General features: G+C 44.3%; 45 protein-coding genes, 1 tRNA gene and 1 pseudogene (2 of these 47 only partly in view). 27 read left to right on the top strand and 20 right to left on the bottom strand.

Going from position 1 to position 57,671, the window contains the following annotated elements; translation table 11 throughout:
- From AC0L6N_RS16365 to AC0L6N_RS16340, 6 genes are all read left to right on the top strand, one after another.
- On the top strand, positions 1–190 hold the final stretch of the coding sequence (locus tag AC0L6N_RS16365; protein WP_473476021.1) for an efflux RND transporter periplasmic adaptor subunit. Its footprint begins 1,001 nt before the window's first position; 190 of the gene's 1,191 nt are visible here — the last part of the coding sequence; its start codon lies beyond the left edge, outside the window; it ends in the stop codon at positions 188–190.
- Positions 187–3,393 (top strand): efflux RND transporter permease subunit, encoded by a 3,207-nt coding sequence (locus AC0L6N_RS16360; protein WP_473476020.1) that lies wholly within the window; start codon positions 187–189, stop codon positions 3,391–3,393. Before AC0L6N_RS16365 ends, AC0L6N_RS16360 begins: the two co-directional genes overlap by 4 nt.
- Positions 3,394–3,537: 144 nt before the next feature.
- Positions 3,538–4,404: a WYL domain-containing protein gene (locus AC0L6N_RS16355; protein ID WP_011576323.1), complete on the top strand. Its 867-nt coding sequence runs from the start codon at positions 3,538–3,540 to the stop codon at positions 4,402–4,404.
- A gap of 83 nt (positions 4,405–4,487) precedes the next feature.
- Positions 4,488–5,138 carry a PAQR family membrane homeostasis protein TrhA gene (gene trhA / locus AC0L6N_RS16350; protein ID WP_473476019.1) on the top strand — a complete coding sequence of 217 codons (651 nt, stop codon included), beginning with the start codon at positions 4,488–4,490 and terminating at the stop codon, positions 5,136–5,138.
- Between the two features lie 169 nt (positions 5,139–5,307).
- Positions 5,308–6,381, top strand: a complete 1,074-nt coding sequence (locus tag AC0L6N_RS16345; RefSeq protein ID WP_011576321.1) for an XrtA/PEP-CTERM system-associated ATPase — start codon at positions 5,308–5,310, stop codon at positions 6,379–6,381.
- Between the two features lie 233 nt (positions 6,382–6,614).
- Positions 6,615–6,785: a hypothetical protein gene (locus AC0L6N_RS16340; RefSeq protein ID WP_198136251.1), complete on the top strand. Its 171-nt coding sequence runs from the start codon at positions 6,615–6,617 to the stop codon at positions 6,783–6,785.
- Positions 6,786–7,082: 297 nt separating this feature from the next.
- Here AC0L6N_RS16340 and AC0L6N_RS16335 read toward each other — a convergent pair whose 3' ends face one another.
- Positions 7,083–7,934, bottom strand: a complete 852-nt coding sequence (locus tag AC0L6N_RS16335) for a LysR substrate-binding domain-containing protein (RefSeq protein ID WP_473476018.1) — start codon at positions 7,932–7,934, stop codon at positions 7,083–7,085.
- Between the two features lie 141 nt (positions 7,935–8,075).
- Between AC0L6N_RS16335 and gcvT the strand changes: the two genes are divergently transcribed.
- The 4 genes from gcvT to AC0L6N_RS16315 all read left to right on the top strand — a co-directional run bounded on the left by gcvT (position 8,076) and on the right by AC0L6N_RS16315 (position 14,869).
- The gene (gene gcvT / locus AC0L6N_RS16330; RefSeq protein ID WP_011576319.1) at positions 8,076–9,155 is read left to right on the top strand and encodes a glycine cleavage system aminomethyltransferase GcvT; all 1,080 of its coding nucleotides are present in this window, start codon (positions 8,076–8,078) and stop codon (positions 9,153–9,155) included.
- Between the two features lie 72 nt (positions 9,156–9,227).
- On the top strand, positions 9,228–9,617 hold the full coding sequence (gene gcvH, locus AC0L6N_RS16325) for a glycine cleavage system protein GcvH (protein ID WP_011576318.1): 390 nt from the start codon (positions 9,228–9,230) through the stop codon (positions 9,615–9,617).
- A 204-nt stretch (positions 9,618–9,821) separates the two neighbouring features.
- Entirely contained in the window at positions 9,822–12,731 is a 2,910-nt protein-coding gene (gene gcvP / locus AC0L6N_RS16320; protein WP_473476015.1) for an aminomethyl-transferring glycine dehydrogenase, read from the top strand.
- Between the two features lie 305 nt (positions 12,732–13,036).
- Complete coding sequence (locus tag AC0L6N_RS16315) at positions 13,037–14,869, top strand: ATP-dependent nuclease (RefSeq protein WP_473476014.1); 1,833 nt, start codon at positions 13,037–13,039, stop codon at positions 14,867–14,869.
- Between the two features lie 251 nt (positions 14,870–15,120).
- Here the strand turns inward: AC0L6N_RS16315 and AC0L6N_RS16310 are convergent.
- Positions 15,121–15,515 (bottom strand): annotated as a pseudogene (locus tag AC0L6N_RS16310) (transposase); the annotation flags it as partial.
- A gap of 336 nt (positions 15,516–15,851) precedes the next feature.
- Here AC0L6N_RS16310 and AC0L6N_RS16305 point away from each other — a divergent pair.
- From AC0L6N_RS16305 to AC0L6N_RS16295, 3 genes are read left to right on the top strand one after another with little or no spacing between them, the layout of a single operon-like run.
- Complete coding sequence (locus tag AC0L6N_RS16305) at positions 15,852–16,133, top strand: hypothetical protein (protein ID WP_473476013.1); 282 nt, start codon at positions 15,852–15,854, stop codon at positions 16,131–16,133.
- Complete coding sequence (locus AC0L6N_RS16300; RefSeq protein ID WP_473476010.1) at positions 16,111–17,100, top strand: hypothetical protein; 990 nt, start codon at positions 16,111–16,113, stop codon at positions 17,098–17,100. Before AC0L6N_RS16305 ends, AC0L6N_RS16300 begins: the two co-directional genes overlap by 23 nt.
- 10 nt (positions 17,101–17,110) lie before the next feature.
- Positions 17,111–17,257: a hypothetical protein gene (locus tag AC0L6N_RS16295; RefSeq protein ID WP_473476008.1), complete on the top strand. Its 147-nt coding sequence runs from the start codon at positions 17,111–17,113 to the stop codon at positions 17,255–17,257.
- A gap of 261 nt (positions 17,258–17,518) precedes the next feature.
- Here the strand turns inward: AC0L6N_RS16295 and AC0L6N_RS16290 are convergent, their stop codons facing one another.
- The 4 genes from AC0L6N_RS16290 to AC0L6N_RS16275 all read right to left on the bottom strand — a co-directional run bounded on the left by AC0L6N_RS16290 (position 17,519) and on the right by AC0L6N_RS16275 (position 22,536).
- On the bottom strand, positions 17,519–17,764 hold the full coding sequence (locus tag AC0L6N_RS16290; protein WP_473476006.1) for a DUF4235 domain-containing protein: 246 nt from the start codon (positions 17,762–17,764) through the stop codon (positions 17,519–17,521).
- Between the two features lie 584 nt (positions 17,765–18,348).
- On the bottom strand, positions 18,349–19,143 hold the full coding sequence (locus AC0L6N_RS16285) for a TIGR03915 family putative DNA repair protein (protein ID WP_473476004.1): 795 nt from the start codon (positions 19,141–19,143) through the stop codon (positions 18,349–18,351).
- Positions 19,144–19,159: 16 nt separating this feature from the next.
- On the bottom strand, positions 19,160–20,401 hold the full coding sequence (locus AC0L6N_RS16280; RefSeq protein WP_011576311.1) for a putative DNA modification/repair radical SAM protein: 1,242 nt from the start codon (positions 20,399–20,401) through the stop codon (positions 19,160–19,162).
- 941 nt (positions 20,402–21,342) lie between these two features.
- On the bottom strand, positions 21,343–22,536 hold the full coding sequence (locus tag AC0L6N_RS16275) for a GAF domain-containing sensor histidine kinase (protein WP_473476001.1): 1,194 nt from the start codon (positions 22,534–22,536) through the stop codon (positions 21,343–21,345).
- Between the two features lie 727 nt (positions 22,537–23,263).
- Between AC0L6N_RS16275 and AC0L6N_RS16270 the strand changes: the two genes are divergently transcribed.
- The 6 genes from AC0L6N_RS16270 to ung all read left to right on the top strand — a co-directional run bounded on the left by AC0L6N_RS16270 (position 23,264) and on the right by ung (position 31,433).
- Positions 23,264–23,764 carry an Hsp20/alpha crystallin family protein gene (locus tag AC0L6N_RS16270; protein WP_473475999.1) on the top strand — a complete coding sequence of 167 codons (501 nt, stop codon included), beginning with the start codon at positions 23,264–23,266 and terminating at the stop codon, positions 23,762–23,764.
- Positions 23,765–23,851: 87 nt separating this feature from the next.
- Entirely contained in the window at positions 23,852–25,237 is a 1,386-nt protein-coding gene (glgC, locus tag AC0L6N_RS16265; RefSeq protein WP_473475998.1) for a glucose-1-phosphate adenylyltransferase, read from the top strand.
- A gap of 715 nt (positions 25,238–25,952) precedes the next feature.
- Positions 25,953–28,415, top strand: a complete 2,463-nt coding sequence (thrA, locus tag AC0L6N_RS16260; RefSeq protein ID WP_473475996.1) for a bifunctional aspartate kinase/homoserine dehydrogenase I — start codon at positions 25,953–25,955, stop codon at positions 28,413–28,415.
- Positions 28,415–29,410, top strand: a complete 996-nt coding sequence (gene thrB, locus AC0L6N_RS16255) for a homoserine kinase (protein ID WP_473475994.1) — start codon at positions 28,415–28,417, stop codon at positions 29,408–29,410. The genes thrA and thrB overlap by 1 nt, the downstream gene beginning before the upstream one ends.
- 48 nt (positions 29,411–29,458) lie before the next feature.
- The gene (thrC, locus tag AC0L6N_RS16250) at positions 29,459–30,742 is read left to right on the top strand and encodes a threonine synthase (RefSeq protein WP_473475992.1); all 1,284 of its coding nucleotides are present in this window, start codon (positions 29,459–29,461) and stop codon (positions 30,740–30,742) included.
- A gap of 22 nt (positions 30,743–30,764) precedes the next feature.
- Positions 30,765–31,433, top strand: a complete 669-nt coding sequence (gene ung / locus AC0L6N_RS16245) for a uracil-DNA glycosylase (protein WP_473475991.1) — start codon at positions 30,765–30,767, stop codon at positions 31,431–31,433.
- Here the strand turns inward: ung and AC0L6N_RS16240 are convergent.
- The 8 genes from AC0L6N_RS16240 to AC0L6N_RS16205 form a co-directional block, all read right to left on the bottom strand.
- Positions 31,417–32,871 (bottom strand): GGDEF domain-containing protein, encoded by a 1,455-nt coding sequence (locus AC0L6N_RS16240; protein ID WP_473475990.1) that lies wholly within the window; start codon positions 32,869–32,871, stop codon positions 31,417–31,419. The genes ung and AC0L6N_RS16240 overlap by 17 nt on opposite strands.
- A 331-nt stretch (positions 32,872–33,202) precedes the next feature.
- Positions 33,203–33,826, bottom strand: a complete 624-nt coding sequence (locus AC0L6N_RS16235; protein WP_006994201.1) for a thiol:disulfide interchange protein DsbA/DsbL — start codon at positions 33,824–33,826, stop codon at positions 33,203–33,205.
- A 190-nt stretch (positions 33,827–34,016) separates the two neighbouring features.
- Positions 34,017–34,982, bottom strand: a complete 966-nt coding sequence (locus AC0L6N_RS16230; RefSeq protein ID WP_473475989.1) for a serine/threonine protein kinase — start codon at positions 34,980–34,982, stop codon at positions 34,017–34,019.
- Positions 34,982–36,409: a cytochrome c oxidase accessory protein CcoG gene (gene ccoG / locus AC0L6N_RS16225; protein ID WP_473475987.1), complete on the bottom strand. Its 1,428-nt coding sequence runs from the start codon at positions 36,407–36,409 to the stop codon at positions 34,982–34,984. Before ccoG ends, AC0L6N_RS16230 begins: the two co-directional genes overlap by 1 nt.
- Positions 36,410–36,568: 159 nt before the next feature.
- Entirely contained in the window at positions 36,569–37,822 is a 1,254-nt protein-coding gene (locus AC0L6N_RS16220; RefSeq protein WP_473475985.1) for an ATP-binding protein, read from the bottom strand.
- A 9-nt stretch (positions 37,823–37,831) separates the two neighbouring features.
- Complete coding sequence (locus AC0L6N_RS16215) at positions 37,832–38,530, bottom strand: response regulator (protein ID WP_011576299.1); 699 nt, start codon at positions 38,528–38,530, stop codon at positions 37,832–37,834.
- Positions 38,530–38,904, bottom strand: coding sequence for a DUF3019 domain-containing protein (locus AC0L6N_RS16210; protein WP_473481361.1), 375 nt, complete (start codon positions 38,902–38,904; stop codon positions 38,530–38,532). Before AC0L6N_RS16210 ends, AC0L6N_RS16215 begins: the two co-directional genes overlap by 1 nt.
- 45 nt (positions 38,905–38,949) lie before the next feature.
- Complete coding sequence (locus AC0L6N_RS16205; protein ID WP_473475983.1) at positions 38,950–39,828, bottom strand: MipA/OmpV family protein; 879 nt, start codon at positions 39,826–39,828, stop codon at positions 38,950–38,952.
- A gap of 250 nt (positions 39,829–40,078) precedes the next feature.
- Here AC0L6N_RS16205 and AC0L6N_RS16200 point away from each other — a divergent pair, with 250 nt between their 5' ends.
- A complete protein-coding gene (locus tag AC0L6N_RS16200) occupies positions 40,079–41,449 on the top strand; it encodes a DUF4397 domain-containing protein (protein ID WP_473475982.1) in 1,371 nt (456 codons plus the stop codon).
- A gap of 422 nt (positions 41,450–41,871) precedes the next feature.
- On the top strand, positions 41,872–42,405 hold the full coding sequence (locus tag AC0L6N_RS16195) for a DUF3016 domain-containing protein (protein ID WP_473475980.1): 534 nt from the start codon (positions 41,872–41,874) through the stop codon (positions 42,403–42,405).
- Positions 42,406–42,445: 40 nt separating this feature from the next.
- Here AC0L6N_RS16195 and AC0L6N_RS16190 read toward each other — a convergent pair whose 3' ends face one another.
- The 5 genes from AC0L6N_RS16190 to pepA all read right to left on the bottom strand — a co-directional run bounded on the left by AC0L6N_RS16190 (position 42,446) and on the right by pepA (position 50,758).
- Positions 42,446–44,131 carry a diguanylate cyclase gene (locus AC0L6N_RS16190; protein ID WP_473475978.1) on the bottom strand — a complete coding sequence of 562 codons (1,686 nt, stop codon included), beginning with the start codon at positions 44,129–44,131 and terminating at the stop codon, positions 42,446–42,448.
- Positions 44,124–45,599: a bifunctional metallophosphatase/5'-nucleotidase gene (locus AC0L6N_RS16185; protein WP_473475976.1), complete on the bottom strand. Its 1,476-nt coding sequence runs from the start codon at positions 45,597–45,599 to the stop codon at positions 44,124–44,126. The genes AC0L6N_RS16190 and AC0L6N_RS16185 overlap by 8 nt, the downstream gene beginning before the upstream one ends.
- 364 nt (positions 45,600–45,963) lie before the next feature.
- A complete protein-coding gene (locus AC0L6N_RS16180; RefSeq protein ID WP_011576292.1) occupies positions 45,964–48,729 on the bottom strand; it encodes a valine--tRNA ligase in 2,766 nt (921 codons plus the stop codon).
- Between the two features lie 26 nt (positions 48,730–48,755).
- Positions 48,756–49,226: a DNA polymerase III subunit chi gene (locus AC0L6N_RS16175; RefSeq protein WP_011576291.1), complete on the bottom strand. Its 471-nt coding sequence runs from the start codon at positions 49,224–49,226 to the stop codon at positions 48,756–48,758.
- 26 nt (positions 49,227–49,252) lie between these two features.
- The gene (gene pepA / locus AC0L6N_RS16170; protein WP_006994216.1) at positions 49,253–50,758 is read right to left on the bottom strand and encodes a leucyl aminopeptidase; all 1,506 of its coding nucleotides are present in this window, start codon (positions 50,756–50,758) and stop codon (positions 49,253–49,255) included.
- Positions 50,759–51,045: 287 nt separating this feature from the next.
- On the opposite strand from pepA, the gene lptF reads away from it, so the two are divergent.
- Positions 51,046–52,152, top strand: coding sequence for an LPS export ABC transporter permease LptF (gene lptF, locus AC0L6N_RS16165; protein ID WP_473475973.1), 1,107 nt, complete (start codon positions 51,046–51,048; stop codon positions 52,150–52,152).
- Entirely contained in the window at positions 52,149–53,210 is a 1,062-nt protein-coding gene (gene lptG / locus AC0L6N_RS16160; RefSeq protein ID WP_011576289.1) for an LPS export ABC transporter permease LptG, read from the top strand. The genes lptF and lptG overlap by 4 nt, the downstream gene beginning before the upstream one ends.
- 29 nt (positions 53,211–53,239) lie before the next feature.
- On the opposite strand, the gene AC0L6N_RS16155 is transcribed toward lptG, so the two are convergent.
- On the bottom strand, positions 53,240–53,746 hold the full coding sequence (locus AC0L6N_RS16155) for an RDD family protein (protein WP_011576288.1): 507 nt from the start codon (positions 53,744–53,746) through the stop codon (positions 53,240–53,242).
- 575 nt (positions 53,747–54,321) lie between these two features.
- Here AC0L6N_RS16155 and AC0L6N_RS16150 point away from each other — a divergent pair.
- The 4 genes from AC0L6N_RS16150 to AC0L6N_RS16135 form a co-directional block, all read left to right on the top strand.
- Positions 54,322–54,407: transfer RNA gene (locus AC0L6N_RS16150), tRNA-Leu, on the top strand.
- Positions 54,408–54,709: 302 nt separating this feature from the next.
- Complete coding sequence (locus tag AC0L6N_RS16145; RefSeq protein ID WP_473475970.1) at positions 54,710–55,873, top strand: N-6 DNA methylase; 1,164 nt, start codon at positions 54,710–54,712, stop codon at positions 55,871–55,873.
- Positions 55,874–55,880: 7 nt separating this feature from the next.
- Positions 55,881–56,786 (top strand): phosphoribosyltransferase-like protein, encoded by a 906-nt coding sequence (locus AC0L6N_RS16140; protein ID WP_473475968.1) that lies wholly within the window; start codon positions 55,881–55,883, stop codon positions 56,784–56,786.
- Positions 56,786–57,671: the 5' end (the start) of an ORC-CDC6 family AAA ATPase gene (locus AC0L6N_RS16135; RefSeq protein WP_473475967.1), read on the top strand. It continues 1,079 nt past the right edge of the window; 886 of the gene's 1,965 nt are visible here — the first part of the coding sequence; the start codon lies at positions 56,786–56,788; its stop codon lies beyond the right edge, outside the window. The genes AC0L6N_RS16140 and AC0L6N_RS16135 overlap by 1 nt, the downstream gene beginning before the upstream one ends.

Raw genomic sequence — 57,671 nt, 5'->3', positions numbered from 1 at the left:
GGTGGCTGATAAAGTTTTCGAGCGGGGTGAATACGTCTACATCAAGCCTATTGATGGCGTTAGCGAAGCCAAGGTGGTGACTCGCCCGTTGGTAAGCTATCTAGCCGGCATGCAGGTCACGCCTTTGGTTGAGCCTTCAGCGGCGGTAGAACGCAAGCCTTCAGCGGTGAACAAGGAGCAGACGTTATGAGTCAGCATCAATCGCCTTTGTCATCGGGTTATAACAATCCGTTGCACGGCATTATCGCTTGGTTTGCTAATAACTCAGTGGCGGCTAACTTGTTATTGGTCAGTGTGATTGTGATGGGGGTTATGTCTCTTTCAACTTTACGCAAAGAGGCTTTTCCCAGTCTTGAACCAGACAAAATATCAGTCTCTGTGAAGTACGACAGCGGTGATGCATTGCAGGCCGAAGAAGGCATAGCGCTAAAAATAGAAGAGGCGCTGGAAACCGTGCCGGGTATTAAGCGCATTACCTCAACCTCTGACGCCACAGGTAGTCACGTGAGTATCGAGAAGAAAACTGATTATTCGCTCGATGAATTACTCACAGACGTTAAAAACCAGGTGGATGCCATCAATAACTTCCCTGCAGATGCAGAGCAGCCGGTCATCGATAAATCCAGACGCCAAGATCACGCCTTAACGATACAGTTATATGGCGATAGAGACCGCCATACTTTGCAAACCCTAGGGGAACTACTTAAAGCGGATTTACTCGCTCAGTCCGGCATCAGCGATGTTGAACAAAAGGGTGTGCTAGACCCCATGATGTCAGTGGAGATAAACGAAGGGAAATTGCAGGCGTATGGCCTAACCATCAGTGACATTAGTGATGTGATCAATCAAGAATCTTCAAGCCCGTTGTCAACGAGCTTGCGTGACAGTAGCAAAATTATTCGCTTGAAAGCCGCTAATCAGGCTTATTGGCAAAGCGACTTTGCCAATATTGTATTGTTAACCACACCAAGCGGCGCGCAAATAAAAATGGGTGACGTCGCTAAGGTGACGGATACCTTTGCTGAAGACGCAAACTCACTAGGGCGATACAACCAACAAAACGCTGTGGCCATTGAAATATTAATGGACGACAACAGCGATATTACCGCCATTGTTGAGCAAGCGCACAGCGTGATCGACAATTGGCACGAGCGCGGGTTATTGCCACAAAACGTTGAACTCACTAGTTGGTACGACAAAAGCACCATGATCACCGAGCGCCTGTCGCTGCTGACCAAAAATGCGGTTACAGGCATCATAATGGTATTCGTTATTTTGGCCATATTTTTGAACGTACGAGTGGCACTTTGGGTAGCAGGTGGCTTGCCGTTTGTATTTTTCGGCACCTTGTATTTTATGACTGACACCTACGCTGGGCTGACCATCAATGAAATGACCACCTTTGGCTTCATTATGGCATTAGGCATAGTGGTCGACGATGCTGTTGTGGTTGGTGAGAGTGTGTACAGCACGCGCAGGCAGCACGGCGACAGTCTCAACAACACCATTTTAGGCACAATGAAAGTAGCCGTACCGACCATATTTGGTGTGCTCACCACGGTAGCTGCCTTCATGGCGTTATCGAATGTGTCAGGGCCGTTAGGGCAAATTTACGCTCAGTTTGCCACCGTGGTGACGATCTGTTTGCTGCTTTCAGTGGTCGAGTCGAAACTCATCTTGCCTTCGCACTTAGCTCACATTGATACCCAGCGCCAAGTAAAAGCAGGCCTCAGTGGTTTGTGGTCTAAAGTGCAGCACGGTGCTGATTACGGTTTAAATTGGTTTAGTGACAATATTTATCGCAAGGTCATCGAGTATTCATTGCGTTTTCGCTATGCCGTGGTGGCAGGGTTTATTGCCTTTTTGATTTTGGTGATTGGCATGCCGATGACAGGGGTTGTTAAAGTCGGCTTCTTTCCAAGTATTCCTGGGGACACAGTCAGCGCCGATTTAGTCATGCAAAATGATGCAGCGTTTGGTCAAACCAACACTAATTTGTTTATGCTTGAACAAACGGCGCTACAAGCCGAGAAAAACCTGATGGCTAAACTTGATAGCCAAGAAAGCGAAATCACTAGCTTGCAGGTCGTTAGCAGCGGTGATACCAGTGGTAGTGTAACGGTTGAATTGATCAGTGGCGGCGCATTTAGCGCCAGTGAGTTCGCCAAAGAGTGGCAGCGTTTATCTGGCACTCCGCAGGGCAGCAAAAAGCTGCAAATTCTAGCCACCCGCAAGATGGTTGATAACTTTAAGGTTGAGCTCAAAGCGTGGGATGACGAGACCGTTATGGCGGCAGGTGCATTATTCAAAGAGCGCCTTGAAAACACCCCAGGGGTGAATGGCATTGACGATAACTTCAATCCCGGTCAGCCACAGTTAAAGTTCACTCTGAATGCGCAAGGCCGCGCACTAGGCATGGACACCGCCAGCTTGTCTCAGCAGGTATTGCAAGCCTTCGGTGGTGCGATAGTACAGCGTTACCAACGTGATAAAGATGAAGTGAAGGTGAGGGTGCGTTACCCAGAGAATGCTCGTCAAACCCCAGCCGACATCATGCAGTCGCGCATTCGTTTACCGGATGGCACTGTTGTGCCCTTAGTGAATGTCGCCACCATAAGCAGTGAATATCAGCAGGACGAAATTACCCGCATCGACGGTTTACGGGCTATTTATTTAAGCGCCCAAGTGGACAAGAATGTCATCGCATCGAATGTGTTAGTGGATAACTTACGCCGTGATTTAGTACCGGAATTAACAGCTCAATTCCCAAACTTAAACGTGTATTTTGCCGGTGAAGCAGAGCAGCAAAGCGAAACTACAAGTTCCATGAGTACTATGTTCATTGCGGCATTGTTGGTCATTTATGTGCTTTTGGCGATACCGCTCAAATCGTATATTCAACCCATGCTGATCATGGTGGCGATCCCTTTTGGTATTGTAGGGGCGATACTCGGTCATTGGTGGAATGACTTAACCATTAGCATATTGTCACTAAACGGTATTCTTGCCTTGAGCGGGGTGGTGGTGAACGACAGCTTGCTGCTGGTCTCGCGCTTTAACGAATTGGTTAAAGAAGAAGGCTTAAGCGTGCATGATGCAATTGTAGCGTCTTGCACTAGCCGTTTACGAGCCGTGCTACTCACCTCGGTGACGACCTACGCCGGTTTGGTGCCTTTGTTGGGGGAAACATCCATGCAGGCGCAATTTTTGATTCCGGCCGCGGCTTCGCTCGGTTACGGGATTTTGTTTGCCACTGTCATTACCCTTATCTTGATCCCTGGTTTGCTGATGATTCAAATAGACGCTAAGCGAGGCATCATTAACCTACTGACCTTATTAGGGCTTAGGGCCAAACCCGATACTGAATCAGCATCTACCCCCGCACATTCCTAATCCGATTCGAGTGGACACCCCTAGGTCGCAGCAAGCTGCGCGCCTAGGGGCTTGTTTTCTGTTAGGTCTTAAATTCTACGGCTTCTTTACAACCGATTTAAAATAAACCATATTGTGGGCACACTACATTCAGTTTGAAGACATATGCTAGAACAACTTGGTTTTGCCCAAAAACAACGACTTGCTTACATCGATTTTTGTTTACTTTTTAAAGGCGCGATATATCGCCAAGATCTCATAAGCCGATTCGAAGTGGGTTTGTCAGCAGGTTCTCGGGATTTCAATATTTATAAAGAACTTGCCCCTAAGAATATGCGCTACCACAGTATTGAAAAACGCTATGTGCAAACCGAACAGTTTCAGCCGGTATTTGAACATGACGCCACGCGAACGTTAGTGAAAATGGCTAACAACATATCCGATGGGTTTGATGGAATAGGGGATGTGCACTACCCAGTAGAGTCGCCATCAAACCTCAATGTACCCAATATCTTTATTGTTGCGCGTTTGGTGCAAGCCATTTTGAACAAAAAAGCAGTCAGTGTGATTTATACCTCACTTTCAAGTGGCTCAGGTGCCAGAGAGTTAGTACCACACTCTATTGTCGATAATGGCCTGCGCTGGCATGTACGCGCCTTTGATCGTAAAAGCCAAAGTTTTCGAGACTTTGTGTTAACCCGTATCAGTAAAGTAACGATAAAAGAAGCCGGTAAAGAGGACGAGCAGGCATTGGCTGACCAAGAATGGCAGCGCCTCATTCCGCTGCAACTTGTGCCTCACCCCAAGAACGTTAAATATGCCACGGCGATTGAAATGGATTACGGCATGGAAAACAGCCAACTATTGATCAATGTACGGGCCGCAATGGCCGGGTATCTGCTTAGGCGCTGGAACGTTGATTGCACTGAGCGTGGTGTACTTGAAGGCGCAGAATATCAGTTGTGGTTACAGAATCGTTTTACCTTAAACAAAGTCGATAATTTGGCCATCGCGCCAGGATATTTGAACTAAATGACACCTAACAGACTCTTCAGTGTACAAGTGTTCGCTGAAACACTACTATTGTTTGGTCATTTAACGCTTGAGGTTTTTGCATGCAACAACAGGTGCCACCCACAATTCATCTAAAGCCGTACACAATAGTGGAGGAGTGGCTAAATGCGCTCAGCCATGGCATAGGATGTATCGCGTCTATCGTTGGCTTGGTGTTCTTATTATCTCGCGCCGCTGATACCTTGGCGCAAGTGGCTGCGTTAATTTATGGGGCATCGATGATAGCGATGTTTCTCTCTTCTACTTTGTATCACGCATTTTCAAACCCCAAAGCGAAGTCCGTGTTAAAAGTGATTGATCACAGTGCTATTTACTTATTGATTGCAGGCACCTATACACCCTTTATGTTGCTTGCTGTTGGTGGCTGGGTGGGGGTTATTGGTATCTCGCTCATATGGGCCTTAGCCGCTATTGGTGTTGGCTTTAAGTGTTTAGCCGCAGGGCGATTTCCAAAAATATCTGTCGCAACCTATTTATTAATGGGCTGGTTAGCAGTCTTCTTTATTTACCCTTTGTATATGTCGCTGCCCACTGAAGGGCTTTGGCTACTGATTGCGGGCGGCCTTTGTTATAGCATTGGGGTGATATTTTACGTGGCGAAGAAAATTCGTTATACCCATCCGATATGGCATGTGTTTGTGACGGCTGGGTGTATTTGCCACTTTTTCTCGATTTATTATTACGTGGTGTAGCAACCGTGTTTAACAACCGTGTGCTGACTGTATTGGCAGGCACACTTTTCATACCAGGCGCATAACTTTCTAAGCCTTTATCTGTATAGGCGTTGCTAAGTCTTACCCTGATAGCTTAAGCTTAGATGATATTTGCTAGTGCGATTTGCCCAACGGACCCAGCGCTTTTATGTACGAAAATTATTACGGATTAAATTCAAAGCCTTTTCAGCTCACGCCTGACCCTAGCTTCTTTTTTGCTAGTAAATGGCATAAGCGAGCTATGTCATATCTACAGTACGGTTTGTCACAAGCTGAAGGGTTTATCGTTATCACAGGTGACATTGGCACAGGTAAAACCACTATTGCCAATAGCTTACTGGATGCCATGGAAGCCGGCATCGTAGCAGCGCAAATTGTGACGCCCAAATTGACCCCTGACGAACTAGTGAAAATGGTCGCCAGTAAGTTTGAAATCCCCGTTAAAGGCAGCACTAAATCCGACATTTTAGGGGACTTAGAACTCTTCCTTACCCAGTTGCACCAACAAGGAAAACGCGCCTTATTGCTGGTGGACGAAGCGCAAAACTTGCCCTTAGAAACCATCGAAGAATTACGCATGTTGTCGAATTATCAAAAGAACGGTAAGCCGCTGCTGCAAAGTTTCTTATTGGGCCAAGAAGAATTACAACCCATATTGCGCGCGCCGAATATGGAGCAGTTTCGTCAGCGTATTGTGGCCTCTTGTCATTTATCCCCGTTAACAGAAGACGAGTGCCAAGCCTATATAGAGTATCGATTGCATCACGCTGGCTATAGCGGCAAAACGTTATTCTCAAGCGATGCCTACAGCAAAATCTTTGTGTTCACCCGTGGGGTGCCTCGTAAAATTAATACCCTGATGGACCGCATCCTACTGTATGGATTCCTTGAAGAGCTCGAAACGTTTGACGAAGATGCCGTAGAAGCGGTAGTGAAAGAAGTCGCCGATGAAATGTTTCTACCAGAGAACAAGGTGCCAGAAGAACAAGCCCCAGAGCAGGCGCCAAGTGATGGCCAGCCCGCTGCGGCACCATCAACATCCGCCTCAGGCGAAACCAGACCTGATGTGCTAAAAGATGTGACGTATTACAAGACCATGCTCACTGAATTAACTGATGCATTAGATGACGCCATTAGTCACAAGATCAAATTGACCCGTTACATAGATAAACTGCTAAAAAAGAAATACAGAACTTATGTGCGTTTAAAGTCTGACGATTAATGGCAACTCCGTTTCGTATGGTAAATGCCAGCTAAAACAGCCATTGCTTAGTCCGTTTTAGAACTATTCATCACGTTAAGTTGTTAATATTTCGTAAAAAAAGATGAAATTGAACTAAAAGGGTATTATATTATCCAATATACATAGATTGATATATTTTCGGTTTGACGGTTTGTTTTTTTACCATAACGCCGATAAATATATTATGAGCAGATAATGCAGAGGATAATAGAATGAAGCACGGTATGTACGATAGAAAGTCAGAGCATGACGAATCGGGTGTATATCAGGCATTAAAAGATCGCCGTAAAGCTTATTACCATGGAAAATATAACCGCGAGGTTTTTTCAGTCGTGTTGTTAGTCGCCTGTGTTGGTATGTTTTTATTGCGCTCTGGGGCGTAAACGTTTTTATATCATCCTAAACGTTTCGCCTCTGGTTTTAACCGGCTGACTTAAAGCTCGGTAGCTCTCCTTTTTAGATAATCTCTTTTACACAAAGCCCTCTTTTAAACGCGCATTTGCCATTTAACGAGCACTTGCCGTCAATAATCCCATTTTCTTCAGCTACTAGGTCAGGCTCTTTGCCAATATAACCTCCATACGTTTCGTTGCTCGTTCATGTATTTAACTTCTTTTAAACCTAAACCTAGACCTAACCCCAAACCTAAACTTGGCCTCTAGCCCCAGTATTTTCCCTGATTACATTTCGCCTAAACGCGACTTTATAAACTCAGCCAATTTATCGCTTGCTTGCCAATAGCGTTGTGCTTGATTGAACAGCGCAATACGAATTTTGCCTAAATCGGGGAGAATTTCATGGCGAATAATATTCAACTCTTTCGGCACACTACTTCGCGCGAGCGCGGTTATGCCCAAACCTTGGTTTATCGCAGCGGTAATACCGGCTAAATCTGCGTTAGTGTAGGTAATACGCCACTGAGTAGTTTGCTGTTTTAGCGCTTGAATAACGCGACTTCGATACATGCAGCCATCAGGCGCGAGCACCAAACTCAAGGTGTTATTGGTAAAGTTTTGGTTTCGATTGCCAACCCACACCAAGTCATCATCCAGCAGTAATTCGCCATCAACCGTTTGGTTATGAGGCAACAATGCCATGATCAAATCAAAGTCTTGGCGCTGATTTTCACTGAGTAACGACTTGCTTAACGCTGAAGTCACCTCTAACGACACATCTGGGTATAATTTACTGAATTCACCCACAATGCTGGGAAGTAGTGTGGTCGCAAACTCGCTTGGTATCCCCAAACGCAGTCGTCCGCGAATCGATGCGGGTTCAAATTGGCGGAATATTTCATCGTTAATCGCCAACATGTTCTTCGCTTGATGGTACAAATTCAGCCCGTCATGATTCACTTCGTGGCGCTGCCCCGCTTTACTGAACAAGCGTTTATTAAGCTGTGATTCCAAACGCTTTATTTGCAGGCTAATGGCGGGTTGCGAGCGCCCAAGGTACTCACCGGCTTTGGCGTAACCGCCTAAATCAATCACGGTCACAAAAGTGCGTAAGTTATCCAACGAAAGTTGTTTCATTATTCACCACATAGATTAGCTAACCTGATGAAACTAATTGTATAGATAAGGAATGTTAATGTAAGCATTAATATTTTCAATTTGTTGTGACCAAACCAGCTACCTATACTGGCAATCACGTTAATCAAAAAGATAAGTCACATGCCAAATAAAACGGTTTTGCACAGTAAGCACTTGGAATCAGGCGCTAAGATGGTTGATTTTCACGGCTGGGAAATGCCGATCAACTACGGCTCACAAATAGAAGAGCATCACGCTGTGCGCCGCACTGCCGGTATGTTTGACGTATCTCACATGACCATTGTTGATGTGGTTGGCGAGCAAGCTCAAGACTACCTTCGTCACTTATTAGCTAACGACGTAGCGAAATTGAAAGAGCGTGGCAAGGCCCTTTACAGCGGTATGCTTAACGAAGAAGGCGGCGTGGTAGATGACTTGATTGTGTATCACTTTGAAACCACCAACTACCGCTTAGTCGTTAACTCAGCCACGCGCCAAAAAGACATGGATTGGTTGAACGCGCAAGCAGAAGGCTTTGACGTCACTATTACCGAACGCCCAGAGTTCGCCATGATCGCCGTACAAGGCCCCCAAGCCAAAGAGAAAGCCGCAACCTTGTTTTCATCAGCTCAAAATGAAGCCGTTGCAGGCATGAAGCCGTTTTTTGGTGTGCAGGCTGAAGATTTGTTCATTGCGACCACAGGTTACACAGGCGAAGCAGGTTACGAAATAATGGTGCCTAACGAGCAAGCCGCTGACTTTTGGCAAAAGCTATTAGATGCAGGCGTTGCTCCTTGTGGTTTAGGCGCGCGCGATACCCTGCGCTTAGAAGCAGGCATGAACCTTTATGGCCAAGATATGGATGAAACCATTTCACCCCTTGCAGCCAACATGGGCTGGACCATCACATGGGAGCCAGCAGAGCGTAACTTTGTCGGCCGTAAAGCCTTAGAAGCACAAAAAGCCGCCGGTACCGACAAACTAGTGGGCTTAGTGCTCACTGAAAAAGGCGTACTTCGTCACGGCCAAGCCGTACAAGTGGAAGGCGGCGAGGGCATTATCACCTCAGGTACGTTCTCACCCACATTAGGGCACAGTATTGCCATGGCGCGTGTACCTGCTTCAGTAGGTGATACCGCACAGGTGGAAATGCGCAAAAAGTGGGTTACAGTAAATGTGGTTAAACCCAGCTTTGTGCGAAATGGCAAAAGCGTTTTATAAGAAATCAACTGGTGCGGCAGTACTTTGTTGCTGCCGAGCTTGAGCTAACGACTTCAATATTTAGGAACAACTATGAGCAATATCCCTTCAGATCTACGTTATGCCACTACTCACGAATGGGTTCGCCCTGAAGGCGACGGTACGTTTACTGTCGGTATCAGCGAGCATGCCCAAGAGCTTTTGGGCGATATGGTATTTGTTGAATTACCTGACGTTGGCGCGACCGTCAGTGCGGGCGACGACATCGCTGTTGCGGAATCAGTAAAAGCGGCATCAGACGTTTACGCGCCAATTGGCGGCGAAATTGTTGGCGTAAATGAAGACCTAGAAGACAGCCCAGAGCTAGTTAACTCTGACCCATACGGCGACGGTTGGTTGTTCCGCATCAAAGCAGACGATGCAGACGAAGTTGAAGGCCTGCTTGACGCTGAAGGTTACGAAAACAGCATCGAAGAAGAATAAGTATTCGTTAATACAAAGAGCAACCTAGTGTTGCTCTTTGTTGTTTTAACGACGGTTGTTTTTCATGTTTCTAAGCAGAGTTAGTGCCTTGCCAACGGCAACATAGGCTAACACTGCCCCTTGTATCACCAAATATATTACTTAAATCAAAGTTGTTTGCTTTGATTTAGGCCACTCACGTTTTAAGGAATCGGTAAGCCAGTTATGCCACATGCTAATTTTTCCCTTTCGCAGTTAGAGCAAACGCAAGATTTTATTCGCCGCCATATTGGCCCAAGTGAAGCTGAAATGGCTGACATGTTGGAATGTGTTGGTGCCGACTCGTTGAACGATTTAATGCAGCAAACCGTACCTGAAGGTATTCGTTTGGCAGAAAGCCTAAACGTGGGTGAAAGCCAAACTGAGGCACAAGCCTTGGCCTACTTGAAAACCGTGGCCAGCAAGAACCAAGTAAACCGTTCTTACATTGGTATGGGTTACAGCGATACCCTAACCCCGAACGTTATTTTACGTAACGTGCTAGAAAACCCAGGTTGGTACACAGCGTACACGCCCTATCAGCCGGAAATCGCCCAAGGGCGTTTGCAAGCGCTGCTTAACTTTCAGCAAGTGACCATTGATTTAACTGGAATGGAGCTTGCCTCTGCTTCATTGCTAGATGAAGCTACCGCTGCAGCTGAGGCCATGGGCCTTGCTAAACGCGTATCGAAAAACAAAAAATCAAATCTGTTCTTTGTGGCCGACGATGTACACCCGCAAACCTTTGATGTGATTCAAACCCGTGCGGATATGTTCGGTTTTGACGTCGTTGTGGGCAAAGCGGCAGATGCAGCCAGGCATGATGTATTCGGTGCCTTATTACAATACCCAGGCACCACAGGGGCAGTAAATGACCTAACCGACATCATCGCTCAAGTACAGGCAAACAAAGGCATAGTCGCGGTATCGGCTGATATCATGAGTTTGGTGCTACTTAAAGCGCCAAGTGAAATGGGTGCAGACGTGGTGCTGGGCTCTGCTCAACGTTTTGGTGTACCTATGGGATACGGTGGGCCACACGCTGCGTTTTTCGCCACGCGAGATGCCTACAAGCGCTCTTTACCTGGGCGTATTATTGGTGTGTCAAAAGACACGCGTGGTCGCCCAGCCTTGCGGATGGCACTGCAAACGCGTGAGCAACATATCCGCCGTGAAAAGGCCAACTCAAACATTTGTACTGCTCAGGTGTTACTGGCCAACATGGCATCGTTCTACGCTGTGTACCACGGCCCAGATGGTTTAAAAACCATTGCGTCACGTATTCACCGCTTTGCAGACATTCTTGCTGCCGGTATTACTCAACATGCCGACAAAGGCGTGAGCTTAGCCAACAGCACGTGGTTCGACACCATTACCGTGAATGTTGGCGACAAAAAAGACGCGATAGTCGCTGCAGCTCATGCCGCGCAAATGAATTTACGTAGTGATTTATACGGCGCTGTGGGTATCAGCCTTGATGAAACCACCACCCGGGATGACCTACAAAACCTGTTCAACGTGTTGTTAGGCGACGATCACGGCTTAGACATTAACCAACTTGATCAGCAAATTGTGGCGAAAGGCAGTCAGTCCCTTCCGGCTGATTTAGTGCGCACCAGCGACATTTTGACCCACGAAGTGTTCAACAGCTATCAGTCAGAAACTGAAATGCTGCGTTACATCAAATCATTAGAAGACAAAGACTTAGCGCTTAATCACTCGATGATAAGCTTAGGTTCGTGCACCATGAAACTGAACGCCACCGCTGAAATGATCCCAGTAACGTGGCCTGAGTTTGGTAAATTGCACCCGTTCGCGCCTATCGAACAAGCACAAGGCTACAGCCAAATGCTCAGCGAATTAAGCGAATGGTTGCTAGATATCACAGGTTACGATGCGCTTTCAATGCAGCCCAACTCAGGTGCACAGGGCGAATACGCTGGTCTTATCGCTATTCAGCGTTACCACGAAAGCCGCAACGAAGGGCATCGTAATATTTGCCTCATCCCAAGCTCTGCTCACGGTACTAACCCTGCGTCAGCGCAAATGGTTAGCTTGAAAGTGGTGGTGGTAAATTGTGATAAAAATGGCAACGTCGACTTAGCCGATTTACGCAAAAAAGCCGAAGAAGTAGCAGACAACCTGTCTTGCGCCATGATCACCTACCCATCTACCCACGGTGTGTACGAAGAAACCATCAAAGAAATGTGCGACATAGTGCACGAGTTTGGTGGTCAGGTGTATCTTGATGGTGCCAACATGAACGCACAGGTAGGCATTACTTCACCTGGCTACATTGGCTCTGATGTATCGCACTTGAACTTGCACAAAACCTTCTGCATTCCACACGGTGGCGGCGGCCCAGGTATGGGGCCAATCGGGGTTAAATCCCATTTAGCGCCGTTCTTGCCAAACCATAAAGTGATCGACACCGGCAACACCAGTGCCGGCAATGGCGCGGTATCCGCAGCGCCTTGGGGCAGTGCATCTATTTTGCCCATCAGCTACATGTACATCAAAATGATGGGCAGTGCAGGGCTTAAAAAAGCCACTGAAGTGGCGATTTTAAACGCCAACTACATCGCCAATAAGCTAGACGGCCACTACAACGTCTTGTATCGCGGGCGAAATGGCCGCGTAGCACACGAATGTATTATCGACTTACGCCCTATCAAAGAAGCATCAGGCGTCACCGAAGTCGACATCGCCAAGCGCCTAAACGATTACGGCTTCCACGCACCGACCATGAGCTTCCCAGTAGCGGGTACGCTGATGATCGAGCCAACGGAATCAGAAGCCAAAGTCGAGCTAGACCGCTTCATCGAAGCCATGGTATGCATTCGTGCAGAAGCGGCAAAAGTAGAGTCAGGTGAGTGGAGCGCAACTGACAACCCACTGCACAACGCACCTCACACCCTAGATGATATCTGCGACGCCAACTGGGATCGCAGCTACGATCGCCACACAGCGGCCTACCCAGTCGCCAGCGTAGCGAAAAACAAATTCTGGCCTTCGGTTAACCGCATCGATGATGTGTTCGGGGACCGTAATTTGATCTGCTCTTGCCCAAGTATTGAGACGTACATGGAAGAGTAGGATTTGGAATTTTGCTCATAAAAAGCGAATCGTTTGGTTCGCTTTTTTATATCTATTGATTTTATAAGCACTGCTAGACAGCTGCTTTCACGCCTTATTTCAAATATTTTCTAGTTCGGTCGCATAGCGGATTCGGCATATTTTTCGCCTACGGCACTTCCTAAGAAAAATGATGCTCTGTAGATTCGATGCAGTTGCTGAAATTATAGGTTTTTATTATGAGTGTCTTTGTAAGTATCATGAGAAGCTATATATAATAAGCTTTTTCGCTTAATAACTTAGTACTCGATACAAGGATGTATACGTTGAATCTTATTACCTTAACAAACTTTAAAAAATTTGAAGAAATTGAAGTCGATCTAAAAGAAGAAGGTGTAACTCTAGTATCTGGAGTCAACAACTCTGGAAAAACTAGTTTATTACATGCTTTAGCTGTGTGGGAGTATGCAAAGATTCTTCTAATTAATTATCGCGGTACTCAGTCACTTCTTCAAGATTACAATGTAGAAGGTAAAGGTCTTGGAATCGCTCCAGAATCCTTTTCTCCTATTAGCATCCCTTCTTTAAAATATCTTTGGAAAGACCAGAAAGCAAATGGGGCTTATCGACTTAAAATAAAAGTTGGTTGGAAGAATAGTGACGGTAACTCACTTTTTCTTGAGTTGGCATACACGCTAAACGGCAACAACTTCGCTATAAAAATGTCCGATTCGAACCTCTCTGGCTTCGATAAAATCCCAACTATCGCATACCTCCCTCCTTTTGGGGGAATGAGTGAAAGTGAAAGTTGGCTTTCAGTAGCAGATAGGAGGAAGCTTATTGGCAAAGGTCAAGCAGGCGCTGTAATTCGGAACTTGCTGCTTGATTTGCATAAAGATCACGAAGCCGTTATCGACAAAAAGAGAAAGGAGCTTTATCCGAAAAAAAAGAGGCTAACAAAAGCAGATCAAGAAGTTCTTTGGAAAGTAGATACAGAATGGCGACAGTTAAAAAAAATATTATCTGAAGTTTTTCACGTGCAACTTTATGTACATGATTTTGACAGCCAGTTTCATAACTTTGTAACTGTTGACGTAATAGATTTGATTAAAAATCCAAATACTTTAGAAAAGGAAAAACAAGCTACTAGTAAGCGAGACTTGATGGTTGAGGGAAGTGGCTTTCTTCAATGGTTAAGTGTCTTTGCGCTAGCTTTAGATAAAAACAATGACATTCTTTTGCTAGATGAACCCGACGCTCATTTACATTCCTCTCTTCAAGCACTTTTAATAGAAAAGTTAGAGAAGATTTGTGAGCAAAATAACAAACAAATTCTTATGGTAAGCCATAGTTCTGACTTGATTAAAATCATGAATTATCAAAAAGTGCTACATGTAGATGACTCAAGGGCCTGTTATCTAAAAAACAATGAGCAAAAAGTTTTGGTCCTAGAAGGGCTTGGTAGCAAGTATTTTCCACTACTTGATTCTATTGTAGAGTATAAAAGAATACTGCTAGTTGAAAATCATAGCGATGCTCGTATTCTTCAATCGGTATGCCGAAGTTTAGGAAATAATTGGCCACAAAACTTGGTAGTGTGGGTTACTAATAAAAAACATAAAGAAAGAAAAACATTAATCATAGAACTAAATCAAAAAATACTTCATGAAACTGGTCAGCCTATTTGCGCTTATAGCCTTCGTGACTTGGATGATCAGAATTACTCGACTACCTCTGCGCAATTGCATGAAAATGGAAATAATGCTCAATATGATGACTCTAAAAAGCATATTATTATGAGATATAGAACTCTGAGAAGAAGAGAAATCGAGAACTACCTTGTTATACCGGAGGCTATAAGTCGCTACATTACCAGTAAATGTAAAAATCCAGAAATAACCAAAGATGTTGACGACGTAAATCAATACCTTATAGAAAAGCACGGTTTGGTTGTACCAGAAAATTATAAAAACTCAGATAGAGAAGGAAATACGCAGGCTCTCTTTAGTAATGATGTTAAGCCTGTTTTCGAGCAGATTAAGCGCCACTTTAAAGTGAAGTTCGACAAAGAGGAGTATATTCAGACTATTGCTGAAGATGAGGTCTGTGATGATCTTAGGACAATAGTCGGTGAGATAATCACTATGTGTGAAGAATAGACTTCAAACAGTAGGAGTTACAGAGAAAGTTACAGAGAAGTTGCAGAGACATCCATCTTTAAAATAACCTACTATTTTTTCCTACTTCAAGGTGGAACTCCCTACAAGAAAAGTTGATGCACTTTAAGTCAGACCGATTAATGATTTTCAATGGAGTATTGAGCGTTGAGGAAGGAAACGGCGTTTAAGGTCAGTTTTTAGACAAGCGTCAACGCTACAAGATATGCATGATTGTACTGTTCGAAATTGATTTAGGCGCGCTTTAACAGCTCCTTCGCTTTCGTCATTCCTCGCAGCCGTTGATGATGGGTGTGGCGCTTGAACGCATTCATCATTTGCTTCGCACCTGAGGCGTAGCATAAGTGTTTTTCAAACTTAGTGGCTAATGTTGAACATTGAGCAGAATCTAATCCTAATCTTTGTAGAATAGGGCTGTGAATGTTATCTATATGACCCGCCTTATCATCACGAATGCATCAGCCTGTCGTGTCTACTAATTCACAATAGTCTTTGAGTGAATACGCAATACCTCGAGGCATATTTTTACGAGGATTCCCCAAAAAGGGCATTAAAACGCTGGTTGTGACCGTTGCTTTTTAATGGTGTGAATCCGTTTCTTGATACTAGTGTGCTTTGATGTTTCAGGGATTATTATCATAGGTGATTTTTATATTTATCATGGGCTTGAGTGGCCTTAACTTAGAAAGTAAAAACTTCAGACACCCATTTCCTATGTAATCAGCCCTAAGAAAATTTGACTATTTTTTAATCTATACGTTTAATAAACACGAGGATTGTGTTCAATTTAAAAAGGAGTTTTAAATGTCTAGCCAAGCTTTCTATCGACCGAAAATCCCACAGAACGGTCACTTCACTAACAAGTTGCCAGTTATAAACTCGCTTATCAATGTATAACCTCAATGTCTACTTGGCCAATAGTTACCAAAGGAATATATGTTCATGCCTGCTATTCGTTGTTTTATTGAATACTTCAGGGTGCGCGGTAAGTTTCGTAAATGACGAAGGAAAAAAGCGCGTTATTGGATTTGTAGATTTAACCCTTGATATCGATGAGGGCGACGAAGACACCGGAGGCCAATTGGCTGAATTATCGAACGTTGGAATTCTTTTCAGTACTAACCCTATAAGCACTGGTATTGGTCTAGGCTACACAAAAGAAACAACGATAAAGATAAAAAACGACGTCTTGATCTTAATGGACAATATAAAGGAAAGTCAAAATGAGATTCCTGAGAATCAATAAGCTTACAGCAATTCTAATTTTGTTAGGGACGGTAGTAGCATGTACATCAACAGAAGAAGTTGTCTTTATAACTAAAACATCACTCAGTATTGCGGAAATAGAAACAACGCCAGCAGAGGTTAATGTCGGCTATAGCAGAGTTGAGGGGTATTTAGCACCAGCCTATGAGAATGGTGCGCTACCTCCTGTAGTTTCATCAATTAGAACTGATGGAGGTTTATTCTCTCCGCAAGTCCAACAGCTCTATGCCACAGGAGTTGCGGCAAACTTAGTTACATCTCGTGCTACAAATTACAACTACACCACCGATGAATCTGAAGAACTAAAAGGTGAAAAAGAGGGGATGTTTTTTGGAACTAGCACTAACCTCGGCTTTAAAATAGGGATAACACAAGATAATCCATCAATAAATATCGGATATAAACGTATAGAAGCATCCTACATTCCTTTAGGTTCGAGTGGCGATGGAGATGAGGAAGTTGACGTTTACCCCTCAGTGATTGCCAGTATAGATACTACTATTCCAGCAGGAACTGCAATAGACCCTAACCCCGCGGGCCTCAAAGTTGGTCAATATTTTGCTACTGGCACCGCGGCCAAAATTATGGCAACAAAAGGCTTTATTCAAAGTGGATTTGAGGATAAAGCTCAAAACTCGATTGCAAAATATCGGGAAGAGTTAGCAAGACAAAATCAATCAGCGCTACACACATTAAAATGTGCATCTTTTCTCGCCGATGAAAAATGGCCGCAAGTCATAGAAGCTGCCTCTGCTGCAAATCTTTTGAATGGTTTGGAAAGCGAAATAAACGAAAAGTGGCAGACCTATGAATCGGATAAAACATCAGCCAACAGGCAAGAGGCATTAAAGCTGTATTTCGCAGGCATAGCTAACGTTGATGGTAGTAAAAACACCTATTCAGCTGTGCTTGAAGCACATCGCTCTTTAGTTTGTGGCCTCACTTAAGGAAGATAAAATGGAGTATACAAAAGACATACCCTGTGAAAGGTGTGAAGAGGAGAAACGCGAACTCGAAGAAGTAGGAATTTGGGAGGTTCTTGGTTGTGAGTCGATACCTGATAAAGTAGGCTGGTGCCGAATTCGTTACCAGCGAGCAAACTAACAACTTGCTAACTGAAATTGACATCCATAATTAAAATTTCGTAATAATTCACTCCTCTTAGAGGTGGAGTTTCCTACAAGAAGGGTTGATATACTCTAAGTCAGAGCGATTGAGGATTTTTACTGAAGACTATTGAGACAGGCATAATTGGCCGGTTAAAAACGTATTTCTGGGCTAGTACACTGAGCAAAGAAACATGCCTGTCTTGGTTAGATGCATCTTGTAAGTGCCTGTACCTTAAAGGCTAAGGGTTTCATCGCGTTATTTTGACTGGCGTTTGTCGATTACATATTGAACCGCCATTCTAGCAAGACCAGCACCAATGCCTGACACTACTGCCCACGTTACAGCCTCTTTAAGGTCAGTGTTTTCACTTTCCTTGTCTTTCGGGGTGGGTTCGTTAGTCACCTTTTCCCACGATTTTTGTAGTGTTTTTCTTGCTAGAATCCCTGCCGATGCGGCGGCAAGTCCAATACCTACGTTCGTGATAAATTGTTTGTTGCTCATAATGTACCCCTTCAGATTGTGAGTTAATATTTCAGTGCAAACCATAGACCTACTTTGTCAATTTCTGACGTTATTGTTCGAGTTGCAGTTGTAATACAGCTTGTAGGCTGATTACAACGAAAAAGAAAAATGTGTTTTTGCGTCATCACAATCGCTTTAGCAAAAATTCGCTAACTATCTTACGGGTAATATTGTAAATATTTCTCAAGTAAAGGACTCTCTTCTTTTGATCAACTGACAGAGACACCCATAGTTAAAACGACTTATTAAATCTCACCTACTTCAAGGTGGAGTTTCCTACAAGAAGAGTTGAGGACTTTAAGTCAGGTCAATTGAGGATTTTTACTGGAATACTGTGCTTTGAGGAAAAAATGGCGTTTAAGGTCAGCCTTTAGGTAAGAAGCTAGGCTACAAGATGTGTAGGGAATGTGTTCGTTATGAGACATAAATCGAGTGTCGTTTAGGCTTAAAATTGACCATCCTTATTATGGCGTCTTTATATCACCTCTCTTTATATCACGTCATTATATCGCCCGAAATCCAACGCTATCGAAGAACTCAAATTGTTATACATATCATCGAACTTAGCGTTTATTCCCATCTGTTATCATCTTGCGAGCTCTTGCATCTGAATTTCGAATCATATCGTCAATTAGTGCTGTTTCAGGCATATTCTTCCAGTACTTTTTGGGCATTGAGCTTAGCATCGCGCTCTTTTTGATACGGGCGGGGTTAAATATATTAGTGTAATAAGTGAGCCAATATTTTTCGATACGGTCTTCATCAGGACACACACTCGGGTCGGGATTATCTTCTAACACTAACTTTTCAGTGTCCCAATGAGCAGCCCGATAAGGCGTCAGTATCGACCAGCGCATATTTTTAAAGCGAGTTTGGAAGAAGTCGAGTTTAACCTCTAAGCTGAAATGCTCGGGTTCATACCAAGCGATAAAATGCTCTTGTCCGTCAAGCGCAACTTCTCTAAATCTTAAAAAAGCACTCATTTTGTACGCATCACGTTTTACCGCTTTGGCTAAGGTAACAAGCTGCATTATATCTTCGTCAGTTTTTAGCTGAATAAGGTTTTTGTTCTCGAAAATAACGCGCCATAAAACCCGATAACACAGTGCAAAGCGGCTTGCATCTCGATGACACAGCGCATATTTAAAAAGCATTAGTATTGACTTGGGAATAGTGTGTTTCATCTGCCCTTTAGGGGCCGCAATACTCTCTTCAGGATGCCCAAACAAGTCGTCCTGTATTGACTCTGACGTTTGCCAAATAATGTTTTCAGGGGAGATAGCTTGCGCTAAACATTCTCTTGATGCTTTGCGCCACTCGTTATAGCCGGGCACGGAAGTGATGGTAATTGTTTTCATGTTGAGGCTACTTTATTTAGGCGCCGAAGAGCTCAAACTGTTTCGGCTGTTTGAACTGCAGCTCAAAATTATTGCTATCGAGTAAGTGAATTGCAGGTGAGTAATCATTCACAGTAATAAAAGGTTTTAGCTTTTGTAATGGCAGACGCATTTTAGTGAGATCCATCCAGTTAAGTTTTGTATAACGGCGGATCGCTACAATTTTTTGTACGGTGCGCGCACCAAGACCAGGTACTCGTAACAACATTAGTTTGTCGGCTTTATTCAAATCAATTGGGAATACATGACGATTGCGCAATGCCCACGCGAGTTTAGGGTCATGGTCCATATCAAGCATGTCATCGTGCAAGATTTCATCAAGATTAAAGCCATAAAAACGCAATAGCCAATCAGCCTGATAAAGACGGTGCTCGCGGATCAAAGGCGCTGGCTTGAGCGGTAAAACCTCAGACGCATCTGGTATTGGCGAGAAGGCAGAGTAATAAACGCGGCGTAGCTTCTGTTGGCTATAAAGTTTAACACTCGTTCCCAAAATGACTTTATCGTTTGAGCCATCGGCCCCTATGATCATTTGAGTAGACTGTCCGCCAGGGGCAAAGCGAGGAGGACGTTTACCGGTATGCGTTTTGTCTACTTTATGCTCGGCTATTTTGTCTTTTAGAGTATTCATCGAACTATGGATAGCGCCGAGATCTTTTTCTGGCGCGTATTTATTTAATGAAGGCTGGGTCGGCATTTCTACATTAATGCTTAGCCTGTCGGCATATAAACCCGCTTCAGCCTGTAGTTCCGGCGAGGCATTGGGAATTGTTTTAAGGTGTATATACCCCTTGAACCCGTGATCGATACGTAACGACTTTGCAATACGTACCATGCTTTCCATTGTAAGGTCTGGGGAACCGACGATACCTGAGCTAAGAAACAAGCCTTCGATGTAGTTGCGCTTATAAAAATTCAGTGTCAAATCTACCGTTTCTTTCACAGTGAAACGAGCACGTTGAACACTGCTTGATACTCTATTGATACAATAGTGACAATCGTAAATACAGTAGTTCGTCATTAGTATCTTTAGTAAAGAGACACAGCGCCCATCAGGGGTAAAACTGTGGCATATTCCTGTACCGCCAGTAAGCGAACCAATGCCCGTTTTATCAGTTTTCCCAGCCTTGCGTTTACCAGCCGTACCGCTTGCACATGATGCATCGTACTTAGCTGCATCTGAGAGGATTTCGAGTTTTTGAATCAGTTTGTCATGCATCGCAGATTATTACTTTCTCTTAGCAAATACACAAAAGCGGTCGATTCTGTCAGAAATGATGAAACAACACGTGTGTATCAGTTATTTAGTTTTCAAATTATCTTAGTGTTTATATCATGTATAAATATACAGTACAATTTGCATTCTAAATTAAAAGGATTATTAATAAAAAGGGGCATAATGCTTTTTAATAGGCGAGACGGTTGCCGCAAAAAGTACTCAGACCCTATCACTGCTTACCCCATCACAGCCCTTAACCTAAAGGGCCTGTTATACACATTCTTTTTCAACACCTTTGCAACCGAACTCACTTTCAACAAAGTTACAAATACATCCGTATTTAAAATCTCGTAATAGCTCAGACCGACTTCAAGGTGGATATTCCAACAACAAGAATTTAAGTACTTTAAATCAGGCTGATTGGGGGTTTTGACAGGAATATTGAGCGCTGAGAAGGCAGGGGCGCGCTAAGTCAGTTGTTAGGCAAGCGCCTAGGTTTAGGTAGTTATGAAATGTGTTTGTTAGGGGAGCTTCAAGCGCATTTTAATAGCGACGTTATCCCTTTTTGGCTATCGCTCTGCTAGTTTCAAAGATAGGGTAGGGCGCAGTGTCACCTATCGAGTTTACAGTGTTTCTTTTAGGCTCGTGTTTATAGCGTTGATTGGATACGTTTTATATTGGTGTTGCTTACGCCGTGTCGTTTTGAAAGCGTTAGCTAGGTCGCTTGAATTTTCTCTCGTGCTTTGAGCAGGTTTTCTCTTAGTTTTATCTGGGAGTCAAAATGGCATTCCAGTGTAATACATGGGGGCGGCACGATATGCCTTTATCAAGTCGTATTGGGCAGGGCTGATGACAGCCCTATTCAAGATTTGTTAGTCGTTTTAACAGGTGAGTTAATAAAAAGCAGAAAAAACAACAGACGCGCTAGACATCATCATTCACTAACCTTCAAGCGCATTCATGCCAATAGTTGCCTGAAACGTGAACGTCGTTCTGCTGTCGTCTGAGCAAACGGATAATGTACCGTCATGAGCAGAGGTGATTTGGGAAGCAATGAACAAACCCAAACCTAGGCCGCCGGTTTGCTTGTTGCTTTCATTGCGCCAAAAAGGTTGAAACAGTTTATCAATCACCTCTGGTTTTATTGGCTCGCCGCCATTACTCACGCTCAGTGAGAATAGTCCGCTCTCTATCTGTGATGTCACCTCAATAGCTTGCTGTGGATCGCCATGCACAATGGCGTTGATTAACAGGTTAGATAGCAACTGGGCGATTCGCTCAGGGTCGCAGTTAACCGAGCCCTTAATATCAATGTGAGTCTGTATTTCACGCTGGGGGTGCAGCCCAGAGAGCTCATCAACGGTATGGGTAAGAATATCTTCTAGGTTGTTCACCGTCTTAACGTTTAACTGCATGCCGTTACCCATTTTACCTCGGGTTAGGTCCATCACATCGCTAATCAAGCGTTTCATTCTTGTTGCGCTGCTGTCCATGCGTGCGAGTATTTTTTGAGAGGTGGCGTCCGTTACTTGATCTTTTAAAAAACTGACCCCCATAGTCAAAGCAGATAATGGCGTTCTTAAGTCGTGCCCTAGAATGGCAATGTACTGCTCTTGAAGTTTGGCCGCTGCTTTCTCGTTGAATAACTCGGATTGGGCAGTGATAAGCTGTTCGTCAACTTCAATCTGGCGAGAAATCAACTCAGCGAATGACTTAATTTGTTGTTGAATCTCAACCGTTTTCAACTTTATCGGTAGGGGATCTAAACCGCACAGCGTGCCGAAAAAATCACCGTCTTTATTGTAAATGGGAAACGAAAAGTAGCTTTCAAACCCATACATGATTGGAATTTCGCTTTTGCTGTAGTGATCATCTTTTAAAGCATGTTCAATAACAATCGGCTGAGTTGACCTTTTTACCTGAATGCAAAAGGTGGTTGATATATCAAGCTCGTCACCAGGAAGAAGGTTGAAGTTAACTTGATCGAATACCGCGCAGGTCGTCCACTTCTCATCTGTAACCCGTGCAATACAAATGAAGCGCAATCCGGTGGCATCTGACAGCATCTTCATTATATGCGGCACAGCTTCTATAGACTGGATAGTCTGAATGTCTTTTTCAATTAACGCGTTCATTACGTACTCTTTGCTTTTCGCTCTTTTGGCTTATGACTGTTTACGACCTGTATATATTGTCATTCTATGGTCGATAAATCACTGAAGATTTTTAGTCATAAATGTCGGCGGTTTAACCGCTCTGCCACTTCGGCGGGATATTTAGTAAAACCAAATGACTTCTTAAATGACATTAAACCGTTTACTTCATCTCAAGTCTCTCTTTGAGAGAAAAAATTGTTGATATTGTCAGTTAGCGTTTATATGTATGGCCACTTTACCAAGTCTGTTCGCAAGTTCATTTTTCAAGGTATTTGACACAAGTTTCGCAAACATATTGCATTAAGACATTACTTAAATTTCATGGGGCAGGTCAGGGTTTTAGGTGGCGGCACTCGGTATATTGGCTCTGGGTGAAGCAGTGTTACTTATACATTTATTTTCAGGCAAAGCCCAACGCTTAGTACTAAAAGGTAACGTTTTATCAAAAACGGTCTCAATTTATGCTCGCTGCTTATCCCCTTATCCCCTTATCCCCTTAATCCCCTTCCATCCTTCCATCCTTCCAATCTAATCATTCATCCTGTGTTTTTATAATGATTTACAAGCGCTCAATAAAACAACAATGAATATTGATCTGGATCAAGATGAGGATCAATAAAATCGAGTTTAATTTTATGAGCTGATAGGCGATGTCGTGTTAGCAAGCTTATCAGCCAACCCCATTCAAATTTTTGATAGGAGATTGATGATGAGTAATATCAACTTAACGAATCGTTCTACTGACAAAAAACCTTCCGGCCAGTTTCCTCATTTGTTTGGCCAACATTTTCTGGATGATTTTGTGCAAAACTTCAGTTCGCATTTTCCGTTCGTACGAGAGACACCAGCAAAGGGCGAAAGCAAACTAGATTTTGTGGATCCAAAGGTTGATATCACTGAGAACAAAAAAGCGTATACCTTAACCGCCGAGTTGCCCGGCCTTGATAATGACGACATTACCTTAGATTTATCCGACGGCATCTTGACTTTAAGCGGTCAGAAGAATTACGAAAATGAAGCTGACAAGGACGACAACATTCACATTATGGAGCGCAGCTACGGTAGCTTTCAACGCAGTTTCAGTTTACCGGTAAGCGTTGACCAAGATGCAATAAAAGCCGAGTTCAAAAAAGGCTTGCTCAAGGTGACTTTACCGAAATCGGTAAAAGCTCAAGAGCTGCAACGAAAAATCGAAATTTCTGGTTAAGGTTCGCTAAGTGACTCATTTACTAAGCGTTAGCGCTTAACGAACAGTACAACACTTGGTCAGGGACGACCTTTATCGGAGCTTGTTATGAATGTGGAAGCAGATATGCAAACGGTAGTAAAAGACACCTTGGTATTAGTGCTTGCTGGCGGTCAGGGTTCGCGCCTTGATGGGCTAACGGAGATGCGTGCTAAACCCGTATTAGAGTTTGGCAGTCATTGTCGAATTATTGATTTTCCTCTGTCTAATTGTGTGAACTCAGGGTTGAATCAAATTGCCGTGCTGACACAATATAAATCGCAATGCTTAATACGTCACTTGATGAACCATTGGGGACGCTTGAACAGCAATGTCGGCGGTTGTTTTGATGTGCTGCCTGCTTCCCAGCAAAATGACCAGAGTTGGTATCAAGGTACTGCAGATGCTTGCTTTCAAAATATCGCCTACATCAAGGGGAAAGCGCCTAAGTATGTGATGATCCTCTCGGGTGATCACGTTTATCAAATGGACTACCGTAAACTGTTAGCTACCCATGTGAATAACAACGCAGATATGACGGTGTCTTGCATCGAAGTGCCCACTAAAAATGCTGCCAAACAACTCGGGGTACTCAGTGCTGCGCGTGATGGCCGCATTACGGCATTTGCTGAGAAACCTGATACACCTCACGCGTTAATTGATGCACCAGATTACTGCTTAGCGTCGATGGGCAATTATGTTGTAAATGCTGATGTGTTGTATTCATTGTTAGAAAAAGACGCGAAAGTCGCTGATTCTGCACATGACTTTGGCAAGAATGTGATCCCTAGCATTATTCAGCAGCATCGCGTTTTCGCTCATCGTTTTCGCGATCCTAGCGGCGATCAAATACCTTATTGGCGAGATGTTGGCACCTTAGACAGCTATTGGCGTGCCCACTTAGATTTACTCAATAACCGCGACATGCTTAATTTTACCGACCCTGCCTGGCCGATATGGGGCAGTGCGTTCGCAAATTCCCCAGTGGAGATCACAAACAGCTCTGACTTGGCTAAGTGTGATATTAAGCAAGTACTCATCGGCTCGGGTTGTCGTCTAGACAGCTGCAGTGTCAAACAATCGGTATTGTCTACTAACTGCAAAATCGACCCTTGCGCTGTAATAGAAAGATGCGTGTTGCTGCCTGACGTCACAGTCGGCTTTGGCGCTAAACTAGAAAACGTGATTGTGGATAAGGGGGTAAATATACCGGCTGAGTTTGTTCTGAATGACAAAGACATAGCTCAACAACAAGGCTTTACCGTCACCCCAAAAGGGATTGTACTAGTAACGCAAAAAGTGCTGGATACCCTTATAGATAATGAACAACCCGATGTGATGCCCAAGCACATACTTAAATTGTGCGGTGACGAATGGCTAACCGCAGGTGGAAAGACGAACCAACCGCTTGCAGAAGTGCCCGAGAAGGAAACAGGTCGTCGCTCTGCGTCTTAACGCTAGATTTTATTCAGAGCATAAAAATAGAAAGAATGGGCGCGTGGTTTATTACAAGCGCTGTGGCCATAGGAAAACGGTAAAGTTAAAAAAAACTCGCTAGTTATAGGTTATAGGTTATAGGTTATAGGTTATAGCTATCGCGCGTGAAGTGGAAATACTCCAATTAAGTGACACCTAGTAGGTAATACCCCGTTAACAAGGCCTATATAAATAGGCTGTGTTAACGATACTATTTGCTAAATAAGCAGCAACAAAAACACGCGCGAACCTCATTCAAGCTATTATTTTCCTGCCTGTAACAAATAAAGCGGTTATGAATTTTACCGATTATCCACGCTTTCACACGCTTATTAGCCCCAATTAATCATTAAGTGTATGATTTTATTAAGTAACAACTAAATCTTCCGTTATTTCTTTAGATCTAATCTGTGGATAAAAAATATCAAAACAAGACGTCTAGACGGTTGACATATAGACGTCTATACGGCAAATTGAGCTCCATGAACGTAGATTCGAAAATAATAACAAGCACCACCGGCATGATTATGATTATTACCTCTTTGAGGTGATCGCTGGCTTGTGCACATAAAACAGACATAAAGCCCGCAAATATAGCGGGCTTTTTTGTTATTTAGCGCAGCAAAAAGTTAATTAATGGTTGTTTCGACGCGGTGAAAGCCCTGCGTAAACAACCACCAGAGGAGCAAAATAAATGAAGGTGTTGAAGTTTGGCGGTTCGTCATTAGCTGATGCAGAGCGTTATTTACGGGTTAAAGATATCTGTTTGGATACCCACGCAAGCAACGGCGCAGCTGTTGTGTTATCAGCCCCTAAAGGCGTAACCAATGCGCTATCTCTGTTATGTGAAGAAGCGGGTAGTGGTAAAGATTACGGCGAGTTGTTCGCTAAGCTGAACATGGTGCTTTTCGGTATTTTAGATGATTTAAAAGATACCCTACCTGAATTCGATGACAGTGAACTTGCCCCTTACATTCAACGCATTTTGAATGAGCTGAATCAACACCTTGAAGGTTTTGCGTTATTACGCTGCGCGCCTGAATCTGTGGTCGCTAAGATTTTGAGCATTGGCGAGTACATGAGCGTTAATATCTTCAGCCAGATACTGACCACCCTTGGCACCAAAAACCAAATTATCGACCCAGCTGAATTGATTTTAGCAGAAGGCGATTACCTCGATAGCATCGCCGATGTGGCCGTGAGCAAAGCACGTTTTAGTGACGTTGATAGCTCAGGCGACGTAGTGCTTATTATGCCAGGCTTTGTGGCCGTAAATGCCGAAGGTGAGAAAGTCACGCTAGGGCGCAATGGCTCTGATTATTCAGCCGCTATTCTAGCTGCGTGTATCGATGCCGAATGTTGTGAGATTTGGACCGACGTTGACGGTGTTTATAATGCCGATCCTAACCAGGTTGATGGTGCGGTATTGCTCGACAAACTGACCTATCAAGAAGCCATGGAGCTTTCTTATTTCGGGGCGAAAGTACTTCACCCGAAAACCATCGGGCCGATTGCCCAGCACCACATTCCTTGCCTTATTCGTAATACGCTTAACCCAGCGGCTCCTGGCACGCTTATCAGCAACGAAAAGAGCACCAAATGGACGAGCGTTAAAGGTATTTCGCATCTGGATGACATGACCATGTTTAATGTGGCGGGCCCAGGTATGAAAGGCATGGTTGGTATGGCCAGCCGTGTATTTGAAGTGATGTCGAATGCGAATATCTCGATCAGCCTTATTACGCAATCTTCTTCTGAGTACAGCATCAGTTTTTGTATTCACAGTAAAGATGCCACCCGCGCTCAAGACTTGTTAGAAGACTCGTTTGCATTAGAGTTAGCGAATAACTTACTCGACCCAATTGAAGTACGTCATGATTTAGCGATTGTGACCTTGGTGGGTGACGGTATGCGCCATTCACAAGGCTTGGCGGCTAAGTTCTTTAGCTCATTAGCGCAAGCGCGGGTAAACAACGTGGCGATTGCTCAGGGCTCGTCTGAGCGTTCAATTTCAACGGTAATTGAAAGCAGCAAAGCGAAAAAAGCAGTGAAAGTGGTTCACCAGAATTTCTTTTCAAATTTACACGCGATTGATGTGTTCTTAGTGGGCTGTGGTACGGTCGGCAAAGAGTTGCTCGGGCAAATTGCTCGCCAGCAAGCGGTGTTACTCGAACGTGGCATAAGCTTGAAAATTTATGGTATTGCCAACAGCCGCAAACTTTTATTAGAAGCGGGCGGAGTGGACTTAAGCGCCGATTGGACAAGCCAGCTAAATGCTAGCGAGCAGTCGCTTTCTGTTGATGCTTTGCAAAACTTTGTGATGCGCAACAGCTTGGTAAACCCGGTGGTGATTGACTGCACTAGCAGCACAGTGATTGCTGAGCTGTACGTTGAGTTAATGAATAGCGGCTTCCATGTCGTTACGCCTAACAAGAAAGCCAATACTGCGTCTTACGCATATTACCAGCAATTGCGTGAAACAGCGCAAAATACCAATCGCCAGTTCTTGTATGAAACCACAGTAGGCGCGGGTTTACCGGTAATCGATAACTTGCAAAAATTGATTTACGCCGGGGATGAACTTCAGCGCTTTGAAGGCATTTTGTCAGGTTCATTGTCATTTGTCTTTGGCAAGTTAGATGAAGGTCTAACGCTTTCTCAAGCCACTGAAATTGCTAAAAAGAACGGCTTTACTGAGCCAGACCCGCGTGATGATTTAAGCGGCACGGATGTGGCCCGTAAATTATTAATTATGGCTCGCGAGGCTGACTTAGGGCTTGAACTTGAAGACATTCAAATTGAGCCTGTGTTGCCATCGCACTTTGACGATAGCGGCAGCATCGACGAGTTCATGGCAAAGCTACCTGAATTAGATGCCCTGTACACAGATAAAGTTAACGCGGCCAAAGAAGAAGGCAAAGTACTGCGTTACGTAGGCTCTATCAGCAAAGGTAAATGCGTAGTCTCGATACAGGCGGTGGGTGAAGATCACCCTCTGTTTGTGATCAAAGAAGGCGAAAATGCGTTGGCGATCCACAGTAATTATTATCAGCCTATTCCTTACGTAATACGTGGTTATGGGGCGGGCGCTGCGGTAACAGCTGCAGGTGTTTTTGCTGATGTACTTAGAACCATGCCATGGAAGCAAGACGTGTAATGAGCGAATTAAATGACATGATGGGTAAAACGCTTCGCGCTTTTGCCCCAGCTTCAACAGGTAATGTTAGCTTAGGCTTTGATTTGCTAGGTGCTGCGTTGAAGCCCGTTGACGGCACAGTGCTTGGGGATGAAGTTGACCTTGAATTGGCTGACGAGTTTAGCCTTGCGGTAGAAGGTGCTTTTGCTCATAAATTACCAGCGGATCCTGACACCAACATAGTGACCCGTTGCTATCAACACTTTGTAAAAGTGATGAGCGAAAAGGGCGTCGAGCTGCCGCCAGTCAAAATGACCTTACATAAACATCTGCCTATTGGCAGTGGTTTAGGGTCAAGTGCGGCATCGGTTGTGGCCGCACTGCATGGTTTAAATGAATTTTACGGCCAGTTATTGGGCGAGGTGCCATTTAACCAACATGATTTGCTGCTGATTATGGGCGAATTGGAAGGTCAGATCAGTGGCAGTGTGCATTATGATAATGTCGCACCCTGTTACTTAGGTGGCTTGACCTTAATGGCAGAACAAGCCGATACGCTTGCCTTACAATTGCCAACGTTCAAACATTGGTATTGGGTGGCGTGTTATTCAGGTATTACGGTATCAACCGCAGCGGCAAGAGATATTTTGCCGAAGCAGGTGTCTATGCCAAATACGTTGAAATTTGGCCGTCAGTTGGCTGTTTTTGTGGATGCGCTTTATCGCCAAGACGAGAAGCTCGCGGTGAGTATGATGACGGATGTTATCGCAGAACCGTATCGCAAATCTTTATTGCCGCACTTTGATGAGTCACGTGAGTTTGCGATGCAAAATGGCGCTATGGCGTTTGGTATTTCAGGATCTGGGCCAACCGTATTTGCCGTGTGCGACAACCTTGAACAGGCGCAAACCATCAGTACGTGGTTGCAAGAGAATTATATCCAAAATGACACCGGCTTTAGCCATGTGTGTCAGCTTGATGAACAAGGTGCTGTGGCAAAAGACATCAGCGCCTAGCATAATATTAAAATACGCTTAGTTGAATAAGCACATAAGGTAAGAAACGTGGAACTAGTTAATTTAAAAGACCCTTCGGACAAAGTCAGCTTTGCACAAGCGGTTAAAAAAGGGTTAGGCAAAAACCAAGGGTTATATTTCCCTACTAGTTTGCCAAAATTTGATGATATCGATGCCATTCTTGATATGCCATTTGTTGAACGCTCGGTTGAAATTTTAAGCCAGCTGATTGGTGATGAAATCCCTAGAGATCGTTTACAGGGCATCGTTGAGCGCGCTTTCGCATTTGACGCGCCATTGGCAAAAGTAACAGATAATATTTACAGCCTTGAGTTATTCCACGGTCCGACACTGGCGTTTAAAGATTTCGGCGGCCGCTTTATGGCTCAATGTTTAACCGAAATTGCCGCTGGCGAAAAAATCACGATTTTGACTGCTACCTCTGGTGATACTGGCGCTGCCGTTGCTCATGCATTCCATGGTTTAGATAACATCAATGTGGTTATCTTATTCCCGAAAGGCAAAATTAGCCCACTGCAAGAGAAGCTATTCACCACCTTAGGTGACAACATTCACACTGTCTCGATTGAAGATGACTTTGATGCTTGTCAGCAAATGGTGAAAAGTGCGTTTGATGACGTTGAAGTGCGTGAAGGTTTGCACCTTAACTCTGCTAACTCCATTAACATTAGCCGTTTAGTCGCGCAGGTTTGTTACTACTTTGAAGCCGTTTCTCAGCTAAGCAAAGAGCAGCGTGATGATTTGGTTATCTCAGTGCCTAGTGGCAACTTCGGTAACTTGACCGCAGGCATGATTGCGAAAACCATGGGCTTACCTGTTAAGCACTTTGTGGCTGCTACTAACTTGAATGATACCGTGCCGCGTTATTTGAAAACCGGTGAGTGGGATCCCAAGGATACAGTAGCGACCATGTCTAACGCGATGGATGTTAGCCAACCAAATAACTGGCCGCGTATTGAAGCCATCATCGAGCAAGGTTATTTGTCACGTGAAATACTGTCAGGTGACATGGTCGACGAAGACTATACCCAAGTGGCTATGCGTCAACTTGCGCAGTTAGGCTATGTGACAGAGCCTCACGCGGCGATTGCTTACAAAGCATTGCTTCGCCATATGGATGAAGGCGATACAGGGATATTCCTTGGTACGGCGCACCCTGCTAAGTTCCGCGAAACGGTCGAAAACGTATTGGGGCAACCGATTAGTTTACCGCAACCTCTGGTTGACTGTTCTACCAAAGAAAGCTTCGCTGTGGATTTACCAAGCGATTATGACGTGTTGAAAAAGCACTTGTTTAGCCTACTAGGCTAAGCGGTTATATAAGGCTGGGTAAATGACGCAAGCCGCAACATGGCACACGCTACTCGGTGAAGAAAAGCAGAAAGCTTACTTCACCGACATGATGAACTTTATCGCGAGCGAACGAGCGAACGGTAAAGTGGTTTATCCCGGCGCTAAAGACGTATTTAATGCCTTTAGTTGCACCGAGTTTAATCAAATCAAAGTGGTTATTCTTGGGCAAGACCCTTACCACGGGCCTAATCAGGCCCATGGTTTGAGCTTTTCAGTACAAAAAGGCGTGAAAACACCCCCTTCTTTGAAAAACATGTACAAAGCACTGCAGCACGATTTTCCTGATTTTGTTGTGCCTGAGCATGGCTGTTTGCAAGCTTGGGCTGAGCAAGGTGTATTTTTGCTTAATACCGTGCTCACCGTTGAGCAAGGTAAAGCCCATTCGCATGCCAAGATTGGCTGGGAGAGATTCACCGACAAAGTGATTGCACTTATCAATGAGCATGCTCAAGACGTGGTATTTCTGTTGTGGGGCAGTCATGCCCAGAAAAAGGCAGGGCTTATTGATGCATCAAAGCACCATATTTTAACCGCTGCGCACCCATCCCCATTATCTGCTTATCGTGGCTTTTTCGAATGTGGGCATTTCGCTCAAACCAATCAAATCTTGCTCGACAGCGGACGTACGCCTATCAACTGGCAGATTTAAGCTCCACTCCATCTTCATTAACGACTGTATTTCGACCTCTTTGTTTGGCTTTATACAACGCGCTATCGGCTACGTTAAATAGCTCTGTGAAGTTCTGATTGCGTTTAAGCTGTGCGACACCAAAACTACATTCTATCGGCTGACCCGGAGCGACTTCGGCGGCGTTAACATTGCTCAAAATCCGCTGTGCTACTTGCTGAGCATCGTTAATGGTTGAATCTGGCAGTAGCGCCACGAACTCATCGCCGCCGAAACGCCCTAGTAAGTCTGTGGGGCGCAAGGACAGTTGCGCCGCCCGGCAAACCTTCTGCAAGGCCTTGTCGCCAGCACTATGGCCAAAGGTGTCATTCACTTTTTTGAAGTTATCCATGTCAAACATGATAAGTGACAACGGCACCTCGTCATTTTGGCTGCGATTTACTGCTCGTTCAGCTTGTTGCATAAAATGTTGACGCGACGCAGCTTGGGTTAGTGCATCAGTGGTGACGATAGCTTGCAGTTTTTCGTTGTGTGCCATCAATGCGGGTACAGCAATACCGAATAGGGCATTGGAAGCAACGATCACAATGGCAAATTGATAGATTAAGGCGAATTCATTTAGTCCAAAAATGTTGACGAATAGCGCGATGATAACGCAGCTGTAAGTTAAGCTGAGTAGGTTGAACAGTGCGCTTTCCGTGCATGCTATCCACATATGCGGCAGCACGAGCAGGAAAATAGCAAAGGCACTCGCTTGTTGACCTGAGTACTGATTGAGCAAAGTGGTTAATATGACGAGTAAGGTGACGACGATAATTTTATGCGGGTACTCGGAGCTGGTTGTAGTTTGATTTGGGCTTAGATATTGTTCGAGATCAAAGCGCTCATGTGAGAAATATCGACTAAGTAAAGCACCAAAAAGCGGCGCTAATACCAACACACCCACATAATCTCCGATCCAAAAGGGTAACCATGCTTGGCCTATTTCAGACGCAGTCATCATATTGCTGTATATCAAGCTGAAGATCACCAGCATAGTCGTAACAAGTGACCCTACGCCGGTGTGAATGATATACAGGATAATCAGCCCAGGTGTACTGAGTTTGTCTTGACGGGCTACCCAAGCAAATAGATATGCACTCAACCAGTAAGGTAAAATATGGGCCAAACCGAACAAAAGACCCGCTTGTATCATCTGGGGGGGATTTAGCGGGAGGGAATACTGGATGCAAGTCAGTATGGTCACTATCACTGCGCACAGCATAAGCGGTATAATTGCCCTGATACCGATAATTAATAGAGCTGCGTAGGTTAAGCCTGACACGGGAAACCACACACTTGCGTGGGCGGTGTATTCCATCAATTGTGCTAGCAGCCAAACAATTAACCATAACGCGACAAACGCGACAGCACGATACCAACGAGAAGGTAGAACGTTATCTGACGCATACTCAGGCATAAATGGTTTACCTTCGGCTTTCAGTGGAATGAATAATTCAACCTAACCTAATCAGGGTTTGTAAAGTACTGACCGATACATAGTGAATATCGCACAGCGAATTTCAAAGCGCACAAGTAGTATTATATTGACACAATGAGGTTCCCTGTCACCCTTTTTTAAAAGGGAAATACCGCTCAACGCTAAGCATAGCACTGTGTAAGGTGTTTTAATTTACCGGTTTGAAATGAGAATTCACGTTAATAAATGGTCATAAAAAAAAGCCCCTAAAACAGCAAGTGCTTTTGGGGCTTTTTAGTCAGCATGCGCTGACAAGATTATGTCGTGAGAATTATTTTTGTTTCGACAACCAGACAATCAAATTAACAATGTCGTCGTTGTTCATATCACGGGTAAACTTAGCTTGGTATTTACCGTTAACGATGAAGTTAGGTACCCCACGCAGGTGACTGCGGTATTCCTGAACGAGCTTATTGTTCTTTTTCAACATGCTGTTGACGCCAAAGCTACTCACAAGCTTATCGAAATCCGCTTCTTCTACACCGTTTACCATAAAGATATTTTTTAAATCTTTGATGTTGGTGATAGGTGATTTCTGTACATGAATGTAACGGAAAATAGCGGTACTTAGAGAATCTTCTTTCTTCAATGCGCGAGCAACCATAAGGGCACGACTGGCATCGTCTTGGGTTTCACCGCTGGTAAAGCCCATGAAGTTCACGTGTACTTTTTCGAATTTCACATCGTCACCCATTTTCTCTTGGATCTTTTTAGCGATGGGTTCGAACTGAAAACAATGTGGACACCAGTAAGAGAAGAATTCATTGATGACAGGTTTGTCAGTGGCGGTTTCGTTGATGATGGTGTAATGCTCACCTTCTTTCCACGTTTCTTGGGCGCATGCTTGAAGCGGCACTAATACCGCAATAAAAAAAGCAAGTATGATTTTTTTCATTGTTAATTCATCTCTTTAGTAAAAATAACTCGGGGCAGATTAGCATAGCTAACATAAAATGCCGACTGCACTTTGTAACCAGTTATACCAATTCCATTAAATTTTCGCTGAGTGGCTAATTATTTTACGGAGTTGGTATTAAAAGAAAATTTATCTTATTGCGCTGGCGATTAACAGAATCTGAATAAGCTTAAATACGAAGTTCAGTTTCCTGCAAAGCGGAGAACTGCTCTTTAAGCGCGAGTATTTGTTGTTCCCAATACTTGGGCTCAGCGAACCAAGCAAACGCTTGAGGAAACGCAGGGTCTTGCCAACGTCTATGCAACCACGCCATGTAATGCACCATACGCATAGCACGTAGAGGTTCAATTAGGCTTAACTGTCTGGGGTTAAACTCACAAAACTCATCGTAGGCCTCGACTATGGTGCTTAACTGAAGCGATTGAGCTTGACGATCGCCTGATAGCATCATCCACAAATCTTGTACAGCTGGGCCATTACGGCAATCGTCTAAATCCACAAAGGTAGGTCCATCGCGCCACAGGATATTACCTGGATGACAATCACCATGTAAACGCATCATGTCGCTTGTGTGGTAACGCTCACTAGTCAGCGCGACCACTTGCTCTAAAATAGTGAAAAACGCTTCGTGTAAGCTTGATGGAATAAGCTGACTATTTTGTAACTCAGCCACTGACTTCACCAAATAATCATCAATACTAATGGTTGGTCTGTGGGTGAATAAACGTGATTTAGCCACTTGGTGAATACGCCCAATAAAACGGCCCATCCACTCAAGCTGATCCAAATTATCAACTTCAAATTGACGCCCACCGACGGAGGGGAAAAGTGCAAAATGATAGTCTTGGTATAAATGTAGGCTCTTGCCGTTGATCACGAGGGGCGCGACGACAGGCACTTCATGTTCAGCGAGTTCTAACGAGAAGCTATGCTCTTCGTTTAGTTGTGCTTCACTCCAGCGCTGGGGCCGATAAAACTTTGCCACGTAACGCTTACTATCTTGGCCAACAAACTGATAAACGCGATTTTCATAGCTGTTGAGAGCGAGCAAACCGGATTCTACTAATACGCCTTCAGATTCGATGGCATCTAAGATAAGGTCTGGCGTTAGCTCGCTAAAATTAAATGTACTCATCAACGATACAAGAACTTAGAGGTTTGCTCGATAACGGCGTCCTCGTCTTCTTGAGCACGAATGGTAAAGCTAAAGGCCGTCACAGGATCTTCTAATTGGTACGGGTCGATTGCAATACTGATTGGCAGGTTATATACCTCACCGCCCATTACCGTGACACTTTGTTCCCCTATATATCTGTGGCCTTCAAGACCATTCACTGCAATATCAAAATGTTGAGTATGCTGTGATTTATTGAGTATTTTAAGGGTGTATACGTTTTCTATTAGGCCGTCGTTAGTTTCACGATAAAGTGCGTTACGATCTCGAATAATGTCGACTTCCAATGGTACTCGGCTTAACAGTTCAAAGACCAGTAAGGCACTCATTAAGACTAAAACAACGGCATAACCCATGAGTTTCGGGCGAAATATTTTAGTTTGACCGCCCGCTAACTGAGTTTCAGACGTAAAACTGATAAGCCCTTTCGGGTAATTCATTTTGTCCATTACACCGTTACAAGCGTCAACACAGGCGCCACAGTTGATGCACTCGTATTGCAGACCGTTACGGATATCGATACCTGTGGGGCACACTTGCACACACAAGTTACAATCAACACAGTCACCTAAGCCTTTGGCAGCATTTTGCTCACGAGTGGCCTTGCGCGAACGTGGGCCGCGTTGTTCCCCGCGCTGTGCATCATAAGCCACTGTGAAGGTGTCTTTGTCGAACATGGCGCTTTGAAAACGTGCGTAAGGGCAAATGTGGGTACACATGATTTCACGCATGTATGCGGCGTTACCATAGGTACAAACTGCGAAAAATAGCACACATACGGTTGCCCAAAAGCTTGAGGAAAAAGTAAAGAAGTCGACGAATAAGGCGTCGATAGGCGTAAAATAGCCAACGAAAGTGAGGGATGTAAGCAGCGCAACACTCACCCAAGCAATGTGCTTCAAGGTTTTGCGGATAAACTTGTCTGTGTCCATCTTGCGCTCATCTAATTTGATGCGCTTGTTACGACTGCCTTCAATTTTTTCTTCAAACCAAATATAGATGAAGGTCCATGTGGTTTGCGGGCACATAAAGCCACACCATACACGACCAGCAAACGTCGTAACGAAAAACAAGGCGAATGCGGCAACAATGAATATCCAGGCTAGCAGCGTTAAGTCTTGTGGCCATAGGGTTAAGCCAAATATTTGAAAACGCTGAGCGCCGATATCAAGCAAAATGGCTTGGCTACCTTCAAATTGCAACCACGGCAGAATGGCAAAAATAGATAGAAACACTAAACCAAAGAAGCGCCTGAAGTTTTCTAGGGCACCTTTAACCGCTCTCACATAGATTCGATTGCGAGGTGTGTACTGATCATTGTGTTTGCTTTTGTCAGGGCGATGCACCTGAACCGGGGAAATATCTTTTACGGGAATGCGGTCACTCATTGCTGCTCCTTGACTGAACCGAGATGCTTAAGGCACATAATCGCGGCGCATATTAGCATTTTTTTGCTGTCATTACGCTAGTTTGCGTTATCGATTATGTTAAAGGTTGATACAGATCAGGATGTTGTGCTGCTGATAATAGAGAAACGTAAGGTCGTGTTAGGGCGTTGGTGATTGGCGGTCGTGGCGGGGGTAGCGCAATACAAATGCAGCGCCGCCCAGCGCTGAATTGTGTACTTGGCAGTCCCCTTGGTGCCACTGCTGAATACGCCGTACAATGGCTAAGCCCAGTCCCGCACCGCCCGACGCACGCGTGCGCGCTTCATCTGGGCGATAAAATGCATCAAATATCTTTTCTTGGACGTCTTTTGGAATACCTGGCCCGTCGTCTTCTATGCTGAGCAAAACATGGTCTGGGTCTTGGGTGACATTGATTGAAATGCGCGACTTTGCATATCGACTGGCATTCACCAGTAGGTTTTCTAGCGCCCTTTGTACGAAATGATCATCTGCGAGTAGCAGTATGTTCTCTCCAGAAATACATACCTGATGATCTTTCAAATGCAGAGTTTGCAGATGGGCAACCACTTGCTCTACAAGCTCCTTCAACGGGATTTCAGCTAAGTTAAGCTCAGGAATATGCACATCACTACCGGCGTAATCGAGCATCTCTTGCACGAGTCTTTCCAGCTCTTCCACATCCAGAGACATGGCATTCCATTTTTCAGAATTGCTCGCGGGTCGTGCTTCAAGCGCGAATTTTAAACGCGCTAGCGGCGTGCGAAACTCATGAGCCACAGCCCCAGATAGCTCTCGTTGCGATTGCAGCAAACTCTTTACCTTTAGGCTCATGTTGTTAAGCGCTTGGGCAATGGGGGCGATGTGTGATGTGCTAGCAATGTGGTTATCCACTAGGCTGCCATCGTCTTGAACATGACTCACGCTGCGTTTTAGGGCACTTAAATCACGCCACAATGGCCATAGCCAAAGGGCGATTAACGCCCCTAAACACACGAAGAATATGCCGCTGTACACCATGAGCGTTTGGCTGTTGGTTTGCGGGCGTGTGATATTGAGCTCTAACAAGTCGTTTTCATTAAGGGCGATATACAGCTGTTCACCCATTTGCTCGTCGTACAATAAAACGCTTTTATTATTTTTGAGCTGAGCCGCGCTTTGTGCGCTCCAACCAATACTGTTGTAGGGCACAACTGTGTGGGGCAGTGCGGTACTTTGGGCCAACGCAAGTAAGTTGTCATGATTGTTTTTGGCCGCGTCCAACAAGGTCATTATCGTCGTAACATGGCCTGTTGGGCCTTGGGGGGGATGGCTGAAAAGGCGTTCTAACCCTGCACTTAGGCCAATCATGGCTAACACAATAAAAAGGTACAAACTGATAAACAATCTAGCCATACTGAAAGATTATTCCCACGCGTCAGCGACGAAATAAAACCCTTTTCCCCAGATGGTTTTAATACGATAAGGGTGACGAGGGTCATCCTGCAGTTTTTTACGCAGACGCGAAATGCGCACATCCGCTGAGCGGTCTAAACCATCATATTCTCTGCCGATAAGCTCGCGGTACAGTGTGTTGCGATCCACTAGCTGGGACGCATTTGCGGCTAACTTCCAGAGCATATCGAATTCATGACTGGTTAGGGGCACATCTTCGTTTTTAAGGGTCACCTTGCGTGCTAGATAATCAAGCGTTAGCTGACCAAAACGCAGTTGGGTCGCTCTCTCAATTGGGGCTTTAATAGTATTACTTCGTCTCAGCAGCGCTTGAATACGCGCTAACAGCACCCGGGGTTCGACCGGTTTCATAACGTAATCATCTGCGCCAATCTCAAGGCCGAGTACATGATCAAAATCGCTATTTTTTGCCGTCATAAATAACAGCGGCCCTTGATATTCAGGGCGAATTTTTTTGCACAACGTAAAGCCATTATCCCCCGGTAGCATAACGTCAAGCACAACCAAATCTGGCGAATGTTGTTTAATCTCATCAAGCAAACCCGTGCCGTCACTTAAACTGGTCACAGTGAAATCATGTTGATTCAAGTATTCACTCACAAGCTGGCTGAGTCGCGCGTCATCCTCAACAAGTAATATGTGCGGCATTAGAAAAGGCTCCAAGGATTGTTGACCCGAAAACGGGTACTGCGCCGGGTCGACTTCACCCTTAACGGTTGTTGAAGAAGGGTTTCACCCAATGCGTCTTTTAATAATAAACGTGTGTTGTCATCTATGGTCAGGGTTAAGTCTTTTTGCACAACCGTTTCGCTGGAGCAAAATAGCCGTTGTGGTGACAGTTTAACCACATACACACAGTATTCCTGCTGGTATTCGTTTTGTACCTGAACTGAGAGCGTAAACTGGCACTGTGTGCCAACGCGCTGAGTGACGCACACTATCGGCTGAATTTGCCAGTTAACGTCATGCTCTACAGCGTGTACTTTGTCCCCTAAAACTATGCTTAAACAGGCTAACAGCACTCTCAAATTATGCGTGCTCCAACGAATGAGTTGAAACTATCTGCGTCATCTGAATACGTACCCAAGACCAATAAATACCGTACTTGTGTATTTTTTATCTACTAGTGGGCTGTTAGTCATCCCTGAATGAAGCCAAGTCACACTGGTTCGGATAAGCCATTGCCATTGTTGGTTTATCTTCTTGTTGGCGCTGAGCGCTAAGCTGGGTTGCCAACCCGCTGAAGCGTCGTAATAAAGATCACGGAGCACGTTATCTTGCTGATCCACACCGTAATAGTAATCAACTAATTTGCTGCTCTTCCAAATCACAGTTGGCGCTAAGCTAACTTGCCACTCGTTTAGCGGCCAATGGTGTTGGTAGCTAATTTCAAATTGATGCCCGTGATGCACGTTTGAGGCATCTGTTTTGAACGCGATGCGCCACTGGGAGTGGGCGCTGCGTTTATGCCAGCGTACGCCTGCATCTATCGCCCATTTTCGACTTTTTACTTCGTCGACTGAGACTTGGCGATCATCAAAAGGAGACGCATTTGATGGCCCAATAGCGTTACTCAAAAAATGACCAGAAGCGCCAAGTACATTGCTGGGGTGCCAAAAGGTGAAAAAGGCTTTTTCGGTGTTAACGCTGAAAAAGGTGTCTAGCGCAAAAGTCGGGGTTTGTATCCATTGATAGCCGACTTCGGCGTTATCTAAATAAACGTTATCACCGTAGTAGGCTATATCGGGGATGAGCACGAGAGGGATAGCATCGCCGCCAACGAGTGGATTGGTCTTTGCGCCAGCGCCGAGGGCTATTCCCACTCGCCATTTCTCAGTTTCGATGCATTGGGCCGAGTTGCAGTCTGCGTACGCGTATTTTGCGAGGGTAAAAAAGCATAGCAAAATGCACTTTGCGCCTAGCTTTTTTATACTGTTTGTACCCATTTACCACACCCACACTTCGAAACAACGTTGATCATAAGATAATTATCAAAAGTTCATAAAAACTGCGAACTTTTCTATTGATGCATCCTAGCAAACCCGCGGGTAAAGCTCACCACAGGGTTACAATTATTCACAAATCCTCGCAATTAAGATCGAGACACCTCACGCAGTGTGATTAGGATATTAAGCCAACACGATAGGCCCGAATTAAGACGGGCGACATTGGCTCATAACATCAAGGAAATGCACCATGTTAGGTACTGGTTTACGCGGTTTATTCATCTTCATTCTCACTTGGCAACTCGGCGCATGTGGGGGCTCTGATGATAAAGAAGACAGCAAAAAATATGACAAGCCTTACTTGCAGTTTTACAACGGCTCTGGGGGAAGTGGCTCTGTTTTTCTCAGTATTGATGAGAGCAGTAGCGCCGGCTCTGCCGTATACGGTGATGCGACTAGTGTACTCACACTTGAAGATAATGACGTTGATTTGACCTTTACTGAAAAAGACAATGATGGTACTACGCATACCCTAGAAGAGTTATCTGTAAAAGTGAGCACGGGTCATAAAATGCTGGTGGTGCTTAGCGCAAAAGACAGTGCGGCGATATTTAATACCTATGAAATTGAACGTACAGAACTGGATAAACGTTTTCGTTTATTTGCTACATCAGTACTGACGAGCGACCAAGACTATGATGTGTACTTAGGTGAGAATGGCAGCTCATTTGCGAATGCACATTTGTTGGCGACCGTGTCAACAGACGAACTTGAGCAATTTGACTCATGGCAAACCGAAGATACGAGTTCGTTTAACCAGGGAGAATATCAGGTGTATTTAACCCTGCCCGGTGAAGATACCCCTGTGTTTGAAAGTTCAGCCATTGCATTTAGTTACGCCACTGAATACACAATGATCATTCGTGCCAGCTCTGGAGCGATAAAGAATAATATCGAAATGGACTTAGTCATCAACTCTTCTTCCGTAAATAAATACACCTCAACAGATGAGGCTGCGCAATATCGCATTTACAATAGTCTTGAAGAAAAAGACGTGATCGTAGATGTAAAGGGTGGCCAGGATAATCAGCAACAAGTGTCTGTGGCTGCCAATGGTTTGAGTGATTTTCGAGGCATCGCTTTTGGTGATTATCAATTGTCGGGTCAGGTCAGTGACGATGATAATCTTGCATTCTCAAATCGTTTGCTAAGCCTGAGCCAAGGCAGAAGCAATGCGATCGTGATATACCAAGATGAGGAGCAACAGTTAGTCACACTGACGTTTGAAGAAAGTAACTTGCCGCAAAGTGTCGAACACGACATCCAAGTGGTGAATGTGAACCCAGATTATGATGACCTTGATGTCTTCTTTGTACGCCAAAATGAAACCATTAGTACGGCGAAATATCGCACCCAAAATTTAGCCTTTGAACACTCTGCGCGCTTAACTATAAAAAGTGATCAGTACGAGATTGTGATGGTGCATAACGATGAGAATAATAGCCCGTTATTACTCGCACGAAGTGAAATGCTGGAGATTGATCAAGACGTTAATTACATTGTTAGCCTTCAAGCATCAACGTTATCACCCAGCGGCTATAAAATCGTGCTACTGCACTAATACATGAGCGGTGGTTAGGCAATAGCGCTATTTGGTAATTGAAGTCGTGTTATCTGCCTTTGGAAGCTAGCAATGGGGACAATAGCCAGAAGTCTAAATATTTTGATAGCACGCGGCTGATGTACTGCGAATTTATTCGCCGCAATACGGTCTATTTAATATAAGCCAAGATGAAATAGCGCTTTTGGCCCTAATGTTATTGTTAATGCATGTTACTTTTAAAGGCTTAGATTAGAGAGAGCGCTCTCATGAGTTGTTCTTATGAGTAGCCGATATAAGTCGCTTAAAGGTGTTAAATAAAGGTGTGAAATAGTGTTCAGGCCGTATTCAGCGCGTTTGCGGTAGACTTTGATTAAATGCGATATGCTATATACAACATGGCTCAAGCGCATCTTAAATTTGCACATAAAAGGTGAATGAATATGAAAAATCTAGCTGTCGTCCTGTTATCGGGCGTTACGTTAATGTTATCTGGGCAGGCCTACAGCCAAGCCAAAGTGGATGTGACGTGGCAAGACCCAGAGAAATACACAGATGTGCGCCCTTCAAATGAGTCGCGTACCCGCTTTAAAGAGCGCACGTTTAAACAATTAGACGAATATATTACAGAGCTCGCTGAAACCTTGCCTGAAGGCCAGACCCTGAAGATGAACGTAACGAACTTAGATTTAGCAGGGCAGGTTTGGCCCGCTTCGTTTGTGGGTATGGGCAGTGGGGCAAACGATGTGCGCCTGATTAAAAGTATTGATATTCCGCGTATCGCGTTTAGCTTTGAGTTGCTTGGGGCCGATGGCGCTGTGATTCAGCAAGGTGAGCAAAACTTGAAAGACATGTCTTTTCAAAATCGCCACAATCCGTTTTTTGCGTCTGAGAACTTACGTTATGAGAAAAACATGATACGAATGTGGTTCGATGAGCAATTTCCCCAGGAAGTCGCAAAAAAGAATACTCACTAATTTATAACGTCGCATGATTTGCGACGTTTTTTGCGCGATACTACGAGGTGATAATATCCGAATAATGCACCATCCGGTCGCGGCCACTTTGTTTGGCTGAATAAAGTGCGTGATCCGCTAAACGTTGAACATAGTCTGCGTCTTTCGGATCTTGCGGTTGACAGGTTGACACGCCGATACTGATGGTCAAATGTTCTTCTTTGGGACTGTATTTATGCTCAAGGTTTGCATCACGCACGGCTTCTAGTAGCGCCGTGGCAACGCTTATCGCACCATCTTTATCTGTATTAGGCAAAATAAATACGAATTCTTCACCGCCGTATCTGGCGGCAAAGTCACCACTGCGTTGGGCGAACCTTTCGAGCAATTGCGCAATCGCCACCAAAGCTGTGTCGCCTGCTGCATGACCATAATTGTCATTGTAAAGTTTGAAATAATCCACATCAATCATGAGTAACGACAGGGACCATTTTTCTCGGTTCGCTAGCCTTAGTTCACGCTCTAATCGTTCATCTAACGCTCTGCGATTGGGGATACCCGTTAATCCATCTAACAGTGATAGTTCTTGTAAGGCGAGCTTTTGCTGCTCGATGGTTGTGGCAAAATAGTCGATGGTATCGGCAATGTCAGATATTTCATCATTGCCTGAGATATGCGTAGTATTGCTAAAGCCGTTGGCCCTGTCTTGAACCACCATATTAAGCTGAACTAAGCGTCTAACCACGCGATTTTGAATAAAGAATACAATGACTAACAGTAAAATGAGTGCGCCAATGACGTACAGCCCCACATTGTCTATTTGTTCTTTGATTCGGCTAGAGGTTCTGCTTGTTTGAGTGATAAGGGAATCACTCAATTGATAAGACTTAAAGTTGAGTAAACGTGCGTAATCGGTGATCAAACTATGCACAAAGTTGCCGCGCCCGGTCACCCGGCCTGATATGCGCAACAGGTTAATTTGTAACGGAAATATTCCCTGATCATGTAGGGCGATATGGGTGAATTCATCGACGATCTTAATTAATCTAGGGCGCAAGGAAATAGGCAACGCATTGGCGTTTTTATACAAAGTATCAGTGATGGTTTGAGCCGCAAAGGACGATTGGCGGATGGCTTGTAATCGAGTCAAATTGGCGGCATTGCTAGATAGGGCAACAGCTTCATACAATGCGGCACGCCAATCTTGCAAACCTTGAATATCCTTCTTCGACAATGATGGGGCAGTCGTGATTTTAACCACTTTATTATTGAGCGCATACAAGGCTTTTTGCTGCACAGCAAGTTGCTTGGCAAGCTTAATCCTGTGTAGCGCGATGGTTTTTAACTCTAGAATTTCACTTTCAATCGCATTCAAGTGAAACTCAAGGTACTGGGTGCCTCCTTGACGCTCAGCAACAGTTCTAATCTGCTCCATCTTGTCATTAACATTCCGTTCAGCAATACGCAGTGCTGCCTCAGAATTGGCATAACTCAGGCCATCACTGATGGCTGAAAGGGCAGTGATGTGGTTGTTTATTTGCTCTGAAAATACTACGTTGGGCAACGATTTATTCGCAAGGTTATCGAGGATTTCACGAAAATCACTCAGGCGTGAATGGGCTAATATAGTCACACTGATAAAAATGGCGAAAACACTAACGAACGCTATTGCAAATACGCTGCTAAGAGGTACACGCGCCTTTAACGTTTTACCCGGTTTGCTGGTAGCTGGGAGTTGTTTACTCATGAATATCTACCAGTCGCTCATCTAAATTTGGTCCTAACTCTTTGCTGTTTCTCATGCTTTCCATAAACACGTCAACCACCATTGGCGGCTCCATATATCCCAGCGTAATCTGAGGGCAAGCACTGAGTACTTGATAGCCATCCCCGCCCTGTGCCATGTAGTCTGTGGTGGCTAATTTGTAGGCTCGGGTTGGCACAATCGCTTTACCATCAAGCGTGATAGACACAACCCGTTCCCCCGCTTTTTGACTTGAATCGTATTTAACCTCGATACCTGAAATCTGCGGAAAACGGCCGCGTACATTTTCAATCTCACTTAACCCATTTTCAATCGCAGCTCTCAACTGCAAACCCGTCACTGTTAATACAGCCAATTTGCTGCGAAAGGGTAATTCTTCAGCGATTTCACGGCGTGTGAGTTGTTGCCCCTTGGTGTATGAGCGATTTCCACGAATGATGCCACCGTTGAGCAGTGCCATATCGGCATTGGCAAAGGATTTCAATGCATCAGCCACGGCGTTAGCAAAGGCATTCTCTTCGGTGCGTACACTGCTTCTTTTGGTTTGAAAAGCTTGTGTAACGTTAGCGATGGGTTGATCGAGTAGGCGGTTTAAGCGAGATGTATAGCCCTTTACTTGCCCAGCAACTATGGGTTCTTTGGAAAATTCCGATAGGTTTTTGCTAACCCAGCTTATGTCGAGCTTAGGTTTCTTGCCGGTATGCACATTTAAGTTTATTTCAGCTAAGTGATTCAGGTAATTCAATACAACGGCGTGAGGATGTTGAGGTAATACTTCATCAGGTATGATCGTGGACTCAGGTGTTGTTGTTACTGATATGTCGATAATCTGCTTGTTCAATAGCTGATCTATAAACGCAAAGCTGTAGGAATACATTAAGATGACAATGTCAGCGCCTTTTTCTCGCAACGTTCTGGATGTTTCAGTAATGATTTGCTGTGGGTCGCGAATGACAATCTGCTTTAATAAATAGTCAGTGATAGCGCTATCATCTAGCACAGAAATAACGCCGAGCTTTACCCCTTTTTGCTCGACTATGACGTAATCGAGTAGTCCGTCTACATTGGCTTTACTGCGTTTGTCATAAACATTACTGGATATCAGCGGAAAAGCCGCCTCGTAGGAGCGTAATGACAATTCGTCTTCAAAATAGCTAAATTCACGCTTAGTGACAGACATTACGTCGGGCTCTAGGCTATTAAGAATATCAATGATATGTGTGCCGCGGTCTAGGGATGAAAGCGGACTAGGCGCCAGACTGTTGCCACCGAATAAAAAAAACGTGCTGGTATCTTTTTGATTGCGATACGATTGCAGCGCGTTAGAGAGCTCAGGATAACCTCCGACATGTTTTAAGCCTATAACCGGCATGTCAGATGCGTAGATGATTGTCACATTCTCACTTTTAGGCACGTCAGCGGTGACTTTATAAGAAAAACACGTCAGCATGCTGATGCACAAAAGTACAAATTGTATCCGATTGATGTTGCAGTCCCCTAGATCAAAAAAGCGTGTAACTAGCTGAAATGTATCAAGCAAGTATTACATATTGACGTTATTCAATAGTCAGCTATTAGTCTAATTTATACCAAATGTTTTCGTTTATTGTCGTAAATCTCTTTTCTTAATTAATTTTTGTTACAAGAGGCTTTTCACACCGTACTTTTCACACTGCACTTTTCACACCAGGCTTGGCGACAAATTCACCCGCACTGATTTTACAAGGTGTGCGAGTTAAATGACGTGTACTGCTCGTATAGATATCGATGGCAATAAACTGCGCAGGCAAGTAGGCCTGCGCAGGGGGGACTACTTACAAATTTTCAATGGTTTGTTTCTGCTCTTTCAACTTCGTCATTTGCATAGTGAAGTCATCAAGCTTGGCTTTTTCTTTATCAATGACCGCTGGTGGTGCATTGCTAACGAATTTTTCGTTGCTCAATTTACCTTGAGTACGGCCAAAGTCAGCTTCAATTTTTGCTAACGCACGGTTAATCCGGGCCAGTTCTGCGTCTTTATCTATTAGCCCAGCCATAGGAATAAGAATCTCCATCTCACCTACTAGCGCGGTAGCACTGGCAGGGGCTTCCTCTTCTGGCTGCAACAATTCAACGCTTTCAAGTTTGGCTAGCGCCCCTAAAAACTCACGGCTGCTTTGCAAACGTTGCCAATCTTGAGCACTGGCGTTACGAAGCAACACATTTAACGGTTTATTAGGTGAGATATCCATTTCACCGCGAATATTACGAATGCCCACAATCACGCTTTTGATCCACTCCATTTCGGCTAGTGTGTCTTCGTCGCGCAGCGCTTCGCTTTGCGCTGGGAATGGCTGAGTCATGATGCTGTCGGCTTGAATGCCACATAGCGGCGCCAACCTCTGCCATATCTCTTCTGTGATAAACGGCATAATCGGATGCGCTAAACGCAAAATGCTTTCAAGTACATTGACCAATGTATGGCGGGTACCGCGTTTTTGCGCGTCAGTGCTCACTTCAGAGTTAAGTACCGGCTTCGATAGCTCTAAGTACCAATCACAGAATTGATTCCAAGTGAACTCGTACACCAAGTTCGCTGCAATATCGAAACGATAACCCGTTAAGGCATCTTCAAAGTCTTTTAAGGTTTGCTGGAAGCGCGCCAAAATCCACTTATCTGCTAGGCTAAGCTCCATGTCGCCGCCATTTGCGCCAGTGTCTTGGTCTTCAGCGTTCATCATCACAAAACGCGATGCGTTCCATAACTTGTTACAGAAGTTGCGATAGCCTTCAACTCGCTTCACATCAAAGCTGATGTCGCGACTGGTAGACGCCATCGCAGCAAACGTAAAGCGCAATGCATCGGTGCCATAAGCAGCAAAGCCTTCTGGGTAGCTCTTGCGGGTATTCTTTTCGATTTTAGCGGCTAGTTTAGGTTGCATCATGCCTGAGGTGCGCTTGGCGACTAAGTCATCAATACTGATACCGTCAATCAAATCGATAGGGTCGATAACATTGCCTTTCGATTTAGACATTTTATCGCCTTGCTCGTCGCGGATAAGGCCGGTGATATAAATTTCTTTAAACGGAATCTGCCCAGTGAATTTTTTGGTCATCATGATCATTCTGGCTACCCAGAAGAAAATAATATCAAAACCGGTGACCAATACGGCGCTAGGTACAAAAGTATCAAGCTCTGGGGTTTTCTTTGGCCAGCCCATAGTAGCAAATGGCCATAGGGCAGAAGAGAACCACGTATCTAACACGTCTTCGTCTTGGCGCAATGTGACGCTGGCATCAAGGCCGTTCTTTTCGCGTACTTCAGCTTCTGTGCGGCCAACGTAGATTTTGCCATTTTCGTCATACCAAGCAGGGATGCGATGACCCCACCAAAGTTGGCGTGAAATGCACCAGTCTTGAATGTTGTTCATCCACTGGTAATAGGTTTTGTCCCAGTTTTCAGGAACGAATTTAATCTCACCACTTTTCACGGCATCAATTGCGGGTTTCGCTAGCTCTTGAACTGCCACATACCACTGATCGGTTAAATAAGGTTCGATAACCGAGCCAGAGCGATCGCCTCGGGGCACTTTTAATTTGTGGTCTTCAATCTTAACCAATACGCCTGCAGCGTCTAAATCAGCGACGATTTGCTTACGTGCATCAAAGCGGTCAAGGCCACGGTATTGCTCAGGGGCAACATCGTTAATTTTGGCGTCATCGGTGAGAATGTTTATCATCTCTAGGTTATGACGTTTACCCATGTCGTAATCGTTGAAATCATGGGCAGGGGTAATTTTTACGCAGCCAGTACCGAAGTCTTGCTCAACGTAGTCATCTGCGATGATCGGAATAAGACGGCCTGTAATCGGCAGCTTGATTTGCTTACCGATAAAGCCTTGGTAACGCTCATCATCAGGGTGAACCGCAACGGCTGTGTCACCCAGCATGGTTTCGGGGCGCGTGGTGGCGACAATCAGCTCACCTGTGCCATCGGCTAATGGGTAGCGCATATGCCACATGAAGCCATTTTCTTCTTCGCTAAGTACTTCTAAATCTGATACCGCAGTGTGCAATACCGGATCCCAGTTGACTAAGCGTTTGCCGCGGTAAATCAGGCCTTCTTCGTGCAAGCGAACAAATACTTCGTTCACGGCTTCCGATAAGTCGTCATCCATGGTGAATACTTCACGATCCCAATCGGGTGACGTACCTAAACGGCGCATCTGTTGGGTTATGTTGCCACCAGATTCTTTCTTCCAGTCCCAAATTTTTTCAACGAACGCTTCACGACCTAAGTCGTGACGGGTTTTACCTTGGGCGTTTAACTGACGTTCTACCACCATCTGCGTGGCAATACCCGCGTGATCGGTACCGCATTGCCATAAGGTATTGTCACCCTTCATACGGTGATAACGAGTTAGCGTATCCATGATGGTTTGTTGAAAACCATGGCCCATGTGTAAGCTGCCAGTCACGTTGGGGGGCGGTAGTAATATGCAGTAAGGTTGGCCTTCGCCGCTGGCTTTAAAATAGCCTTTATCTTCCCACGCTTGGTAGCATTGCTGTTCAATGTTTTGTGGGCTAAATGTTTTATCCATGGTGTTGGGTCTCGTTATTGCGATGACTAATGACCAGCGAGTGAGTTGAGTAACTCAGTGCTGGGTAACGTATCTAGTTGATGGCCGGCGGCGCGATAATGCTTATAGCGCTCACGTGCTTGCTGCTTTAGCGCATCTGCGGCGGGTACAAAATCATAAATTCGACTAAATTTGCCATGAAAATCAGGCATGTTGTCAGCCAAATTAATCAGCACTGGCTTATTAAATTGGCTTGGGCGTTGCCAGCAAATTTCAACAGGTGTGCCCGCCTGCGGGCCTTCACCAGTGAGGTTGTGGGGCACAAAACGATCGTTAGGCAGTTGCCATAATAGCTCATCGAATTGCTCTGCTTGTGCCTGACTTTGGCACATCACCACACAGCGCTGTTTATTGCTAAAACACTGGGCCGCCAATTGACAAGCCAGCGCAAGGTGCGCTGGCTGTTGGCTGGTTGCTTCTGCTTCTTGCTCAAGCAGGTAAAACGTGACCTTTGACATCAGGTTATCCGTTTATTATTGGCTGACTAATCTTCTGACTCAATGCCTGCTCGGTTCATTAAGAACTGAGATAGCATAGGTACAGGGCGACCAGTAGAGCCTTTTTCTTTACCGCCAACCCAAGCTGTACCTGCGATGTCCATGTGCGCCCAGTTGTACTTACGCGTGAAGCGCGACAAGAAACAAGCAGCGGTAATTGAGCCCGCTGGGCGACCGCCTAAGTTGGTCATATCAGCGAATGGGCTTTCAAGTTGGTCTTGGTATTCATCCCACAGCGGCATGCGCCATGCTTTGTCGCCACTTTGCTCTGATGCATTTACTAACTCATGAGCAAGAGGGTTGTGATTACTGAATACACCCGTTGCATGATGACCAAGGGCGATAACGCAGGCACCGGTTAAGGTGGCTACATCAATAACCAGTTCTGGGTCGAAGCGTTCAACATAAGTTAAAGCATCGCACAGTACCAAACGGCCTTCGGCATCAGTATTTAGCACTTCAACGGTTTGACCTGACATGGTGGTTAAAATGTCACCAGGACGATACGCGTTGGCATCAGGCATGTTTTCACAGCCAGCTAATATGCCTACGACGTTTATCGGCAAGTTAAGTGCGCTGATGGTATGCATGGCACCTAAAACACCCGCTGCGCCGCCCATGTCGTATTTCATTTCGTCCATGGCTTCGCCTGGCTTGATAGAAATACCACCTGAGTCAAAGGTCAAACCTTTACCGACGAGCACAATAGGGGCTTGATCAGCAGGGCCGCCTTTATGCTCCATGATGGTCATAATGGATTCATTCACTGAGCCACGCCCTACCGCAAGGTAAGAGTGCATGCCTAGGGCATCCATTTGCTTTTCGTTGACAGAATCAACGTGCAAATTTTCATACTCAGCTTCAAGGGCTTTGGCTTGCTCGAAAAGGTACATAGGGTTACAGATGTTGGGTGGCATGTTGGCTACGTCACGGGTGGTCTTGCTACCCAATGATACGGCCAAACCGTGTTCAACTGCGCGCTCGCCAATAGTCAGCTCGCGGCGTGTCGGTACATTAAACACCATTTTACGTAATGGTCTGCGCGGCTCGCCTTTTTTGGTTTTCAACTGCAAGAAGGTGTACAAAGAGTCTTGCGTCGCTTCAACCGCTTGGCGTACACGCCAGTAGGTATCACGGCCTTTAACGTGAAGCTCTGATAAGAAACATACGGCTTCCATTGAACCCGTTTCATTTAAGGTTTTAATGGTTTTAGAGATGATTTGCTTGTATTGGCGTTCGTCTAACTCGCGCTCTTTACCACAACCGACCAACAATACACGCTCGCTCAGTACGTTAGGTACATGGTGTAACAATAACATTTGGCCCGGTTTACCTTCCAGATCTCCACGGCGCAATAGGTTGCTAAGGTAGCCACCACTGATTTCGTCTAGTTGTTCGGCCACTGAGGTTAAGCGGCGTGGTTCAAATACACCGACTACGATACAGGCACTACGTTGTTTTTCTGGGCTTCCACTTTTTACACTAAATTCCACGGGGCATCCTCGTCACGAAACTGTTAATCTGTCATTACATACTGGTTGTAACACTGAGCTTTTTGAATTTGTTATTGTGATGTTGTGCAAAGCGCTACGGCGTTATCTTTATAAACAGCGTTTCATTGCAATTGCAAGAAGAGCTCAAGCCAGACATAATCTGTAGATTACGTGCGGGCAAGCGCTTTAAAATGGCACACATTGCAAATGAAACGTGTGAAAACGTTAAGTTTACTTAAAATTTTGTAGCTTGCCACTAAAATTACCACTTTTGTGTTGGATATTGCGTGCTGATATTTCGTTATTTAGTTAAAGAAACCGTCAAATCCCAAACTGCCGTTTTTCTGGTTTTGATGGCCATTTTTATTACCAATAAATTTGTTAGGGTGCTCTCTGAAGCCTCAAACGGTGACATACCTGCTAGCCTAGTTCTGGGTTTCTTAGCCTTGAGTATGCCAGTATTGGCCTCGCTTATTTTACCTCTGAGCTTATTTTTGGGGATCATGCTTGCTCATGGCCGTTTGTACGTAGACAGCGAAATGACTGTGATGCGGGCGTGCGGTATCAGTGAATGGTACGTGACTCGCGTTATGCTAGTGCTCGCTGTGATCATGGCCTTGATAACAGGAGCCATGACATTATGGTTAGCGCCCCTGTCAGTAGAGCGAGAATATCAACTTGAAGAACAAGCGGGTGCAGATACAGGTTTAACCACATTAATTCCTGGGCGTTTTCAACAAACCGCCAATGAAAAAGCAGTGATTTTTGTACATGAAATCGGTAACGACAGTGAACCGCTCAAACGCGTGTTTATGGCACAACACGATACCACCACCGATAGCCAAAATGTACACTTGGTTTACGCTAAACAAGGCGGCTTGCGTGAACTGCCTGATGGCTCTGAAACGCTAGTGCTTGGCGATGGTATTCAGTACGAAGGTACGCTCGGTGAAAAGGATTACCGCGTAGTCGAATTTGGTGAGTATCAAATTCAAATTGCAGAGCAAGAAGCAGAGCAAAAACGGCGTAAACTATCCGCATACACCACCATGCAATTGTTTGAAGACTCATCCATCGATGCTATAGCCGAATTGCAGTGGCGTTTTGCTATTCCATTATCCTTATTTTTCTTGGTGATTATTGCTGTGCCCTTAAGCGCTGCTGACCCGCGACAAGGGCGCTTTGGTAAAATGTTCCCAGCACTCATGCTGTATCTTGGTTACTTCTTATTGTTGCTTGCCGGGCGTAAAGTGCTCGAAGATGGCAAAATACCGCCGATGCTTGGTTTATGGTGGGTGCACGCTGTCATAGGTATCATTGGTATGACGCTGATCTTTAAAGGGCGGCCAGTGGGCGTGCGAATACGAGCACGATTGCGGGGGAACAAAGCATGATTAAAATCCTCGACTGGTACATCGCTCGTACGCTACTCAGCACCACAGCCATGAGCTTAGGTGTATTGGTTGGCCTAAGCGCATTGATCAAATTCATCGAACAGATGAAAAGTGTTGGCAGAGGCAGTTACGATATGACTGTTGCCGCGGTTTACGTCTTCTTAAGTTTACCCCGTGAGCTTGAGCAGTTTTTCCCTATGGCTACTTTGATTGGTGGCTTAATTGGCATGGGTATTCTAGCCAGCAACAGCGAATTGGTAGTGATGCAATCGGCAGGGCAAAGTCGCTGGAACATTATTATATCCGCCATGAAGTCGGCCATTTTAATGGTGTTATTTGTAATGGTGATTGGCGAGTGGGTTGCCCCGGTCAGTGAGACCAAAGCCAAAGAAATTCGCACCCAAGCAATATCGGGCGGTAGTTTGTTCTCATCTGACAGATTAGTGTGGGCTAAAGATGGTGATAACTTCGTGAGTATCGGCGAAGTGGTTGATAAAGATACTCTGCGGGATGTGAGTATTTACGAGTTCGATAACGAATTGTATTTGCGCCAAATTACCACCGCAGAAAGCGCTACGTATCAAGACAAAACATGGGAGTTGAGCCATGTTCAATCTACTGAGTTTTCGGATAACCGCATTCAAGTACAAGATGCCGCTGACGGGGCGTGGGCTTCGTCATTAACGCCAGATAAATTAGGTGTGGTCACAGTGAAGCCTGAAGCACTGTCCATCCGTGGGTTGATTGATTATGTGAATTACTTAGAGAACAACAGCCAAAACTCTGAGCGATACCGTTTGGCATTATGGCGTAAAGTGCTGCAACCGATTTCGGTTGGGGTCATGTTATTGATGGCCTTGTCGTTTATTTTTGGGCCACTGCGCAGTGTGACCATGGGAGCCAGAGTGATAATGGGGGTGCTGACGGGATTTGGCTTTTTCGTCAGTAATGAAGTGTTCGGTTCATTAAGTACTGTGTACCACATACCACCTTTTATCGGTGCTATTTTGCCAAGTGTGGTATTTACCGGTATATCGATCCATCTTTTGCGCCGCTAGAGGCGCTTTCAGTCAGCATGACTAAATAGCTAATTCAGATGACGCCAACTGCGATGGTGGTTGGCCTCTTTCGTTAAGCAAATCACTTCGGTACCCGCAATGCGATCTTGCAGCGATTGCTTATGTTTATAGTCGAGTAATACCAACAAGGTACCCAAACCTAAGAATGACGTCACCATGCGTAAAAATGCGCGGGGATAAGTTAACGGGTTTTCATTCGTGCTCACAATACGCAGACGCCAAGCGCGCATACCAATCGTTTGGCCGCCGTTGCGCCAAAACCATAAAAAGAACGCGATAACCCAAGCACCAACCCAACCTTGTAATACGTATTGATAAACAGGCGCATGCTGAATCAAATCACTGAAATGCTCGTAGCCGTGGTTGTCCAGCACGTTGTTTTCAACCAATAACAACATAGCCACCAACATCACCATAGCGGCGCACATACCCACAGCAACAGCGACTAAAATATCGTAAATAATCGCGGCTAAGCGACGAAAAAAACCAGCGCGGTAATAATGCTCAGAAGTCAAAAGGGCGTTCTCTCAGGTGAAGCGAAATTCAGCATACAAAAAAGTAAGCGTTTTAAGGCAATAGTTACTTACTTATAGTTTCGCATAGTTAATGAGGGTTAGGGTAGGGACGATAGCAAAAATGGTAAAGTTGATGATAAGTTGAGCAATTAAAACAGTAAGGCAAAAAATCACTTGCGCGCGTCAGGTAAATCGCTATAATGCGGCGCTCTTAAAGGTTGCAGGCAACCTGAAAGCACCTTTGCCAGTGTGATGGAATTGGTAGACATGACGGATTCAAAAGTCAACGTGTCTAGCAGCAACTATCCGGCAAGTCATTGAAAGGTAAGTACCTTTTGACTTTAACAAGCTAAAAATTGCTTGCAAAGATTTGCAAAGTTTTTTGAACTAAGTAAATTCTTTAATCAATGCCAGTGTGATGGAATTGGTAGACATGACGGATTCAAAAGTCAACGTGTCTAGCAGCAACTATCCGGCAAGTCATTGAAAGGTAAGTACCTTTTGACTTTAACAAGCTAAAAATTGCTTGCAAAGATTTGCAAAGTTTTTTGAACTAAGTAAATTCTTTAATCAATGCCAGTGTGATGGAATTGGTAGACATGACGGATTCAAAATCCGTTGCTGAATAAGCGTGGCGGTTCGAGTCCGCCCACTGGTACCATCTCTTTGTTGTCTACGCGAAGAGATACACAAGCCGACCTTGAGTCGGTTTTTTTGTGTCTGAACTCCACGAAGTCGCCGAGCTAAAGTGTTTGCCAAAGTTCGATGTCAGCGATCTCGCACTAATACTACTTATCCACTGTCCAATTACAGAGATACATAAGTCGACTTTAAGTAGCTTTTTTGTTTGCTGAAAGTATTAACTTCGTAGCTTCAATATGCTACACATGGAATAATGTAAAAATTTTCTACATGAATTCGTGTTTTTCTTTATCGACAGTATCTCATCAGGCTCGCCTCAAAATGGATTTAAATCAGTACTACACAAATAAGTATTTGAGTGATTTACTTATAGCCAATTTAAGTATCGAGGCTCCCAATATCGCACTTGATATTGGCTTTGGAAATGGTGATCTGTTGCATGCAGCAAAACGTCGTTGGAACGATATTTCTCTGGTTGGAATTGATCTCGATCAAAGAAACGTTACAACCGCTTTGAGTAAAAACAGAATTGAAGCCCATAATTTTGATGGCTTTAACCCAGATCTCCCTCCTCTTTTAATTGAGAAGTATGGGAAAATCGATCTATTAATAAGTAATCCTCCATATTTCTCCACTGACTTTAACTATAAGGTTAATTCAATACTTAAATGTGCGGGAATCTCAGATGCTATTTCTAAAAAAGTATCTTCCATTCCTACAGAGCTGGTTTTCTTAGCCCAAAACCTGCGTCTAATGAACACTGGTGACGAAATGGGAATAATTCTACCAGCAGGTCTGATAAGTGGAGAAAGATGGAATCATCTTAGAGAGTTACTTGCTGAAAATTATGTAATTAAAAAGGTAATTCAACTTCCTGAAAATAGTTTCAAAAAGACAGACGCACAAACATTCATTTTGATCATTTCCAAAGTAACTTGTATATATGAATCAGCTAATATATCGCTTCTTAGTGCCGAAAAAGAGTGTGATAATGAAATAATAATTAGTAAAGAGGAGTTTGTACGAAGAGCTGACTTTAATTATTATGAAAGTCTTAATAATAACGGACAGGCAATAAATAATAGAAATATAAACGCCACACTTTTTAGAGGTAATATCTCATACAAAGAGCTCTGTTATATAACTCCTCACTTTATTCATACGACCGTGATGCCCAAAAATTCTGAAATTATTAATTGCCTATCGAGGCCAATCGAAGGCCTTAAGCATGCTAAAAAGGGAGATATTATAGTCGCGAGAGTTGGAAGGCGGTGTGTTGGGAGAGTAGCGATGATTAATAATGGTGTTTTACCTGTGAGTGATTGCGTTATTGTGATAAGGCCAAATTCGCTGGAGGATGGTTGTAGTATTTGGAAACGTTTGTCATTGGAGAGCTCAAGATATTTACTTCGTAGCAGAGCCTTAGGAGTAGGTGCTAAATACATTACCCATAACTTATTGAAAGATGTGTTAGCAATGATATAGGAAGATCATGGATAGAATAATTATTCCTTCAAATTTAGATGCGTTTAAAATTTTAGTTCTAGGGAAAGTAAAAACATATTGCAAAGCAGGTATTTGGCCTTGGCGATTTGACGTGTTCGCCGCATGGCTCTCAAACTTCGATGCTGGAGAAGATGAGTACATAGCCTTACAGTTAATTGACTCTCTCATTGTCCGGAGTGAAGGAATGGCAATAGCGGCATTTTCCAAACTACTTACGACTGATTTACTAGAGTATTTGATCGAAAGAAATGTTGTATCACCTAAAATGGACATTAGGGCATGGCGTAAACAGCTTAAGGACGGCAGGTGTACCAACATACAGTTTCTCCCTATTCGATTGGACGGTGACGAAGGTGAATCTGGAGGTGCGATATTTAGGCAACTTTCTACATTGATAAACACTAATAAATTGTCAAGAGACCGAGGAAATATAGAAGCAGTAATCCTCATAGATGACTTCTTAGGAAGTGGTAGCCAGTTGAATGAATTCATCTCATCAGCCAAACCACAAATAATTAATTGTAACAATGTTGTCTATTGTCCGCTAATGGCTACATCATACGGTTTGTCAAATACCTCCAAGGACCAACCCGGTATTAAAGTTATACCCGCAGAAATTATTAGTGAAGATCAGTCATTATTCCCACCTAATTGTGATGATGATTATTTTAAGAATGATCGAGAAAATAAGGTAATTACGGTAAGAAAGCACTACGACAACATGAAAGAGAAATATGCTAGTAGAGGTATGATGTACTGGGACGGGCGAGATGAAAAGTATCTGCCTATTGCCTTTGAATGGGGGTGCCCAAACCAAACACCTGCTATTTTTTGGATGGAGCACACACCCAAGAGCTCATCTTGGCAGCAACTTTTTTGCAGGAGAGCCTAATGAAACTTGTAGATATCTTAAATAAGCTCTCCGTAGCGAGAACAGAGTACCAGTCGGTTGACAATAGTGTTTATAATAAATTCGTCGTTCCATTTTTTATTGATAATTTAGACCTTAGAAAAATCTCTCACTCACTTGAGCTTGTCGGTAGTAGAGGTTCTGGGAAAAGCACTTATATCCAATATTTTTCACATTCAACTAGGTTTGATAGCAAAAAAAAATATGTGAGTGATGATGAATTCGAGTGTATTGTTTTATATTGGAAACCTGATACTGCATTTTGTCAAGGTTTGAAAGAAACCTGGTTGGGAGAAAATGCTAGCATATTCTTTCAAGCGCACGCGGCCTATTCTCTTCTTCAAGAGCTTGTCTTAATGGTTACTAATGTTAGCCATCACTTTCCTAGCGCTTTAGAATCATTGGGTAAAGAAAGTAACTTTATTAAGCGAGTAGGAAATGTTCTTAAAAGAGATTTAACTTCACTTGAAGATATTTCAACTTCACTTTCTGATCTCAAATATGAGCTTGCCACCCGTATCAACCCTATCAATATAGAAGGGCTCGTGTCTTTTGACGTGCAAAAAATGATGGAGTACTTAGTTGAAGCGCTTATCTCAGATGTTGATAATTTCAAAGATACAACGTTTAAAATATTTGTTGATGAATTCGAATTACTGTCTAAATCACAGCAAAAATTTATAAATACGTGTAGGAAAGAATCTTCAAAAAAATTGAATTGGAATGTTGCTTTTAAAGCAAACGCTAGGCCTACAAAAGAGACTTTGAGTGATCAATGGTTACAGACTCCCGATGACTTTAGAGCTGAGGATTTAGATCAACGTATTTCCACAGATTATAAAATTTTTGCGGCTGAAGTGTTCTTAC

The sequence above is a fragment of the Paraglaciecola sp. G1-13 genome (assembly GCF_055809255.1).
The sequence above is the reverse complement of the archived record's forward strand: the minus strand, read 5'-3'. Positions and strand labels throughout refer to the sequence as shown.

Coding starts and splice junctions, on each gene's coding strand:
- AC0L6N_RS16360 (WP_473476020.1), top strand. CDS start 187: ATGAGTCAGCATCAATCGCCTTTGTCATCGGGTTATAACAATCCGTTG.
- AC0L6N_RS16355 (WP_011576323.1), top strand. CDS start 3,538: ATGCTAGAACAACTTGGTTTTGCCCAAAAACAACGACTTGCTTACATC.
- trhA (WP_473476019.1), top strand. CDS start 4,488: ATGCAACAACAGGTGCCACCCACAATTCATCTAAAGCCGTACACAATA.
- AC0L6N_RS16345 (WP_011576321.1), top strand. CDS start 5,308: ATGTACGAAAATTATTACGGATTAAATTCAAAGCCTTTTCAGCTCACG.
- AC0L6N_RS16340 (WP_198136251.1), top strand. CDS start 6,615: ATGAAGCACGGTATGTACGATAGAAAGTCAGAGCATGACGAATCGGGT.
- AC0L6N_RS16335 (WP_473476018.1), bottom strand. CDS start 7,934: ATGAAACAACTTTCGTTGGATAACTTACGCACTTTTGTGACCGTGATT.
- gcvT (WP_011576319.1), top strand. CDS start 8,076: ATGCCAAATAAAACGGTTTTGCACAGTAAGCACTTGGAATCAGGCGCT.
- gcvH (WP_011576318.1), top strand. CDS start 9,228: ATGAGCAATATCCCTTCAGATCTACGTTATGCCACTACTCACGAATGG.
- gcvP (WP_473476015.1), top strand. CDS start 9,822: ATGCCACATGCTAATTTTTCCCTTTCGCAGTTAGAGCAAACGCAAGAT.
- AC0L6N_RS16300 (WP_473476010.1), top strand. CDS start 16,111: ATGAGATTCCTGAGAATCAATAAGCTTACAGCAATTCTAATTTTGTTA.
- AC0L6N_RS16295 (WP_473476008.1), top strand. CDS start 17,111: ATGGAGTATACAAAAGACATACCCTGTGAAAGGTGTGAAGAGGAGAAA.
- AC0L6N_RS16290 (WP_473476006.1), bottom strand. CDS start 17,764: ATGAGCAACAAACAATTTATCACGAACGTAGGTATTGGACTTGCCGCC.
- AC0L6N_RS16285 (WP_473476004.1), bottom strand. CDS start 19,143: ATGAAAACAATTACCATCACTTCCGTGCCCGGCTATAACGAGTGGCGC.
- AC0L6N_RS16280 (WP_011576311.1), bottom strand. CDS start 20,401: ATGCATGACAAACTGATTCAAAAACTCGAAATCCTCTCAGATGCAGCT.
- AC0L6N_RS16275 (WP_473476001.1), bottom strand. CDS start 22,536: ATGAACGCGTTAATTGAAAAAGACATTCAGACTATCCAGTCTATAGAA.
- AC0L6N_RS16270 (WP_473475999.1), top strand. CDS start 23,264: ATGATGAGTAATATCAACTTAACGAATCGTTCTACTGACAAAAAACCT.
- glgC (WP_473475998.1), top strand. CDS start 23,852: ATGAATGTGGAAGCAGATATGCAAACGGTAGTAAAAGACACCTTGGTA.
- thrA (WP_473475996.1), top strand. CDS start 25,953: ATGAAGGTGTTGAAGTTTGGCGGTTCGTCATTAGCTGATGCAGAGCGT.
- thrB (WP_473475994.1), top strand. CDS start 28,415: ATGAGCGAATTAAATGACATGATGGGTAAAACGCTTCGCGCTTTTGCC.
- ung (WP_473475991.1), top strand. CDS start 30,765: ATGACGCAAGCCGCAACATGGCACACGCTACTCGGTGAAGAAAAGCAG.
- AC0L6N_RS16240 (WP_473475990.1), bottom strand. CDS start 32,871: ATGCCTGAGTATGCGTCAGATAACGTTCTACCTTCTCGTTGGTATCGT.
- AC0L6N_RS16235 (WP_006994201.1), bottom strand. CDS start 33,826: ATGAAAAAAATCATACTTGCTTTTTTTATTGCGGTATTAGTGCCGCTT.
- AC0L6N_RS16230 (WP_473475989.1), bottom strand. CDS start 34,982: ATGAGTACATTTAATTTTAGCGAGCTAACGCCAGACCTTATCTTAGAT.
- ccoG (WP_473475987.1), bottom strand. CDS start 36,409: ATGAGTGACCGCATTCCCGTAAAAGATATTTCCCCGGTTCAGGTGCAT.
- AC0L6N_RS16220 (WP_473475985.1), bottom strand. CDS start 37,822: ATGGCTAGATTGTTTATCAGTTTGTACCTTTTTATTGTGTTAGCCATG.
- AC0L6N_RS16215 (WP_011576299.1), bottom strand. CDS start 38,530: ATGCCGCACATATTACTTGTTGAGGATGACGCGCGACTCAGCCAGCTT.
- AC0L6N_RS16205 (WP_473475983.1), bottom strand. CDS start 39,828: ATGGGTACAAACAGTATAAAAAAGCTAGGCGCAAAGTGCATTTTGCTA.
- AC0L6N_RS16200 (WP_473475982.1), top strand. CDS start 40,079: ATGTTAGGTACTGGTTTACGCGGTTTATTCATCTTCATTCTCACTTGG.
- AC0L6N_RS16195 (WP_473475980.1), top strand. CDS start 41,872: ATGAAAAATCTAGCTGTCGTCCTGTTATCGGGCGTTACGTTAATGTTA.
- AC0L6N_RS16190 (WP_473475978.1), bottom strand. CDS start 44,131: ATGAGTAAACAACTCCCAGCTACCAGCAAACCGGGTAAAACGTTAAAG.
- AC0L6N_RS16185 (WP_473475976.1), bottom strand. CDS start 45,599: ATGCTGACGTGTTTTTCTTATAAAGTCACCGCTGACGTGCCTAAAAGT.
- AC0L6N_RS16180 (WP_011576292.1), bottom strand. CDS start 48,729: ATGGATAAAACATTTAGCCCACAAAACATTGAACAGCAATGCTACCAA.
- AC0L6N_RS16175 (WP_011576291.1), bottom strand. CDS start 49,226: ATGTCAAAGGTCACGTTTTACCTGCTTGAGCAAGAAGCAGAAGCAACC.
- lptG (WP_011576289.1), top strand. CDS start 52,149: ATGATTAAAATCCTCGACTGGTACATCGCTCGTACGCTACTCAGCACC.
- AC0L6N_RS16145 (WP_473475970.1), top strand. CDS start 54,710: ATGGATTTAAATCAGTACTACACAAATAAGTATTTGAGTGATTTACTT.
- AC0L6N_RS16140 (WP_473475968.1), top strand. CDS start 55,881: ATGGATAGAATAATTATTCCTTCAAATTTAGATGCGTTTAAAATTTTA.